Raw genomic sequence first — 54,119 nt, forward strand, 5'->3', positions numbered from 1 at the left:
TCCCGCGACTCGTCTCCGCGGTCCGCAAGCCCTAGTGTTTTGGTAACGCGCACCGTGGGCTCTGACACTATGGACTACGGCGTTGCCCACACCAAAGACGTGCCCGTGACCGACCTCTCTGAAATCGAGGAACTCCCACCAGACCTCAATATCCGCTCGCTCGACGATGCGCTTGGCTTAGAAAAGATGAACGCGAAGCTCTGGTACCTCGAACCCGGCGAGCAGATTGGCTATCACGCCCATTCAGAACAGGAGGAGTTCTACTACGTCATCGAAGGTACGTTCTCGCTGAAACTGGGGCGTTCTGGAGAAGAAGAAATCCACGAAGTCGGCCCGGGGACGTTCTTTGCGGCTGGCCCAGAAATCGGCCACGGCTATCGCAACGTCGGCGACGAACAGGGGGTTGTGCTGGCGATTGGAACGCCACCGGTACACGACCCCGGCTTAGACCCACACGCGCTCGATTAGGCGTAGGAGGCTTCGAGATACTCGTTTATTTTCGCAGACTCGGCCATCGTCACGCCGTACTCTTCATCAACCAGCACGGGGACGCCCCGCTGGCCGGAGACGCGTTTGACTTCGTTTCGCTTCGAGTGGAGGGCTTCGACCCAGACGCTCTCGAACTCGACATTGAGTTCTTCGAGTTTGTCCACGACGAGTTCACACCACGGACAGCCTTCGAGTCGGTAGAGAGTGAGGCTCATAGCACGCAGAAGCACCCACAGAAAGAAAAGTGTGTTCGGCCCGGAGGATTTTGATGGGTTCACCCATTGTAACGAATATGCCACCAGCCACAGGCGAGCGAGCACCCAACTTCACGGCCCTGTACTGTGACGGCGAAACCTTCCGCGAAGCCAGCCTCGATGCCGTCCTTGGCGAACGCGGCGGCGTCCTCGTCTTTTCCGGATTTACCGGAAGCGCCATCACTCACAATTGGTGGACGCGCTATGCGAAGGCTGGCTGGGACGAGTTCGATGGGATGACCGTCACCGGCGTCACGCGCGACGGGCCGTATGCACAAAATGCCTTCCTGCGCGCCCTCGACAGCCCGTTTTCGCTGTTCGCAGACGTAGACGCCCGCGCTATCTCCGCGTTCGACCTCCTCTGCGAACGCGAAGGGATGGCTGGCGTCTCGACGGCGCGCAGAGCCGTGTTCGTCCTCAATGCGAACCGTGTCGTCCAGTATCGCTGGCTTGCTGAGGACTGGATTTCACCGGTGCCACGCAAGGAGATTGAAGCCGCAATCGCCGGGTGTTGAGCGTTGACTGAGTCCGGCGGTTTATCTTTGTAGACCACGAATATTCTGTCATATGCGTCCGTCTATCCACGTCGTCGAGTCCGACGCGGAGTATGAAGCTGCTCTCTCCGTTCGATTCCGGGTTTTCGTAGAGGAGCAAAACGTTCCAGAAGACTTGGAAGTTGATGAGTACGAAGCCGACTGCGTCCACTTCGTCGCGTACATCGATGATGAGGCCGTTGGAGCCGCGCGGCTTCGCCCGCTCGACGACGAACGGGCGAAAGTAGAGCGCGTGGCCGTCCTCGAACCGTATCGCGGTAACGGGCTTGGCTTCGAACTCATGGCTTGTGTCGAGTCAGAGGCCCACGCACGCGGCTACAACCATCTCATCCTCAACTCACAAGTGCACGCAAAGCCGTTCTACGAGCGCCTTGGGTACCTCCAGCAAGGAGACGAGTTCGAAGAAGCAGGCATCCCCCACGTCAAAATGGACAAACTGTTTTAGAGGCCGAGTTGCTTCGCAATCGTGTTTAGCTGAATTTCGTCTGTTCCTTCCACGATACGAAGGATTCGCGCAAGGTGGAGGTGATCCATGAACGGGTTTTCCTCTGCGACGCCGTTGCCACCGTGAACCTGCACCGCGTCGTCTGCGAGTTGCCAGTAGGCGTCCGTCGCAAGCCATTTGAACGCAGACGACGCCTGTATCGCGTCTTCGTCGCGTGCCATCAGCCACGCACAACGAAGCCCCGCAGCCGCTGCAGCATCGAGCCGTGCCTTCCCGCGAGCGATTTTCGCAGAAATTTGCTGGAACTCGCCAATGGGCTGGCCGAACGCTTCGCGGTCGTTCGCGTAGGAAACACACTCGTCTACGAGGTGACTGGCGTAGCCCACGGCTTCGGCACCGAGCTCAAGGCGGCCGAGCGAGAGGAAGTCCATCGCGGTGTAGAACGCCTCATCGACCGCCCCAAGCACGCGCGAATCAGGGACGCGAACCTCGTCAAAGATGAGTTCTGCCTGCATACCTTCCATGCCGACGGCGTTGTTCATCGAGCCAAGTTCGTACTCGTCCGCTTCGACGATAAAGCACGTAATGCCGCCGTAGCGTCCCGCTGTTTCTTGAGGCGTCGTCCGCGCGAACACCTGCACGAAGTCGGCGTAGGGTGCGTTCGTAATCCACTGCTTTCGGCCGGTTATCACCCACTCTTCGCCTTGCTTTCGCGCCGTCGTCTGCATATTTGGAGAGTCTGAGCCAGCCCCGGGTTCGGTCTGTGCGAACGCCGTCGATTGCTCGCCGCGGACGACTGGTTTCAGGTAGGTCTCGGTTTGCGTTGCATCCGCCTGCAGTAAGAGTGGCTTTGGCCCCTCTGGCCCGGCGAGAATATGACGGGTGAGACCGGTTCCTTTGGCGGCAACATGTTTTTTCGCGCGATACCACGTCACCGTCGAGACGCCTTCGCCACCCACGCGTTCGGGCAAATTCATCGCGTAGAAACCTGCGTCTGCGCTCTTCTTGCGGATGGTCTCGACCGCATCGAGCACTTCGGGAACGAGCCGTCCGTCCGTTTCGTGTTGCAATCGCGGATTGGCGTACACCTCACCCAACTCGGCTTCGAGTGGTCTGACTTCGCGTTCGATGAATTGGTCGAGGCTCTGGCGGATGAGTCGGGTTTCTTCGTCCACTTCGAAAGAAACCCCGCCGTGGTTGTTTTCTGCGGGCATGACGCTACCAACACAGGTTGAGGAGTTAACGTTCAGGGGCGTCCCGGCACGACCATTAAGTAACCTCCACGTGAGGTGCGAGCATGGATCTCTCTGGTGTTCGCATCCTCGATTTAACTCGACTCCTGCCCGGTCCCTACGCCACCCAACTCCTCTCTGACCTCGGCGCAGATGTCATCAAAGTTGAGGACACCGGCGCGGGCGACTACGCGCGAGCAATGGCGCCACTCACCGACGAGGGCATCGGCGCGGTGTTCGACGGCGTGAATCGCGGCAAACGAAGCGTCGCCATCGACCTGAAAGCAGCCGCTGGACAGGAAGCGTTCTACAAACTCGTCGAAAGTGCAGACGTAGTGTTTGAAAGCTTTCGCCCGGGCGTCACAGAACGGTTGGGAATCGACTACGACACGCTCACTGAGCGCAACCCGAAACTCGTCTACTGCTCGTTGTCTGGGTTCGGACAGACCGGCCCGCTTGCAGACGCCGTTGGCCACGACTTGAATTATATCGGCCTCGCAGGGATGCTCGATATGACCCGCGAAGACGAGACGTCGAAGCCCCAAATTCCGGGCTACCCGACAGCGGACATGGCTGGCGGCCTCTTTTGTGCGTTCTCCATCGTAAGCGGCCTTCTCTCACGCGAACTCGGTAACGGTGGAAGCTACGTTGACGTGTCGATGACCGATGTCGTCCTCTCGTTTTCTCACGCCCTCGCCGCCCCCGCCTTCGACGGTGAGACGCCGCGGCCGGGCGAAACGATGCTCACCGGCGAGTACCCGTGGTACGACGTGTACGCCGCGAAAGACGGCTACGTAACGCTCGCCGCGCTCGAACCGAAGTTCTGGGAAGCCTTCTGTGAGGCAGTCGGTAGAACCGACCTCATCGCTGCCCACATGACCGAGGACCCGGCAGAGCGCGAGGCCCTCCGCGAGGAGCTCTCGAACCTCTTTGCCGGGAAAACGCGTGACGAGTGGGTCGACCTCCTCAGCGCTGTGGACGCCGCCTTCGGCGGGGTGTACACGCTCACCGAAGCCCTCAACCACCCACAAATCGCATCTCGCATCGTCAAACGACCCGAAGACGGCCGCCCGCGCATCGGCTTCCCGGCCGTCACCGACCGAACCCCTGAGACGGACGAATCGCTTCCCGCACAGGGCGAACACACCGAAGCGGTGCTGCGAGACGTGGGTCTCTCGCCGTTCAACATCGACACACTGCGCCGCGACGGCGTTATCGACTGACCGGCCACCAAGAGTTATTTGCCCGGCGCGAGGAGTGCAACCATGCGACTTGGCCTGTTACTGCCGCACATTGGTACCGTCAATCCGACAGAGCTTGCAGTTCGCGCAGAGGACTTGGGTTATGGCTCCGTCTGGCTCGGGGAACTCTGGGGATCTGACTCGACGATTCAGCTCACTGCTATCGCCGGAGAGACCGACGATATCGAGATTGGCACGGCGATTCTCAACGTTTTCTCGCGCTCGCCTGCCGTCCTCGCCATGACCGCCGCCACGTTAGACCGCGTCTCAGATGGCCGGTTCACCCTCGGCCTCGGGACGAGCACGCCAAAGGCAATCGAAGACCTCCATGGCATGCCCTTCGACCGCCCTGTGCGCCGCTCGCACGAAACCATCGAACTCGTCAAACAGTTCCTCGGCGGCGGCGACGAGCGCGTGAACTACGACGGTGAACTATTCGAGACAAAGGACTTCCCGCCGCTTGACGCCGACGTTGAGGTGTACCACGCCGCGCTCGGCCCCGCAAACCGCCGCGTGGTTGCGCGCCTCGCAGACGGGTGGATTCCACACAACATTCCGTTCCCGCACGTAGAAGCGGCGTTCGAGTACGTCGCAGAACACGCAGAGAAGGCGGGCCGCGACCCGGACGACATCACCGTCGCGCCCTACATTCCGTCTGCCGTGAGCGACGACGAGGCGGAAGCCCACGACGCGATTCGGGGACACATCGCGTACTACGTCGGCAGTGGGAAGGGCTACCAACGCGCCGTCGCCCAGTTGTTCCCCGAGGAAGCAGACGCCGTCGCAGACGCGTGGCGCAGCGGTGACCGCAAAGGTGCGGCGGCCGAAGTCACAGACGAGATGGTGGCAGCCCTCGGCGTCTCTGGGACGCCCGAACAGGCACGCGACCGACTCCGCGATGTGATAGCGAATCCGGCCATCGACCGGCCGCTCATCACCATTCCGAATCAGACAGCTGAACAGTTAGCCGAACAGACGATTGAGGCGCTATCGCCGTCGAATCTCTGAATTAGTGATAGTACTGTTTTCTGATTAATCACTCCTTAGACCCCGATTTACGGGGTGCATAGGAAAGGGGATAGCCTGATTTTGCCATGATGATGACGAAGAAAACCCGCCGCCGCTTCCTCCAAGTGACAGGCAGTGCAATCGCAGTCGGCCTCGCCGGCTGTTCTGGCAACAGTGGTGAAGGCGAGACCACTGAGAACGACACGACCACGGAAGGCGACATGACGACCACCGAGGACAACATGACGACCACCGAAAACGCCACCACCACCGAGGCTGCGATGGAAGGCCCCGGCGGAGAGGACGGAGAGCACTGGCACGGTGCGATGTACCTCGAAGTCGACGGCGAGCGCATGAACCTCTCGACCGAGACGTTCGTGGACGACGAAAACCTCGAACCGTTCCACTTCCACACCGAGAAGAACAACAACAACAAGTGGCACCTCTCAGAGGAAGCCGTCACGCTCGGTGAAGGCCTCAATCAGGTGCCGAACATCAGCTACCAGAAGATGGGCGAGAACTCGTCGCTCACCGTGGACGGCGAAACCTATGACTCGAGCGACTTTAACACGAACATCGCCATCCAGCAGCGCGACGTGACCATCGACCCAACCCAGTATCAGGTCAAAGACGGCGACATCTTCTGGGTCATGATTTCGACCGACGGCAGCGAACCAACGCCGAACCTTGAAGGTGGCGTCGAAGAAGACGACTCGACCGACAACTCAACGGAAACCACGACGACGGAGATGAACAGCTAACCTCTCCGCCCTACGCAATCCCTTCGCCCTCCGGGATTTTCACGCACCTCACCATACATCGGCCATGAGCCGCGGCTCAGAACGAAAACAGGTCGATGCCGCCGGTCACGCCAATGACCTGTCCCGTGATGTAACTCGCTTGCTCGCTCGACAAGTAGGCAATCAGGTTCGACACGTCGCGTTCGCGGCCGAGTTTCTGCATCGGCGTTGCTTTGCGAATGCGCTCGAACATCGGATTCGTCGCTGCTAATTCTTCGGATGAGAGGTCTGCGAGCGCATCCATCACGATGTTCGGCGTGATGATGTTGCAGGTGACGGCGTGAGCAGTCCCACCCGCCGCTCGAATCTCGTTTGCAACCGTCTCTGCGGCTTCAGCCGCTACATCAAGAACGACGACGGTTGCGCCTTCTGCGGCGAGCACGCGACAATCTTCGCTTCCGATACGACCTGCGCCTCCGGTGACGAGGGCGGTTTTCCCAGACAGTCCGAAATCCATATCCGGCGATTCACCGGGGTGTGTGTTAATCGTTTGGCAGGACTCAGGCACGCAGGCCGACGATGCGGAGGATTTCGCGCAGGTCGTCGATGACGTAATCAACCGCCGGGCCGTCTGTTGCACCGTAGGCAATGGTCGTGAGCCCCGCCTCGCGGCCGCCGACCATGTCGTGGCTGTAGCGGTCGCCAATCATCACGCTGCTGTCGGGTGAGACGCCCGCGCGCTCTAAGGCCGTCTGGAACATCGCTTGGTCTGGCTTTTTCTTGCCGACTTCTTCGGAGGTTGTGACGTGGTCGAAGTGGCTGAGCACATCGAGCGTATCGAGAATCTGGCGGCCTTCGCGGTCGTCTACGTCGCTGATGACGCCAAGATAGAGGCCTGCGTCATCGAGTACTTCGAGGGTTTCTTTTGCGCCGTCGTGGGGTCGAATCGTGCCGTAGGTCGCCGCTTCGAAGAGTGACTTCCACTCGGCTTCTGGAACCGTCCGGCCAAGGAGTTCGTCTACGGCGTACTGATACCCGGCTGCGGCAGGTCGATAGTTCGTCCCCTCCGTCCCACTGAAGTAGTCGCCAAGCGCGCTTCGCCACGTCGCTTTCGCGCCCTCATGGTCGGTAAGGTCGTGTGCGTCTGCGAGCAGGCGAATGAACTCGTCGTGGCCCTCTCTGACCGACGAGAGGTCGAGCAGGACGCCACCGATATCGAAAAATACTGCGTCAAAGTCACTCATTGGTCGCACATAAGAAAACCGGGTACAAGAGGGTGTGGCTCTCGGCAGGGTCAGGGTGCGAGGCGAAACCGCCTGACACCGTCCACAATGGTTGACGTGACAACCCCCTGTTGCTCTAACCACAGCACCATGCCGTAGGATTCGGGTAACAAGGAACTGCGCTCGCGGTCAGTTCGGGCTCGCTCCGTGGCGACAGCGGCTCCGGTCTCGATGCCGGAATCGAGCAGCGTTGTGACCCACTCACAAAGGTTGTCGAGGCTTGCACGCGACTGGGCTATCGACTCGTGAAACGACTCGTGTACCGGCCCGTGGCCAGGGTACACGCGGTCTATGTCGAGCGTTCCAAGGCGGTCTATCCCTTCGTAGAACGTTGGAATCGTCTCCCCAACGCCGTTGTCGAGACCGACGTGGAGGCCAACCGAACGGAACGGTTCGATGGCCATATCACCGGAAAAGAGGGTGCGCGTCTCATCGAAGTCGGCCGCATAGCACAGGTGGTCTGCCTGATGGCCACCTGCGTGCACCGCGGTGTAGTCGAACCCACCAATCGAAACCGTTTCACCCGGTTCAACCCACCGAGAAACGTCGGCAGGCGGAAGGAGCCGACGATTTCTCGTGAGCGAGCGAACCGACATCTCGACGGCGGCTGCAACGTCTTCGACGCCCGCTGCTTGTGCGTTCGTTTCGACGACAGCAGCGAGGTCGGCTTCGTCTCGGGCGAACCGCTGTTCGACGCTCGCGGGTGCGTAGAGGCGCGGTGACCCAGCATCGAGTACCGTCTCGACCTGTCCGATGTGGTCTACGTGTGGGTGGGTGATGACGAGGTGGTCGATGTCGGCGGGTGCGAAGCCAACCGCGCCGAGTCCGTCGCGCAGTATTTCGCGGGCGTCCTCACCGGGCGTTCCGGCATCGAACAACACCGTCTCCGGGCCATCGACCAGATAGGCCGCGACGTGGCCCGGCTCCCAGTCAACCGGAAATTCGATGCGGTGGACGGCGGGGACAGTCATTGACCCGGTTGTCGCCCGTCGCGCCGAAAAGGGTTCGGCTTTCGGTGGCTTCTGCCGAACCCAAGTTTATTGCACCAGAACCGCAACCAGTAAACTGGTTTACTATGGTACGCGACCACAAAACGAGGCTAGCCCGATGACGGGCCAGTTCAGCGTTTCCGGCCAGACGGCGCTCATCACGGGCGCCTCAAGCGGTATCGGGAAGGTAATCGCAGAGCAGTTCGCCGCAGACGGCGCGAACGTCGTCATCTGCTCGCGCGAACGCGACAACGTTCAACCCGTCGCAGACGGCATCACCGACGCGGGCGGCGAGGCGCTCGCCGTCGAGTGTGACGTGACCGACCGCGAAGCCGTAAACGCCGTCGTCGCGGCAACCGTCGAGACGTTCGGTGGCGTGAACACGCTCGTGAACAACGCAGGAGCCTCGTTCATGGCCAACTTCGAGGACATTTCTGAAAACGGCTGGAAGACGATTGTGGACATCAATCTTCATGGAACCTACCACTGCTCGCAAGCTGCAGGCGCGGTCATGCGCGAGCGCGGCGGTGGCTCGATTGTCAACATCGCCAGCGTCGCCGGGACGCTCGGGTCGCCTTACATGAGCCACTACGGTGCGGCGAAAGCGGCGGTCATCAACCTCACCAAGTCGCTTTCCTTCGAGTGGGCAGACGACGACGTGCGCGTAAACGGCATCGCCCCCGGCTTCGTCGCCACGCCCGGCGTCGAAAGTCAGATGGGCGTCACCGGCGAGAACATCGACCGAACCGAGGTCAAACGCCGGATTGGCGTGAGCGAAGAGATTGCGGACATCGCTCAGTTCCTCGCAAGCCCAGCCTCGTCGTACATCGTCGGCGAAACGCTTACCGCACAAGGTGTCCCGCAGATTCTAGAGAGTCCAGAGATATGAGTGACGTTGCCTACGACGTGTTCCTCCCGGTCGCCGCACAGCCGAGCGTGAAGTCGCTCGTCGCCCAAACAAAACGCGCAGAAGACCTCGGTTACGAGTGGGCGTGGCTCCCCGAGACGTGGGGCAGAGACGCCGTCACGACGCTCGCCACGATTGCTCATGAGACCGTCGAAATCGGCATCGGAACGAGCATCATGCCCGTCTACTCGCGTTCGCCCGCTCTGATTGGCCAGACTGCCGCGACGCTGCAAGAGGTCTCAGACGGCCGCTTCCGCCTCGGCCTCGGCCCGAGTGGGCCAATCGTCATCGAAGGCTGGCACGGCCAGTCGTTCGACCGCCCGCTTCGCTACACGCGCGAGACCATCGACATCGTCAAACTCGTTCTCTCGGGCGAAACGGTGGACTACGACGGTGACATCTTCAATCTCGGCGGATTCAGACTGCGCTGTGACCCGCCCGAAGTCCCGCCGGGCATCGACGCTGCAGGCATGGGACCGAAATCTGTCGAACTCGCCGGTCGCTTCGCGGACGGGTGGCACGCGCTGATGTTCACCGAACAGGGGCTCAAAGACCGCCTCGAAGACCTCAGACGCGGCGCGAAACTCGCGGGCAGGGACCCGGACGACATCCGCGTGAACGTCGGTCTCGGATGTTGTGTCCTCGACGACGCAGAACACGCCCGCGACCTCGCCCGCCAGCACCTCGCGTTCTACATCGGCGGGATGGGCACGTTCTATCGCGATTCACTCGCCCGACAGGGCTGGGAAGATGTGGCGATGACCGTCTCTGAAGAGTGGTCCAATCGCAACCGCGAGGCTGCACTCGAAGCCATTCCAGACGAATTGCTTGACCAGATGTCGGCTGCGGGGACGAAAGAGCAGGCAAAAGAGAGCATCGAACGCTTCGCGAGCATCGACGGCGTGGACGCGATTAGCGTCTCGTTCCCACGCGGGGCAGAGCAAGAAGAGATCAATGCGACGCTCGACGCGCTCGCGCCCGATTCTACTGCGTAACCAGTTCGCCAAACTGCTTTCGCACCTTATCGAGTTTCGGCGGAATCGTCACCGCACAGTAGCCCTGATTCGGGTTTTTCTCGTAGAAGTCCTGGTGGTACTCCTCTGCGTCGTAGTAGGTTCCAAGCGGTTCTACCTCGGTGACGATTGGGTCGTCGTAGGTCCCAGCGGCTTCGAGTTCGTCGATGACTGCTTGGGCGCGCTCGCGCTGTTCCTCGTCGTGATAGAAGATGGCCGAGCGATACTGCGTGCCAACGTCGTTGCCCTGCCGATTGAGCGTGGTCGGATCGTGAACGGTGAAAAACACTCGCAGGAGGTCGATGTAGGTGAGGTCATCGGTGTCGTAGGTGACCTGAATCGCCTCCGCGTGGCCGGTCGTTCCCGAGCAGATTTGCTCGTAGGTCGGATTTTCTGTCTCGCCGCCGGTGTACCCGGAGGTCACGTCGGTCACGCCGCGCAGTTCTTTGAACGCCGCTTCAACACACCAGAAACAGCCACCAGCGAACGTCGCTGTGGCCAGTGAGTCGGACATGGCTGTCCATTGGCGCTCCTGACGTAAGAACGCAAGGCCTCAAGGTGAGAGCGTTTAAGGTCGCGCCCTCGGAATCTGCGTGCAAATGAGTGACACGACCACGGGAGCCGATCTCTTCGTTGAGGCGCTCTCCCAATACGGCGTCACGCACCTGTTTGGCAACCCCGGAACAACCGAACTCCCCATCATGGAGGCGCTCGCGGGCAGCGACCTCGAGTACGTCCTCGGCATCCACGAGGACGTGGCGGTGGGGATGGCTGCGGGCTACGCGAGCACACGGCGGTATCATTCTCACCACGACGACTCCGTCAATCCGCTCGGCGTCGTGAACCTCCACGTCACGCCCGGCCTCGCCCACGGCCTTGGCAACCTCTACGACGCGAAGATGACCGGTGCGCCGCTGCTCGTCACCGCGGGCAACCACGAGCGCGACTTCCGCCACGAGGAGCCGATTCTGACTGGCGACCTCACCACGCTGGCAGACCAGTTCTGTAAGTGGTCTGCGGAAGTCCTCTCTGTCGAAGCCCTCCCGACGATGCTCCGCCGAGCGGTTCGCGTCGCGCTCACGCCGCCGACCGGTCCCGTGTTCCTCGCACTTCCGGCCGACGTGATGCAGGCAGCGACGGAGAAGGAACCCGAACGACTCGGGCCGATTCCGAACGCGGGCGGTGGCGACCCTGCCCAAATTGAGCGCGCCGCAGAGTTGCTCACCGAGGCTGACAGTCCGGTACTCGTCCTCGGCGACCACGTGGCGCGGGCAGGCGAGCAGGCCGTCGAAGCGGCCGTCAGCCTCGCCGAAGCGTCTGGTGCCCGCGTTCACGGCGAGATGCTCGGTTGTGAGGTAAGCTATCCGACCGACCACGACCAGTGGGTGTCGTTCCTCCCGCCGCGCGAAGACTTGGGGACAATGCTGATGCAGACCGATACGCTCGTCTTCGTGGGCTGTTCGACCAACACGACGCTCATGCACCACGACGAACCGCTCGTGGACGCCGAGACGACGTGTATTCATATCAGTCAGGATGCGTGGCAGGTTGGGAAAAATCAGAGCGCAGACGCGGCCGTTGTGGGCGACCCCGGCCTCGTGATGGACGCCATTGCAGACCAGCTCGCAGACACCCTCTCCGAAGACGTACGCAAGGCTCGCACAGAGCAGGTTTCGACGCTCAAGCAGTCGCTCGCGAGTACCATGGAACAGCTGGGCAATGACCCAAAGGCCGAGGGCGAAACCCGGTCGTCGAAAGCCGAGTTGGTCGATACCATCCGCGCAGTCGCGCCGGACGCCTACTTCGTTGACGAAGGCGTCACCTCGAAGTACGCCTTCCTCACGCGCGTCCCGCTCGAAGCAGAACAGTTCATCTCGAACAAAGGCGGCGGCCTCGGCTACGGCCTCCCTGCAGCCATCGGCGCGGCGCTCGCAGAGTCGATGCAGGAGAATCCGCGAGAGGTCATCGGCTTTGTCGGCGACGGGTCGTATCTTTACTACCCGCACTCGATTTACTCGGCGGCGCGCTACGACGTCGACCTCACCGTCGTCGTCTCTGACAACCGCAATTACCGCATCCTCAAAGACAACACCGTGAGAATGCTCGGCGGCGACTACGCAGACCACGAGTTCATCGGGATGGACTTTGAGCCCGCCGTCGATATTCCGAAAAACGCAGAAAGTCACGGTGCGCGCGGCCACCTCGTCTCGACGCCAGACGACATCGAATCTGTGCTGTCAGCCGCCCTCGACAGCCCGGGCACGGACGTCATCGACGTGCTCGTCCACGACTAGTTCGGATCGAGGCGAACGCGCTTTCCCTCGGCAGTTTCGGGGAACATCTTCCCCGGGTTCAGCGTGTCGGTCGGGTCGAGCGCGCGTTTTATCGCGCGCATCGCCTCGACGCTCCCCGCGCCGTGTTCGAATTCGAGATATTCGCGTTTCCCCCAGCCGATGCCGTGTTCGCCGGTCGCGGTGCCGCCCATTTCGATAGCACGCGTTACCACGTCTGCATAGATTCGTTGGCCGATTTCGACTTCGTGGTCGTCCGACTCGTCGACCATGATGGTGTAGTGGACGTTCCCGTCGCCTGCGTGGCCAAAGCACGGGACGAGCAGGTCGTGTTCTGCCCCGAGTTCCTTTGCAAACGCGATAATTTCGGGGTACTTGCTGATGGGAACCGTGATGTCGCCCGTGTTGTTCGGCGTCAAGTCGTCGTCCCACGATTCGAGGGCGAACGCCATGTCTTTCCGGGCTTCCCACAACTCCGCCATCTCGGTTTCGTCTGCGGCCATCTCGAAGTGGGTGACGTCGTGGGATTCGAAGATGGATTTGCAGAAGTCAATCTCCGTCTCGATGCCGTGGTTCGCGTGGAATTCGAGAAACACCATCGGTGCATCCGGGAGGGCAGAGCCGGTGTAGGCGTTCGCCATCATCGCGCTCTCTGCGTCCATGAGTTCGATAGTCGCTACGTCCACGCCAGAGCGAATGGTGTCTGCGATGGCCGACGTTGCGTCGTCGAGGGTCTCAAAGATGGCTCGCCCGCCACGAATCTGTTCGGGGATTCCCGCGAGCCTGAGCGTTGCCCGCGTCACGACGGCGAGCGTGCCCTCGCTTCCGACGATGAGGTCTTTCAGGTTGTACCCGCTCGAGGTTTTGACCGCCTTGCTCCCGGCGGTGATGACCGTGCCGTCTGCGAGGACGGCTTCGAGTTCGAGCACCCAGTCTGCGACCTCGCCGTATTTGACGGTCTTCATCCCGCTTGCGTCGTTGGCAATCATCCCACCGATAGTCGAAATCTCACCCGAGGAAGGAAGTGGCGGGAAAAACAGGCCGTATTTCGCGGCGGCTTCATCGACGTTCCCGCCAAAAATGCCGGGCTCGACGTCGATTTGGAAGTCGTCGGGGCGCACGTCGAGAACCGCATCCATTCGCGTCATGTCCATACTGATGCCCGCGAACGCGGGGGTCGCATTCCCCTCGAGACTCGTCCCGGCGGCGTAGGGCGTCACCGGTACGTCGTGTTCGGTTGCGGCTTCGAGCACCGCAGATACGTCCTCGGTCGATTCGGGGAACACCACAGCGTCTGGTGTTACCTTCTGGTCTTCGCGCGTCCCCCAGTCGCCCGCGTGGCTGGCTCTGATGGAATCGCCAAAGGAGCATTGCGAATCGGGAAGCACCGCCGAGAGAAATGAACAATCGTGTGGCATAGGGAAACATACCACGGTGCGCCACCTTAAGCGTACCCCGTTACTGAGGAAGCGCGCTCGTGTCGATGGCGTCCCTGCGGCCATCGAGGATATCGAATCGTTCGCCACGGCGCAGTTCGAGCCAGTACAGGAGGCGTTCCGCCCAGACGAGCTTTTTCGCCTTCATTGCCCCGACGTTCGGGTCGTCAAAATCCCAGCCGAGGAACGAAAGCTCGCGTGCGCCGAAGTGGTCTGCGAGGAACGCGGCGCGGTCGCCGTCGGTGAACCCACCGAAGTTCTCAACCGGCGGCGTTGGCGCTGCCTGCGTCGTCGGGAGGACGTTCTTCCGCTCGAACGTCGGCACCTCGCGGCGAATCGCCGGGATGTTGTCCCCATGAGCATGTACCGCGACAGGCGTTCCTTCTCGGGTGAGTGTGCGAATCGTCTCCGGGTTTTTGTCGATGTCCGTGACCATCAGGTCGACGCCGATGCCCGCCTCACAGAGCACGTCTACGGCCGTCGAGGCGGCGAGGACGGCGTCAACATCGGGGGCATCGTCGAGGTCGGCTTTGAGCGACGGGCCAGCCCCGACGATTGCGACGCGCGCGCCGGAAAGAACAGAGAGGCGTGCGTGGTCGAACGGTACTGTGCGCGCGGCGAGTTCGTCTCGGGCGGTTTCATCCGCCGCTCGTGGGAAGCCAAAGTCTCTGAGGAGTGCTGAATAAACGGGAGACCAGGAGCTATAGTCCATTGTGTCTCCACTCGATAAATCGTATTGAGCCGGAATGGCGCATACGTGTACCCCTACCCGTAGGGCCCTTCCGGCTACCAATCTCTAGTTCTAAATCCTTCGGCATAAGTTTTCTCTTACCCTTATAATTCAGATAATTCAACGAATACGGCGGTGAGCCGGTCAAATTCGGGCGGAATGGTCTGTGCTATCTGCTCGAATGCCCCGTGTGTTCCAATCACTAGCGCCGCCGCATTGTCACCCGTCATAATCGCCCCGGCGTCCCCCGCTGTGGAAGTCAATTTGGTGCGTTCTCTTTCTGACAAATTCCGGAGTTCGACAACTCTCGTAACCGATTCTGCGGAGTACTTGCGCTCACCGCCGACACGGTCTAAGTGCCGCATCGCGTCTCCTCGCGTGGTCACATCGAGTTCTTCGACACCTAACTCGTCGTCGCGCACACGCCGCCGGGAGAACTGCTTCCCAATGAGGGCGGCATCCCGCGTTTCTGCCACGTCGTGGGTTCGGATGACGTGCGCGCCGCGTTCGACGGCCATCGACGTGGCCGCGAGGCTCACGGGCAGGGCGGCTTCCGTCGAGCGTCCAGCCACCTCGCGCAGGAAGTTCTTGCGGTTGATAGAGACGAGAATTGGCTGGCCAAGGCCCCGAAACTCGCGCAGTCGGTGGAAGGTCTCGCGGTCGTCTGCGAGCGTTTTTTCTTCAGACCACCCACCAAACGCCGGGTCCACGATGGTTTTGTCCGTGAGGCCGTTCATCTGCAGGGCGTCGTAGATGTCGTCTACGGCCTCGATTGCACCCGGCCGGGTGAGGTCTGGTGGACTCGCCATCTTCGCCACGGCCACGTCGTACTCCTCGCACACCTCCGGCATTTTCGGGTCGGCAAAGCCACAGATGTCGTTGACCATGTCGAAACCGTTTTGCAGGGCTTTTTCTGCCACCTCGTGATACCGCGTCTCGATTGAGAACACCGCATCCCCCGAAACCGAAGCGATGGTGTCGATGGCCGTGTCGAGGCGGTCGAGTTCCTGTTCTGCAGATAGCACGTCAAAGCGTTTGTTCGCGGATTCGAGGCCCACGTCCACGATGTCCGCACCTTGGTCTACGAGTTCGCGGTCTACGTAGGCGGCGGCGTCTGCCGGGTCGTCGAACACGCTTGGCTTGTACGGCGACTCTTCGCTCACGTTCAGGACGCCCATGATTCGCGGCGGGTGGTCGTCTCCGATTCCGAGGCCGGCGGCGTAGACCGTTCGCATACCCGGAAAAATGGCTGCCGTGGCTAAAAGCACCCCGCCATCGGTCCCAGACACGCTCTTTTTATTCACCTATCTGCTACCCCCGCGTATGGCTAAGGTCAGCATCGGCGTCCGTGGGTGGCGCTTCGATGAAGACGAAGTGTTCGACGCAGAGGGCAACCTCAAACCGCTCGTAGAGATGCCGGAAGACACGCGCAGACAGGTACTCAGGCTCACGGAAATCGTCGGTTCGCCGTGTGACGCCTGCTGGCTGACGCACGGCGACGAGGACATTCAGCGCTGTCGCGTCACGCAGGTCGTCTACGGCGAACCGCTCGGTGAGGTGCTTCTGTGCAACAAACACGAAGCAGACTTCCTCTACTGGTGGCGTGAAGACGGCGGCGAGGACCATGCGGGCGCACTCGACATGGACGACCGCTTCCACGAGTGGTTCTTAGACGGTGGCCGCGCACCCGAGGGCTACGGCCCGGACGAACACGTCGATACCGACCCAGAAAGTCTGCCAGAGACGCCGGCGAACGACCAGAAACTGCCGTCGTTAGAAGAAGAACTCGGCGTCGAGAGCATCGATGACCTCGACATGGACGACATAGACCTCGGCGCAGACTATCCACAGAAATGAGCGACATCGTCGTCGCTGTCGTGGACGCGAAAACGCCGGGGAACATTGGCACCATCGCCCGCGGGATGAAAAACTTCGGGCTCTCTGACCTCTATCTCGTCAACCCGCCGTATCTCGGCCGTGACAGCGAGGCTTACGGCTTCGCCGGACACGCCCGCGACGACGTGCTCCCGAACGCGACAGAAGTCTCCTTTGACTACCTCGTCGAGAATTTCCACACCGTCGGCACGACGGCTGTGACGAACGAAGACGAGACCAAACACATGCGCTGGCCGTTCAAAACGCCCGTCGAACTCAAAGAGAGCCTCGCAGAAGTCGATACAGACACCGCGCTCATCTTTGGCCGCGAAGGCGTTGGCCTCACCAACGAGGAACTCGCACAGGTGGACGAAATCTGCTCGATTCCCGCGAGTTCCGAGTACCCCGTCTTGAATCTCGGACAGGCTGCGACCATCGTCCTCTACGAATTGCGGAACTTGTCGGTCGAACGCTCACAGCTCCCGAGCGCCGTCCACGAACGCGCCCGCGAAGACGAAATCGAGGGCTTTTACGGCCACTTCGACTCGTTTCTCGACTTCATCAACTATCCCGCAGAAAAACGCAAGAAGACCCAGCGGATGGTGCGGCGCATCCTCGGGCGCGCCCACCCGACCGGTCGCGAAATCTCGACACTACACGGCATCCTCCGCCACGCAGAACAGCGCGCAGAACATCCAGAGCGCGCAGACGACTGACTGGAAAGCAGTTACCCTGATAGAGAACTAGTGTTTTCACATGGCATCCTCGCCAGCACAGCCAACCGTCCGCGAATCAGACCAAGACCGTGCACTTTTGGCCGGTCTCGCTGTTGGTGTCGGGGCACTCTCGCTTTTTGTCCTCGTTGGCTTTCTGTTTGCAGAATGGAGTCTCACTGACGCACTCAGCCACGCATCGCCCAGTACCGTCGGTTTCCTCTTTATTGGGGGCGCATTCATCGTTGCCGTATTCGCCGTTCCCATTACCGCGTATCTGGGATGGAAACTCGTTGTTCCCGCCGTGTTATTCGCAGTCATCGTCGTTTTTTGGGGTGCGCTCGCGTTCTCTGTTCCCGTCGCCAACGCCTCAACTGTGACGGGACTGGTCGCGTTTGCCCTGCTGTACAGTCCGGTGTATCTGATTCTCTACTCACTCGGTGGTGGCCTCGAATACTACGTTCACACGCGAAGTGCGTGAGTCCTCTCTGCGGCAGGATTCGATGACCAAGCCAACAATCCTTTTGACGTAGACACCCGAGTGAGAGCAAGCGATGGCCACACGTCAGCGACCACCACGGACAACCGGGAGGGCGGACTGATGGACGCGCCAGCAGAGCGACTCCAAGCTGCGGACGCGGAGCTACAGGAAATCGACGAGCGTATCGCGGAGATTGGAAGGCAAAATCTCGATGCCGTGGCCGACGCCTACAAGGAGTTCTCGGCGGTGCTCGACCGCTACGAAGACCGGGCGACCGACCGCGACGACTTTCAAGGCTACATCGAGTTCCGCGAGCAGATGGCGGAGGTGCTCGGCTCGATTCCCGACGACCTGCCACACCGCGACGCCTTCACAGAGGCGGACGACGAACTTACGACCGGCGTAACCTCGGTGCTCAAACACGCGAACTTCGACCGGGCGCGCTCACAGCTCGAGCCAGCACGGGAATACGCGGAGCTTCGGAGCCGCGAACAGGACGTACAGGGAACCTACCGCGACGCGCGAAGCGCACTCCAAAAAGAGCAATCGACGCTCGAAACTGAACGCAACGAGTTAGAACGCCTCAAACGACTCGGTGAGGCGGATTTGGACGCGCCCGTCTCGCTCTTGCGTGAGCCTATCGAGGCGTACAACGACGCGGTGGCGGAGGCATTTGACTCGTTCACGCATGCAGCATCTGCACGCGCTGTGCTCGATTTGGTGGCCGAGACGACGGCGTACCCGCTGGTCGAGTATCGGCCGCCGCCGGAGAATTTACACGAGTACGTCCACGAATCCGCAGTTGGCGAAGAGTCACTGAGTCGCCTCCTCGACCTCGCTGGCTACTCGTCGTCGAAACTCGACCACTACGTCGAAAATCCACAGGCGTTTCGCTCGAACGTTGCGACGAATCAGTCGTATCTCTCGGGGCTTTCCGCGACCCCCTTGCAGGTGTCGTGGCCGCCGGTCGCTTCGGATGCGCTTGGCTGGCACATGCGCGAACGTATCGCCGTTGTCGGCCGATTCGCGACAGACGAAGTGGTAGCGCTCGCCCGCGCGGTTCGTGACCTCGGCCTGCGCGACGACTACGAGCGGCTTCGGACAAGCGCGACAGCACGCGAAAGCCTCTCTGAGACGGATCGAACTCGGCTGCGGGCGGGTGAAATCGAACGCGACCTCACCACGCACCGAGCGTCGCTCGACTCCGTCCGCGAAATCCTGGCTACGTACCCGCCACTTGGCCGCAGATAGTTAGCGTCGAACACTGTCTGCATAGCCAACTCGTCAACCCCCAATCACCCACCCAAATTACACTTCTGTACGAATTAGAGAAATCACGGCAGAAATCGGGGTGAGTGTCGTGATTTTCCCACAATTACGCGTAATCAGTCCGTATGGTGGCACTTCGCACGACGGCCGAAGCGCACTTCTACATGAACTGCTATCTGTCAACGAAGACAGTGTCAGCGCAATCTCACGGGCCTCTCAATTGGGTGTGGTTGGGCCATGACCGACGGGTGGAGACGAACTAGAATGGTTGGATTAACTGGCGTACTTGGAACGGGCACGCTCTCGGACGAGATGCGAGCGGCGCCAACGTGGCGAGACGAAGAGGTGACGTTCGCCGCCTCGGCCCCCCGTCTCGACCTCGCATTCTCCGTCCACGAACTGCTCGCGGGCGACCAGCCAGTCGCGTGTGGCGAGGAGCGTCGTCTGTGGCTCTGGGGCGACGTGTACGGTCACGGCGGCTTGGGCGATTACACGCCGCGAGCTGACGACGTGGACGCCCCAACGTACGTTGCCTCGCTGCTCGACGCACACGGCGAGTCGATTCTCCCCGAGTTGAACGGCGAGTTCCTCATCGTCATCCACGATGTCGGTGCTGACGAACTCACACTCATCACCGACCGGTTTGCGACGCGGACACTCCACTACACACGCCCGACGGACGACTCGCTTGTTTTCTCGTCGTGTATCCAAGGGCTTGCGGCCGCTCCCGAGTTCGAACCGGCATTCGATCTTCCGTACTTGTACGAGTACCTCGAACTGCGCCGCGTGTTCGGCGTCGAAACCGCGCTTAAGGGCGTTTCTGAGCTGAAACCGGGGGCGGTCACGACCATCGACCTCACCGACCTCTCGCTTACGTCTGAGTCGTACTGGCGGCCACACTACGACCCGGTCGAGAAGCCGTTTTCGTACTTCGTCGACACGCTTGCAGACACCTTAGAAGACCTCTTCACCGAGTGGACGCGCGACGACTGCACGTACGGCACGTTCATCAGCGGCGGCAGCGATTCACGCCTGATTCAGGCGACGCTTGACCAGCCCGCTGTAAGCTTCCACAACGCCGGGTGGATGAGCCGCGAAGCGCAGGTGGCAAAGCGCGTCGCCGACACGGCAGGTGACGAGTTCCGCCTGCTCGAACGCCACGACGACCACGAAGCGCGCTCGCTCGAAACCACGCCACAGCTCTCTGATTTCAGCGGCTGGTTCGACCAAGCCTACTTCACCGAGTTCGAAGACCAAATCGTCAGCGAGGCAGACGTGCTCGTGACGGGCCTGTTCGCAGACCAGTTGTTCGACGGCATCGCGCTCAAAACCAAAGAGCTGGAACTTGGGCCGCTTGGCACCGTCCCGCTTCCGGCACGGGCGTCGATTTCCACCATCGACGACTACATCGACACGAAGGTTGGCGAGGCAAACGAACCGCTCCCGTATTTCAAACCACAATACTCATTGCGCGAGGTACTTCGAGATAACATCCACTGGGATGGAAGCGACATCGTCAGCCACGGCGTGCGCTATGGCTCGCTCACCGACCTTGCGATGTACAGCGATTACTACCCGCTCGGTGGCAGCACAGAGTCAATCTTCCCGCGGAGTCTCATGCAGATGCGGCCGTACCGCACGCCGATGCTCGACAACCGCATCTTCGACCTCCACCAACAGATTCCAATGAACTACTGTGCTCGACGCAACGTCGTGAACGCGGCCATCGCCAAACTCAGCCCAGAACTGGCAGCCATCCCCCACGCGAGAACTGGCGTTCCGCTCAAATACTCCTTCCCGGTCGAATACGTCGGTGGGATGGTCACGGCGTTCTATCGCAAGCACATCCACGACCAGCCAACGCCCGCCTCGCACTTAGACCACAATCCGTGGCCAAATCGCCCTGAACTCCTCCGCGTGAAATCGTTCGCCTCGGACACCTTCCGGGAGAAAGAAGCCGTGCTTGCCAAACTGCCCTTCCTCGATGAAGCCCAAGCCACGGCCGTCTACAACGCCCACCTCGACGGTGAGAACAACATGACGTTGCTCTACTCGTTGCTCACGCTCCTCAAGATGCCGCTCACCGAGGCCGCCGGGGATGCTGAATCAACGGGTGCGCTTTCCTCGCCACCGCCGGTTGGCGGCCGCGGCTCGACAAGCGGGATACCAATGACGGAGGACGACACCTCGTGAGAGCAACCGAGCAGACCGAAGTAGCCGCGCGCGCGTCGATGAACACCGAACTGTTCGGCGTGTTCGGCACGCAAAGTGACTTCGAGCGGTTTCGCTCCGCCGAGGAGTTCGACGAAGTCGTCTGTGAGGACGAGGCGACGGTGGGCATTCGCTCACACAACCTCGACATCCGCGGGTGCAGTTCGTCGTATTCAGATAGCGACGGAACGTGCATCATCTTCGGCGAGGCGTATCCCGCAGGCGAGAGCGCGCCGAACACCGCCCAGTGGCTCTTAGGCCAGTTTTCTGCGTCGGGAATGGACGCGCTGTCGCAACTGAACGGCTCGTATCTCGCCTATATCGAGCATGCTGGCGAGTCGGTCGTCGTCACTGACCCGATTCGCTCGTGGGAGTGTTACTACGCAGACGTTGGCGGCGCGCGCGTGTTCAGCACGGATATTGCGATGTTGAAACACCTCGTCGCAGAGCCCACGGCCAATCGAACGGCGATTCTCGAATTCCTCCACCTCGGCACGGTGCTCGGAACGAAAACCCTGTTCGAGGAGATCAAGCGTGTTCCCCTCGACAGCTACCTGACGGCGACGACGACCGAGCCGTTGTCGCGTTTTGTATACGACCCCCAAGCGTTCGATTACATCACTGAACTCGCAGACCGCCTTCAGCGCGCCGTCCACCTCCGGTCGCACTTCCCGGGCAAGAAAGGGATTCTCCTCTCTGGCGGGAAAGACTCCCGCGTCTTCCTCTCACAGCTTCCCGACATCAGCCAGACCTACACGATTGGCCGCGAAGAGTCGCGGGAAGTGCGGGTGGCAAAGAAGATTGCCCACCAGTACAACGCAGAACACACCGTCCTCGAACCGAGCGACCGCTACTTATCTACGAGCGACGAGAAATTGCGCTACTCACAGAGCATCAAAGAAGCGCTCCACATCCACCACGCCGGGTACGACGACCTGTTAGACGTGGACGTGATGTACCACGGCCTGCTGTTTGATACGCTGTTCAAAGGCTACTTCCTCGAGTGGGACGGCGTTGAAGTGCTTGGCTCGAAACTCCCTTCGACCACACTCGTCCGCGACCCGGACCCCGTCGATTCCTTGCTCGCGACACTTGGCTACTTCCCGACGCCGAGCGAGCACATGGCGTCGCTGGTCGAACAGGTGTTCTCGAACCTCGACCTCGACCACGAGTCACCGAGGGAGTTTTTAGAAACTCAACTGAGCGAGGAACTATCGCGGTGTTGGGAGCGCACCGACTCGGTGCACAACGCGATGGACTTGCTCGTCATCAGCAATCAGCCGGTGATGCCGTTCCGGACGCAACTCGCTGACAATTACTTCGAGCCGTTCGTCGCCATCGACACGACGCTGCTCGATTGGCACTTGAAGACGCCTCCCAAATTCCGCAACAGCGAGACGTTCCGCAAGGCGCTCGAACGCATCGACCCGAACATCCTCCACCACCGGCCGCCGAGCCAACCACACGACTCGAACAAACTCAACCAACTCGAACGTTTCCTCCGCCGAAAGCTCCCGTTCGTCGAACAGTTCGAACCCGCGTGGCCAGACCGCAACCAGATATACGCAGACTACGGCCTCGCAGAGAAGTTGTTCCCGAACCAGCCTGCGGTGCACGCCCTCCCCGTCCGCCTCCAGTTGCGCATCCACAACACCCACTGGTGGCTCGACCGCTAACCGTCACGCGTCACGCGTCTCGCGTTCAGCCAAGGCTTAAGCGTCGTCCGACCCACCTGCCCGTATGGAAGATATTTTTGTGGCGCAACTCATGTCGACCTCCATCAAGACCGTCTCTCCGGACACGCTCGTAGAGGAGGCCGCACAGCTCATGCTCGAACACAACATCGGCTCGGTCGTCATCACGAACGACGACAACGAACTCGCGGGCATCCTCACGACTACCGACTTCGTGAAAATCGTCGCAGAGCAGAAGCCAAAAGACCAGACGCCAGTGTCTGCCTACATGACGACGGGCGTCATCACCACGACGGCCCAAACGTCCATCCGCGACGTGGCAGACGAGATGATAGAACACGGCTTCCACCACATGCCAGTCGTGGACGGCGACGACGTGTTGGGGATGATTACGACCACGGACCTCGCAAAATACCTCTCGCACATGCGTCCGCAGAACGCGTAAAAAGGGAAACCGACTGCCGTTACGACCGCTTTTGAATCTCCTCGCGGAGAATCGAACTCACAACTTCGCCTTCAGCCTTGCCACGGAGTGCGCCCATCGACTCGCCCATGAGCGCCGAGAACGCGCCCATGCCCTGTTCTTTGACCTGCGCTTCATTGCGTTCGACGACTTCCACGATGATGTCGCGGACTTCGTCCTCGCCCGCAGAGCCGAGTCCTTCCTGTTCTGCGGCGGTTTCTGCGTCGAGTTCGGGGTTCTCGGCGAGCGCGGTGAGTAACTCTGGAATCCCCTCTTTTGCGAGGTCGCCGTCAGCGAGGAGCGCGAAGACGCCTTCGAAGTGATTCTCCGTGAGTTGTTTCACAGGCACGTCGTCACGGCGGAGTTCGATGACCGTACTCTCGACGACGTTCGCGGCGGTGTTCCCGTCTACGCCCATCTCGATACCGCGCTCGAACAGCGGCATGCGCCGAGAGTAGGCCATCTGGTTTGCTAAATCCTCGGTGAAACCGAACTCCTGCTGATAGCGTTCGACCTTCTCGGTCAGCAGTTCTGGAATCTCGACCTCGGATGGGTCTAAGTCGACCGGTGGCACGTCCGTCTCGGGGTACATCCGCGCCGCGCCGGGGAGCGGCCGGAGGTACTGCGAAGTCCCGTCTTCGTTCGCGCCGCGCGTTTCTTCCGGCACTTCTTCAAGGGCAACCTGTGCGCGTGCGGCGACGGCTTCGATGGCTTGTGCTGCCACGTCTGCGGAGGCGGCGACCATCGCCACGGCGTCGTCCTCGCCCGCACCGACGGCTTCGCGGAGGGCGGCAACTTCGTCCTCGGTCACGCCGTAGGCGGGGAGTTCGTCGGTGTGGAAAATGCCGCCCGCACCGTTGCGTTTGGCGTGGTCTGCGAACTCCGTCCCGAGGCGGCGGTCTGGCTGAACCTCTGCGCCGACGAGGCCGTCGAAGCCGAAGAGGGGAACGGCCATGGCCTTCCCGCCCGCGTCGAGTGCGCCTTTGATGACGCCGCTTTCTGACTCTGCGAACACGGCGGTTACGTCCTGTACCTCGCCAATGCTTGCGCTGCGCTCTGCCAGTTCGTCTTTGAGTTCGAGCAGGCGAACCTGTCGGTGAACCTCGTTGCGGACGAGGTCTTCGATGCCGTCGAGACTCTGGACACCTTTCATCTCGACGCGCGCGCCGTCTGCGATGGAGACGTTCACGTCCTGGCGGATGGTGCCGAGGCCGCGTTTGACCTGCCCCGTCGAACGCAGGAGCATCCCGATTTGCTCTGCGGCTTCGCGGGCCTGTGCGGGCGTGCGGATGTCCGGCTTGGTGCCGATTTCGACTAGCGGGATGCCAAGGCGGTCTAAGCCGAAGGTGACCGCGCGGTCTGATTCCTCGATGCGCTGGGCGCTCTCCTCTTCGAGCATGAGGTCTTCGATGCCGACTGCGCCCGCAGCGGTTTGAATCTCGCCGTCGTTTGCGATGAGCGTCGTACGCTGGAACCCAGAGGTGTTAGAGCCGTCAACGACGATTTTCCGCATAATCTGGGCTTGGTCGAGCGCTTCCATGTCGAGCAATTGGGCCACTTCGAGCGCCACGGTGACCGCCTCGTGGTCGAGACGGTGGGGCGGTTCGTCGTCCTCTTCGACGAGACAGGTGGAATCGAACGCGAGGTAGGTGAATTCGCGTTCGACGCGGCTCTCTTCGACGGCGGCGTCGTCGAGTTCACCGAGTTCGGAGCGCGTTGGGTGGAGATAGCGAGTAAAAGAGCGCACCGACTCCTCGGGTTCCCGACGCACGGTCGGGCAGTTACAGTACAGTTTACTCGCGGTGTCGAGCTGTTGGTGAATCTCGAGTCCCGCGATAAGACCGAGTTCCTCGTAGTCGTACTCACTCATTACTCGGCGATGGGGTATCGAAGGGCAAAAAACCATCCAGTCGCCGTCGTCGGTCTGTCACGGCTATTGCGTGCTCGTGAGCCATCCATTCGGCTCTTAGCAGGCACGTTACAGCATCCACACAAACGGCGGTACATGAGCACAGCTCCCGTCTGAAATGCCGGATTTTCACGTCAGACGACGCCGAGCCGACGGAAAAACGAGACTTGCTGGTACATCCGACAGCCGATACACAGTCCAGTCGAAGCAGCGAGTCCGGCGAGCACCGCGACCATCCCGGCGAGAAGGTACGCCACGAGCGGGACGCCAGCGAGCAAGAGCGCGCTTGCTGCAAGCGTGAATCCTGCGCCCATCAGTTTTGCAAACCGGTGTGGGGCGGCTGGCTCGCGCCGTGTTGGCTTGCCGACGAGCGGAATCATCACGGTTCGCCAAAGGAAGCCATACAGGTCGAATCGCCACCCAGAGAACAGCGCCGCGGAGAGAATCGCAGCGATGGCGTAGATGAGGAGGGGTTCGCCCAAAACCACGCCAGCCGTGAGCACTGTCGCGGTGATGGCCTGCCCGAAGCGCGGTGCGCGCGGGTCTACGTACGTAAGCCCTGAATCTGCGGCCGCAGTGTGCTCGGATGTTGCTGTCGCCGTCATATTGGCATCGGTAGGGGAGTGGGACGTATCTCCCCTCTTCTATCGGCACGGTTCTCCGCCGTTGGGGACATGCCGTCGCAAAAACAGGCAATTATCGCCTCAGTCTCCCGACCACTGACCGATATCCTTCGGGGCCATGCTCGACGCGTCAACCCGAGATGTAAACTCCATCAAGCGGTTGTAGAGTTCGCCAAAGTCGTAGGCTCCATTGTGGGCATCGAGGCTGATGAACACGCCGGGGTCGGTCTTCTTCTCGCCAAGGAATGCCCGGAACTGCTCGAACTCATCGAATCCGTGTACCGAGTACTGGTAGGCCGCATGCGAGAGGGCGTTGTACGTATCGCGGGTGATGTAGCCGTAGCGTTCGTTGTCCACGAACTTGTTGACGTTGATATCCTCGATGTTCGCCGCCACGTCATCGCGGAGATAGAGCGCCTCATAGCGAGTCGGATTAAAAAGCCAGATATCGCGGAGTGCGTCGTCACCAAAATCCGCAATGCACTCGACGAGTTCGCGTTTGGCATCTGCCATGCAATGGACACCACAGCGCGATCATAAGAATGTTGTTGTCAGGTTCTAATTTGAAATAAAGAATGTCTGTTTGACGTGATTAAACGTTAGTCGTCCTTGCTCAGGATGCCGCGCACGGTCATCTTGATCGGGTCGAGCACCTTATCGACCTCATCTTCAGTGAGGTAGCCTTTTTCGAGCGTGACCTGTCGGACGGTCTTGCCCTCTTTGAGCGCCGTTTTCGCCACTTCAGAGGCTTTGTCGTAGCCGATTTGTGGGTTGAGCGCCGTGGCGAGCGCCATGCTCTGTTCGACTTGGGCTGCACAGTGTTCGCGGTCGGCTTCGAGTTTGGCGACGAAGCGCTCTGCGAACACCGAAGAAGAGTTTGCCAGAAGTTCTGCGGACTGGAGGAAGTTGTAGGCGAGCACCGGTTTGTAGAGGTTCAGGTCAATCTGTCCCTCTGCAGCACCCGCGGCGACGGCGGCGTCGTTACCGACGACCTGCTTGTGCACCTGATTGACGGCTTCTGCGACGACTGGATTGATTTTGCCGGGCATGATGGAGGACCCCGGCTGGTTCTCTGGCTGGTCGATTTCGCCAAGCCCGTTGCGTGGGCCCGAGGCGAGCAGGCGCAGGTCGTTTGCAATCTTGTTCGTGGAGCCAGCGATGGTTCGAAGCGCGCCGTGTGCCTCGCCCATCGCGTCGTGGGCGGCCTGCGCTTCGAAGTGGTTGTCGGCTTCGCGGAAGGCAAGGCCGGTCTCCTCTGCGATGTACTGGGCCGCTTTCGGTGGGAACTCTGGGTGCGTGTTGAGCCCCGTCCCGACAGCCGTGCCACCAAGGGCGAGTTCGGCGAGGTGCGGGCCGATGTTGTCGAGACGGACGAGACCTTTCTCGACCTGCGTGCGATAGCCACCGAACTCTTGGCCGAGGGTGACTGGCGTGGCGTCCTGCAGGTGGGTGCGGCCGGTTTTCACGACGTCGTCGAACGCTTCTTCCTTCGCAGCAAGCGCATCGCGGAGCTGTTCGAGTGCCGGACGCAGGTCTTTCTCGACGGCTTCGTAGGCGGCGACGTGCATCGCCGTTGGAATCACGTCGTTACTCGATTGGCCGAAGTTGACGTGGTCGTTCGGGTGAATTTCGCGGGTGCCGATTTCGCCGCCGTAAATCTCGGTGGCGCGGTTGGCGATGACCTCGTTTGCGTTCATGTTCGAGGAGGTACCGGAACCGGTCTGGAACACGTCAACCGGGAACTGGTCGTCCAACTCGCCCGCGATGACCTCGTCTGCGGCGGCGATGATGGCTTCTGCTTTGTCCGCAGGAATCATGTCGAGGTCGTCGTTGGCCTGTGCGGCGGCTTTCTTCACGACGCCGAGCGCGCGGACGAACCGTCGCCCGAAGCTTATCCCTGAAATAGGGAAGTTCTGAATCGCCCGCTGGGTCTGGGCACCCCAGTACGCATCTGCCGGTACTTGCATCTCTCCTAAGCTGTCGCGTTCGGTCCGGAACTCCTGGTCACTCATGCGTAGTAGAGACTCCTTCGCATGGGGCGTAAAAGGCATCGAAAGCGGTCAACGTTCCGGCTACTGGCGCGCGTCGTACTCTGCTGGCGTGTACGTCTTCAGTTCGAGCGCGTGGATGTCCGTCGTCATGTGGTCTGAGAGCGCGTCGTACACCATCTGGTGTTGCTGGACGAGCGTCTTCCCCTCAAACGCGGGCGAGACGACGAGCGCAGCGAGGTGCTCGCCATCGTTTCGTGGGTCACTCACGGTCGCTTCTGCGTCCGCGATTGCCTCCTCGATGAGTCGCTCGATTTTTGCGAGGTCCATACCAGAAGAAGATAGCCCGACTCTGAAAACCGTTACCTCTGAATTCACCTACGACTGTGGGGCTACTCTGACCACCACCGTGTCCGCGAGCATGTCACCGAGGCGCTGGTCGCGGTCACTGAGCCAGATGAACAGCAGGCCAACGAGGTAGATGAACGGGAAGTTATCCACCAGCCTGAGCAGGTTACGAATCACCGACGCCTCCATGTCGGTTGGCCCGCCGTCCTCTTTCACGACGACGATTTTCATGAGTCGTTTGCCGAACGTCTGTCCGTAGGTTCCCTCCATGTAAATGAAGTACGCGAGCGTCAAGAGCAGGCCAATCGACCCACCGAGGGTCGCGCCGCCATTGCCAAAGACGTTGAGCGGTGCGACGAGTGCCCCCGTGATAATCGCCATGAGAATCGCGTCGATAATCCATGCCACAATTCGTGCGCCAAGTGTGTCAGTTTCAGTGCCCAGTTGTGGCGTTGGTCGTTTCATCGCAACAATACTCTCACGGAATCAAGATAAACTTCGCGGGTGGGAGGTCTAGTAGTAACTATCCAAGACTATCACTAGCAAAAAACATATGCGAAATCAAGTAATAATTACAATATGATTGGTAGTGAACCGCCTGTTGTGACCATCGACATCGAAACCACGTCACCGACTCTCGACTCGGGAGAGCGTCCGAACTTTCAGAACCCTCGAGATTTCGAGATTTTTACAATCAACGTGGGAGCCATCGAGTCAGACGGGTCACAATCGACGGCGGTGTTCTTGCGCGAGGATTCGAGTCCAGAGAGCGAATTGGCCGTCATCGAGTCGGCAGTCGAATGGTGTCATGAGAAAGACCCGGACGTCGTGTACAGCTACAACGGCGAGTCGTTCGACTTTATCCACCTCGCCGGGCGACCCGCACTCGCCGCACAGGAAGCGCACGTCGAAGATACCGTCTCCCCGCTCGTCACGCAGTTTCTCCAAGGAACCCAGAGCATCGACCTGAAAAAACCCATCTGGACGAAGTTCGGTGCGGCGCTTTCGTTCGAGGACGCAGTCTCTCGGGCGACTGGCCAGCCCGTGGCGAGAACGGTGTGGCAGGAGTTCGACCACGGTATCCCACTTGCAAAGGAGCGCGCAGAAGCAGGCCTCAATCCGTCACCGCCGGACCTCCAACCGTCCGACATCCCAATTCTTGGTGAGTACTATCTCACCTACTGCGACGCGGGCAAAACCGCCACTACGGCGTTCACGGAACTAGAACGGATGCTCACGCGCTACGGGAACAACGACGTGGCCGCCCAGTTCGAACTCGCACACGCGGTCGCGTAATTACGTCCACCGGTCGAGCCCCGTTTGGACCACTGACGCTTCGATGCGCTCGAATCCACGGGCGACCTCGTCTGCTGGAATCTCCCACGTTTCGGTGACATACTTCTTAGCGGCGGCTAAGTCGGGTGAGATGTCCGTGTCAAATTCGTAGTCGTCGGTCACGTCGGGTTCAAGAAACAGCCCACGGATGATGTCTGCGTGTTCGATGTACTCGTCTTTGGCTTCGAGCACGGCCCAGAGGTCGCCGTGTTCTTTCACTAACTTGACGGCGGTTTTCGGGCCAATTCCCGAGATTCCCTCGTTGAAGTCGGTGCCCATGAGGATGCCTATGTCCACTAACTGCTCCCACGTGATGTCGTGTTTTTCGAGCGTAGCCTCCAACTTCATCAACTCGGGGTCGCCCTTGCTCGTGAGTTGCCGGAGCGTGTACGGCGCGCCGAGCAACAGCGTGTCGTAGTCCTCGCTTCCCACATACTCCACGTCGCCCTTTCGCGCCATGTAGGCAGCCTGCGCTTCGCCCTCTGCGGGCGCTTCGATGACTGGCACGTCAAGCAACTCGAACAGCTCCCGCGTCGTCTGATGGATGGTGTCGGTGAGCCGAATCGTGCGGGCTTCTTGGCGGGCGGCCTCGATGGCGTCGCCGCGTTCGCGCGCTTCTTCGGCGGCTTTCTCGGCCTTTTGCTTCTGCTCGCGTCGGGCTTCGATTTCGGCGTCTTTGAAATCCGTGACCGCGCCGTCGAACACCATCACGGGCGTTAGGTCGTTTTCGAAGAATTTGGGAAGGCCCTGTATCACGCCAATCAGATTTGCGACCGCTGCGCCCTCACTCGTGGTGTACACCTCGTCGCGCGTCCACTTGACCGTGGTCGTGAGGTAGCGATACAGCCAGTTGTGCGCATCCACGGCCACGACGGAACCCGATACCTTCTCGAACGGGATGTCCTCGATGACCGCGAGCTGGCGGAGGTCTGCGTTTCCCATACCGCTCTATTCGGCGCAGTGTGTTTGAATCCCCCGACTGGCGGTGGTTATTTATCGTCAGAGAGGCAATAGAAAGGCGGAGCTTTCGAATGGCTACAGGCAAAGTGACCTTCTTCCACGACCGGAAGGGGTACGGATTTATCGAGACCGACGATTACGACGACGATGTGTTCTTCCACATGGAAGACATCGGCGGCCCCGACTTAGAAGAGGGTCAGGAGCTTGAATTCGACGTGGTCGAGACGGACAACGGTCCTCGCGCACAGAACGTAAAGCGGTTGTAACGAACGACGATTTTCCTTATTTCGGCGGCTGAGCCGTGGCTTTGCGTGACAGAAACGCCTGCTCTTCATCCGACAGCCCCTCGCGGCTTCGATACTCGTCGAGTCCTGCTTGATACCGCGTCTGCGAGCGGTTCCCGGGGTGTGCACACACGAGTTCTGCAATCCCGGTTTGCTCACCCGTGTAGCCAAACCCGGCTTTCCAGACGGCTTCGTAGGCAAACGGGTTGTTGACGGCGATTTTCACGGTATCGTAGCCTCGCTCGTGGGCAGTTTCGGTCACGAACGAGACGAGCGACGCGCCGATTCCTTCACCGCGGCGGTCTCCTTTGACGGTCACATAGCGAAGCCACAGCGCCGTTTCGTCGGTGCGGTCTTCGTTGAACGCGATTGCGCCAACAATCTCTTCACCCTCGCGGGCAACGGCCTTTCCGGTGTTCGACATGACGAACTTTCCAGCATACGAAAACTGGCGATAATCGAGTCTGAGTGTCGGGCCATCGGGCGGCCAGCCGAGAACCGCGTACTCCATAGGAAAAACTCGTGGTTGATGGCGAAGTAGCCTTCGACTAGCAGTTTTCGCCCGGCTCAACTTCGTTGGTCCACGCCGCGGGGCTGAGTATGGTGTCGTTTAAGTCGCGGAGCGTGCGCGTCTCACCGAACGTCACGGTTCCGCCGTCGCGGGTGAGTGTCACGGAGGTGTGTGAGTACTGCACCAGCCCGGACGCTGAGACGACGAGGATTGCTCGATACTCTTCGAGCGTCGTCTCAGCGCCAATCGAAAGCGTCTCTTTCGGGTCGGTGGTTGCGTACACCGTTGCGTCCATTCCGTAGTAGCGGATGGTCTCGACCTGCCGGAAGTCGAGTTCGGTGATGAGGTAGCTGAGGCGGTTTGCGTCTGCAACTGACGGCACGTCAACCGGCACACGCAGGGAGTCGTCTTGGTACGGTTCACAGACCTTTCCGGTTAGGTAGCTCGTCGGTTTTTCGGGGTACACGGTCGTCGCGTTGTACGCCGTCCACGAGTCCGTCGTCACGCGGCGGTCGAAGTGGCGCGTCGTACTGCCCGCGTTCGTCACGCGGTCTGCCCAGTGCAGGTGAGACACGTCGCGGCTCTCGTCGATTTCGATGGTCTCCTCTGCGTGGAAGACACGCTCTTCGAGTTCGTTCTCAGACCAATACCGGCCGAAGCTGGTCACGCTTTCTAAGTCTGCGAGGGTCGCTTCGTGAGCCGAGACGAGGCGATTCGCACTGAGCGATGCGAGCGGGCTGTTCGTGATTTCTGCGTCGGTGTAGGTCGGCCCTTCGAATCGGCCAAGCGGCTCTGGTTCCGGCGTCTGCTGTGCTGTGCTGTCCTGCGTCGGTGCCGCGGTCGTGGTCGCTGTCGTCGTGGTCGGTTCGGTCGTCGAACTGCTCTCTGTTGGCGTGCTACTCCCACCGGAACTCTCGCCACCAGACGGCGCCGGTTGTGTATCAGACTGCGTGGTAGTTGCTGTCGTAGTGACAGGTGTCTGCGTTGTCGGCGTCTGGGTAGGCGTCTGTGTCGTTGCGGTTGGAGTCGATACCGTCGTCGTCGCCTCTGGAGGCTGCGTCGTTTCGGCCGTCGCTATCGTCGTGGTCGGCTGTTCGGTTGTGGCCGTCTTGTCCGGTGTTGCCGTCGCTGTCGTCGTTTCAGTCGCATTTTGTGCGGCCGTCTCGGTCGGCGGCGCTCCCGTGGTCTCGGGGGTGAGCTGTTGGTTCGTCTGACTTATCGCACCACAGCCTGCGAGAGAGACGAGGAGAGCAAGAAAAAGAGGGAGGGCTCGTTGCATACTCCGACATGTTTCGTGATTATCTTAAGACTTGTCATGCTTTGAGTAACAACCTGACTGGGGTGAATCTAAAACGTGTCGGGCACAACACACCCGTATGGGACACGGCCGCGACGTCACGTTGTTCGACCGGTTTGCTAGTGCGTACGAACGGGCGATGCCCGCCGCAGATCGTGCCACGCTCGAAGTGGGACTGTCTCTCGCCACTCGGCCTGTAGAGCGCATCCTCGACGTTGGTGGCGGGACCGGACGGGCCGCCCGGGCGCTCACAGCCACAGAGCGCATCGTTGTTGACGCCGCCCGTGGCATGCTCGCAGAGGCGCGCACACACGGCCTCGACGTGGCACAGGGCGATGCAACGCGCTTACCGGTCGCTACAGACAGCGTCGATGCGGTCGTCATCGTGGACGCGCTTCATCATATGCCAACTCACCGGACGGTCATCCGCGAAGCCGCGCGCGTCGTGCGCCCCGGCGGCGTGGTCGTCATTCGTGAGTTTAACCCCGAGACGCTCCGTGGAGCGGCACTCGTCGCACTCGAACGCCTCGTCGGGTTTGATTCGACGTTCGACACGCCACACGAACTCGCGGGACTGGTGAAAGCCGCCGGTCTCGAACCCCACGTCCCCGAGAGGGGCTTTGGCTACACTGTCGTCGGCGTGGCGACCGAAAACGAGACGCACATTATAGAGGAGCAATGAGCACTAGCCATGAGTGACACCGCCTCCGCCCGTGTCGCTGTAACGCCGCGTACCGCTCTGCTCGCGCTCGGTGATGTGACGCTCATCGCGCTGTTCGTTTTCCTCGGTCAACAAGAGCACGGCACGCAGGGCCTCCTTATGACCGCCGCGCCGTTCATCATCGGCTGGCTCCTCGTCGCGCCCCTCGCTGGCCTCTACGACGGCAGCCGCCGTGACCTCAAATCCACAATCGGTCGAACCGCCGGTGCGTGGGTTGGCGCGGCGCTCATCGGGCAGGCGCTTCGTGCGACAGAAGTGTTCCCCGGCGGCTTCGCCATCGCCTTCGTCATCGTCTCGATTCTCGTCGGCCTCGTTCTCCTCGTCCCGTTCCGGACGGTCGTGGCCTACACGTCCTGAGACCGTCGGATGAGGACGAAGCCGAGGGTTGAGCCAATCGCACCGAACCCTGCGAGTACGGTGAACAACACCATTGGCGAGAAGTAGGTCAGAAGCGTCCCCGCGATAACACCGCCAATCGCGCCCACGCCGAAGACGAACAGGTAGGTGTAGCCATACGAAAGCCCGCGCGCCGCGGCGGGTGTGTATTCTGCGATGCTTGCTTGATAGATTGGTTGGACGAGAAACAGCGTAAAGCCGAGGGCAACCCCGATGAGCAGGAACGGGATGACGCCCGCGCTCGCGGCGGGGACGATGAGCAACGCGATGAGTGCGAGCGCTCCGAATCCGAACATGATGCCGTATTCGACGGGGAAGCGGTCGGTGAGCTTGCCGCCCGTGTACTGGCCGATGACCCCGACCATCAAGAGCCCCGAGTAGACGTAGCGACTCAGCTCGTCACGCGCGATGTCGAAGGTGAATCCGGCGAGGGTGACAGTCGCCCCGTCGAAGCCGAGAAATTCCGTGATGAGCGCGGGGAGAAACGTAAGCGAGCCACGATAATACAGCCCGGACATCATGGCAACCGTGAGAACGAGCGCGAAGCCGCCGACGAACAGCGCACGCGACTCTGAGACGAACTCGGCGAGAGAAGAGATGGGTTCGCTGTCTGCATTTTCGCCACCGTCTGCGGAAACCGCGGCACGTTCATCGACGTTCACGCGCGCGGCATAGAGTGCGGCGATGCCAGCAGGAATCGCAAGCAGGCCAACAACGATGCGCCAGTCGTAGACGAGCAAGAGCAGCGAGGTGATGAGCGGGCCGAGAGCAATGCCGAGGTTGCCCGCCATGCCGTGGTACGCAAAGGCACTGCCACGTTCGGTGACACCACGACTGATGAGCGCGAGCCCCGAGGGGTGATACACGCTCGCGGCGATACCCCAGACCAAGAGGGCAGCGGCGACGACGAGCAGGTTCGGCGCAAGGCCGAGGAGCAAGAAGGAACCGCCCATCCCGAGCAGGCACGCGGTGATGAGGGGGCCAGAACCGAATCGATCGACGAGGACGCCGCTCGGAAGCGCGCCGAGACCAAACAGGGCGAAGCCAGCGGAGACGACGAGGCTGATGGTTGCCTCGTTCACGCCGAACTCGACCATCCAGATGAGCAACAGGATGGGGACCGAGAGTTCGTAGGTGTGGACCATCGCGTGGGCGACCATCACGAGCCCAACGATAGACCGGTCGTTATGGTTCACTGAACGGGCAATTGCTTGCCGAGGCTGAAAAGTCGTCGGTATCGGCAGATGATAGGTTGTGCCGGGCGACACCGGCATACCCATCTGTATTGTGCGAGCTGACAGTAACAGCGAGGTACGCTGTGTTGTGTGGATGTACTCGCTCATTGTGCTATGTTCCCACACAACAAGACGCTATTCTATCGACCAATTTTCGCCGTCAACTTTCAGACACATATTTATTCTGTCTTAACCAGTCGGTGTTTCAACTATCACGAATGTTCTGTATCGAGGTTCCGGGATTCGGTTTTCAAGCTCCCGGACCTTTCCATAAGTTATAGAAATCATTTTAAAATCCTACTAGAACAGTATAGAGTACCTTCTCCGAATAATACCACCCACTTATGGGAAACACTTATCCCTCTGATTCCCCTTGTTACTAACAGATTATGACGGGTTATTACGACATTATCCTTGGTCTCATCCCTGTATCTCTCGGGGGAATCACCGCATTGCTCACACTGGCCGGCATTGAACTCACCACCGCAGTTTCAATCGCCGCACTCGTGAGTGTCGCCCTCATCGGACACGGTCTGTTCGTAAACGGGCCCGTCGATACACCAACACCACAGACGACCACCGAACGACCGCCGAAAATCGGCTCTGCAGACTAACACTCGTCACCCTCTCTGCTCTCTTTCCCTTTCCGGTCTTTTCTGTCACACTTTCTGCTGTCACCACACCTAAGACACAGAGTCCCTAATCCCCGCTATGCCTCATGAGAGCGGCGCAGTCAGATTTCTCCCGAGCGATGCACTGAGCGGTCTCGCAACACCCGAAGAGTACGTCACGGCCGTCCGCGAGGGCTACCGCGAGCGCGGCAACGGTGCGCCCGCGGAGCCACGAACGAGCCTCTTTAACGACTCCCCACCAGGCAAACTCACGAGCTACCTCACCATCCTCCCCGAGATGGGCGCGATGGGCGGCTACATGTACGCCGCCGGATTCGGCAACCGCGACGCCCAGTTCGTCCTCCCGCTGTTTGACGTCGAAAGCGGTGCGATGAAAGCCCTGCTTGACGGCGCGAGCATCAACCCATTCAAAACCGGTGCAGTCGGGGCGGTTGGCGTCGATGCGCTCGCCCGCGAAGATGCAAAAACCGTTGCACTCATCGGCAGCGGCGCACAGGCTCGCGGCCAGCTCAAAGCCACCGCACTCGTCCGCGACCTCGAGTCGGTGTACGTCTACTCGCCCACGAAAGAAAACCGCGAAGCGTTCGCCGCCGAGTTCAACGAACGGCTCGACGCCACCGTCGCCGCCGTCGCCTCAAGCGCGGCCGCCGTCGAGGACGCAGACATCGTCATCACCGCCACGAAGGCCAACGAACCCGTCTTCGACGGCGACCTTCTCTCGCCGGGGACGCACATCACCGCGATGGGCCAGTACCACCCGAAAAAGCGCGAACTCGACGCGACGACCATCCAGCGCGCGAAGTACGTCCCCGACCTCCGTGCACGGGCACTCTCTGACGCTGGGTCGTTCTTGCTCGCCATGGAAGAAGGCGCGGTCACCGAAGACGACATCTACGCCGAACTCGGAGAGGTCGTTGCCGGACAGGTTCCCGGCCGCGAATCCGAGGAGGACATCACCGTCTTCGACAGCGGCGGTACAGCCATCGAAACCGTCGCGGCGGCGCAGATGCTCTACGAGAAAGCTGTTGAGCAAAACTTGGGTGACAAAATGGAGTTTTCGCCTGCGAGTCAGGCGTTGACCGGCGAATAATCAGAGATACGACGCCAGTCCGACCGCCTGCACCAGCGAAATCCCGCTGACGAGCGCTCCGAGCAAGTAGCCGCCGATTGCGCCACCGTTGAGAAGGGGAAGCCCGGCGTGCGGGCGACCTTTCATCACCATGAACATCAACACAAGGAGCCCGAGCAGCGTCCCGATGAGCGACGTGAGCGCGGGGAGATTCAGCGTCAGCACGCCGAGGTCGAACATCGGCGCGGGAGCGAACACGGCCGCACTTGCGACCATTACGGTGGGCATAACGGCGTCGCCGAGGCCGATAAAGAAGGCGTCCCGAGAGCCATCGTCTTCTGCTGGTTCTTCGCGCTCTTCTGCGTCAGCTTCCACGCCGTCCTCCTCATCCTCGGTCACTCCGTCGCCCGCACCCTCCGCGAGAAACGAATACGAGAGCGTGAGCGGGATGATGAGGATGACGGGGACTTTGATGTCCATCACGCCCTCTGCGAGCGTGAGCATGTGTTCGGTGCCGTAGACGCTGATGGCGTCGTAGATGGCGAGTGCAGAGAGCAACACGATTGCGGGCAGGAGGCCGAAGCTGATTCCAAAGAGTCCAGCCGCGCCTGCGCCCATCACGATGCCGACCGCGTCGATGACGTACCACTCGGGGTGAGCAAGCAGGAGAATCCCGAGCAGGCCTGCGGCGACGAACGGGAGGACGTTCACCACGCTGCCGCCAATCGTCATGGTCACGACGGGTGGGATGAGAATGGTGAAGACATAGAGCGAGACGAGCGAACTCGAAAACACGATGAGGCCGCGAATCACCCACGTCAAGTCGAGTTTAAAGGCGAGCAACATGACGCCGGTGGCGACGAGAATGGCGGCGAGATAGACGAGACTGTTCGTCGGGTCGTCGGGGTTCTCGACCGCCTGATAGCCAGCCGAGTCGAACGGTTGGACGAGCGCGAGCGCGCCCACCTGCACGAGCAGAAAGATGCCGACTGTCGCGGCGGTTGCGAGATACATCCGCGAACGGTGTTCCATACCGAACCGTTGTGAGCCGCCGCCTTTTCCGTTTCGCTACCGGGCGTAGAGTTTCACGCCGATGAGCGTCGCCGGGCGACGGTCAGAAGAGATGGCGACGTAGGGCTTTGAAACCGGGCCGAACACATCGACGATGCGGCCGACTTCGTCCAGATTCTCGTCTACAACGGCCGTGCCGATGTTCGGATGCTCCTCGCCGGGCAATCGCACGATTGCGAGGCCCTGTGCGACTCGAGAGACCTCACCGACGCGCTTCATTCGCGCAGGACTCCGACGTAGACGGCGACGGCTTGGACGAGGTCGCTCTTTCCGGCGTCGTCTGCGTTCTTCACGAGGACGCGACCGCGTTCTTCGAACTCCCGAGAGTAGGCTTTGTTCCGTTCGATGACTGCGTCGTAACCGACTTGTTGGACGGCCTTCGCAATCTCCTCGACCGTGGGGTCTGTGACGGCGAGGTCTTCTGGGACGCGTCGCCCTTTGCTTCGCGTGAGTTCCGCATCGAGATAGGCGGGCCAGATGACGTTCTCGACCATACACTTCAGTCAGCGGTCACGGATTAAACGCCTTCTGTTGTCGAAAAGCCTGCGAGAAGGGGGCGAAAATTAGGTTCGACGCAGAGCGACCAGCGCGGCGCAAACGAGCGCGAGGAGCGCGGCAGTGCTGCCGAAGCCCGGGCCGTCAGTGCTGGTCGTTGTTGCTTGTTCCGTCGTGTCGTCGGTCATTTCTGTCTGCTCTGCAGTCGTTTCCGTCTCGGTGATGTTCGCAGCCTCGTAGGCTTCGGGGTGGAACGCTTTGGCCATCTGCGTGAGCGGATTCACGATGCGCGGGGCGGGTTGGTTGAGTTCGTTCGCTTCGAGGACAACGATGTTACCTTCTTTCACGGCCGTCGTATTGGTGTACGGTTCTTGCTCTGGAATCCGGGGCTCTGGAACGCCCGTGTCCACGACGATGAACTCGGGGTCGTACTCCGCGACGATTTCGTCTGAAATCTGTGCGTAGCCCGAAATACCCGCCTCGGCTGCGACGTTCTGGCCGCCTGCTCGCTCGATGAGCGAGTGGATGAACGTGCCGTTCCCGGCCGTAAATCCGCCGGTCAGGTAGAGCACGCGCGGTCTGTCTTCGCCGTCCGTGGCCTGTTCGATGGTGTCGACCTGTGCTTTCATCGTGTCAACGCGCTCCTGTGCGCCGTCACAGGCACCGACGAGGGTGCCGGTCAGGAGCGTCTTTTCGTACACAGATTCGATTGAGGACGCGGACTCAAACTTGTAGACGGTGAGGCCAGCCTCACGGAGTTTGCTCACGGTGTCGTCGGGGACGATGTTCGGCGCGAGCACGAGGTCAGGGTCTAAGGCGACGACCTTCTCTACGTTCACGGTGAACTGGTCTTCGGCCACGATGTTTTCGCGAGACTCAGCGCCTTCGAGGCCGCTTGTGTAGGAGTTCACAGGCATTCCCGTGACCTTCTCTTCGGCCCCAATTTCCCACATTGTCTGAGCTGCACTCGGTTGGAGCGCAACGACCGATTCGACTTCCGCGTCTACGGTGACTTCGGTTCCCGTCGCATCTGTCGCGCTGAATGGGAAGCGACAGGAGTCCTGTGTCATCGCGTGCGCAGTACCCGGTGTCGCGGCCATCGCGGGGCCGACCCCGGCGAGAAGTACCACGAAGACGGCGAAAATTCGCATGAGATTTTTGTGCATCGTACTTCTCCCTCGCCGGTTATACAATAAGTATTTATCTAACGCAAGCACGCTTTCAAACATGCGTCAGGAGCTTCGTCTTTCCGCGTGGGTCTCAGGGCTACTGGTGGCGCTTTTCTGTGTCATTCTCGTGAGCGCCGCCATGGGTCCGGTACAGATCGACCCGCTCGTCGTGGCGAAGATTCTCCTCCAACACACGCTCGTCGTTCCAACTGGTTTCTCGATGCACATGGGGGCTGTTTCGCTCCCACTCACCAATGCGGGCCTTCCGTGGATAGAGTTCGACCTCGCAACACGGCCGCTCGTCACATTTGCGGTCCCCGAAACGAGCGAAACCATCGTGTTCAAACTCCGCCTGCCGCGCATCCTGCTCGGGGCAATCGTCGGCGTCGCCCTCGCTACCGCAGGGACGGTGATGCAGGGCTTTTTCCGCAATCCAATGGCCGACCCCTCGATTGTCGGCGTCTCCTCGGGTGCGGCGCTCGGCGCGGTTCTTACCATCGCCTTCCCGCTCACGATTCCCTTCGGTCTCCAGCTCTCGGCGTTCGTCGGCGCGCTCGTCACCGCCTTTGGCGTCTACATCCTCGCCACCGAAAACGGTCGGACGCCCGTCGCCACACTCTTACTCGCGGGCGTCGCCGTCCAGACGTTCCTCGGCGCGGTCATCTCCTATGCCCTGCTCCAGAGCGGTGACGGTCTCAGAGAAGCCGTGTTCTGGCTCATGGGCCACCTGCATTCGAGCACGTGGGAGAGCGTCACGACGACCCTGCCGTTCGTCATCGTCGGCGTCGGGATTCTGTTCGCCTACACGAGTGACCTGAACATCCTGCTCATGGGCGAGGAGGACGCCCACTCACTCGGCGTCGAAGTCGAGCGCACGAAACGCATCCTCCTCGCAGTTGCGAGCATTGTCACCGCGGCCGCCGTCGCCGTCTCTGGTGTCATCGGGTTCGTCGGCCTCATCGTCCCCCACGTCATGCGCCTGCTCGTCGGTCCCGACCACCGCATCCTGTTGCCGACGAGCGCCATCGCCGGTGCCGTGTTCCTCGTGGCGACCGACACGGTGGCGAGGGCAGGTGCCGCAGAGCTTCCGGTTGGCATCGTGACCGCCGCACTGGGTGCTCCCTTTTTCCTCTATCTCCTTCGCCGCCGGGAGGTTCATCGACTATGATTTCGCTCGACGACATCTCCGTCTCCTACGGCGATGTTTCGGTACTCGATTCGATTTCGGCCGCCGTCGAGGAAGGCGCATTTGTCGGCCTCATCGGTCCAAACGGCGCGGGGAAAACCACGCTGCTACGGGTGCTGAACGGCGCTATCGAAGCGGACGCAGGGACCGTTACCATCGACGGCCAATCGATTCACGAACTCTCCGCAAAGTCCGTCAGCCAACTGGTGGCGACGGTTCCACAGGACACCTCTGTTGCGTTTCCATTCCCCGTCCGCGAAGTGGTTGCGATGGGGCGAAACCCATACAAAACACGCTTCGACCGGCGAACCGAAGACGACGCAACGGCCGTTTCCCGCGCCCTCTCTCGAACCCAGACCACCGAGTTTGCAGACCGAACCGTGGATGAACTCTCGGGAGGTGAGCGACAGCGCGTCATCCTCGCCCGTGCACTCGCCCAAGAAACTCCAGTTCTCTTGTTAGACGAGCCAACTGCGAGCCTCGACATCAACCATCAGGTGCGAACGCTCGAACTCGTCTCGGGATTGGTCGAAGAGGGAAAAACGGCCGTCGCGGCGATTCACGACCTCAACCTCGCCGCCCACTACTGTGACGAACTGCTGTTGCTCAGCGACGGACAGGTGCTTGCCGCGGGACCCCCAGAGGACGTGCTCACCGAAGACGCCCTCGCCACCGCGTTCGACACCCGTGCTGTCGTTGCTCGCCATCCCGTAACCCACTCCGTGTATGTCACGGCACTCCCCGAAATGACCACCGAGCAGGACGCTCACGTCCACGTTATTGGTGGCGGGGGAACGAGTTCTCGCCTCCAGTATCTCCTCGCGGCGGCGGGCTACAGGGTGACCGTTGGCGTTCTCAACGAGGGTGACTCAGACCTCGAAACCGCCCGGTTGCTAGGCCTCGAAGCGGTTGTCGAAGAACCCTTTGCACCCCTCGGTGACGAAACGGTCGCTGCCGCACGAACTCACGTTCGCGAAGCCGATGTGACCGTCCTCGCAGACGTGGAAATCGGGATTGGGAACCAAGCGAATCTCGAACTCGCTGCCGAAGCCGAGCGCTTGCTGATCGTCGAAGAGCGGCCGTTTGAGGCCCGAAACTACGCAGGTAACGAGGCGGTCATGACCTACCGCGACTGTTGCGCGCAGGGACGCGTTGTCAGCCCGGGTGACGTGTTGCAGGCCGTAGACACTCTCACTGCGACGACGTTGCCCAGTTCCGACGCTTAACTCCGTCTTATCAAAATTTTTAGCTTTATGGGGTTCAGCCACACCTGTGACGGGTAATTTGACTGAGTGTAGAGAGTGGCGTGAACCTGTCTGAAAACGTTTCTTGTCAGTTGATTCGGCTGCTATGTTCGAGTGCTGGTGGCCACTTTTGAGAACCGTTTCATTATATCCAATAAAATAGTCATTTTACCCTGACCGTCCGATAGGTTAATCTATCTATTCTTCGTATATATCGACAATGGTAAACAAGGCCGTTATCATCATACTGGCGGTTGTCGTGTTTACCTCCCTCGCGGTTGGAGGGTTGCTGGGGATGCAACTTGCGAAGAATCAGGGCGACGATGTTGACATTGGGGGAGACAACACGCAGACACAAACGGGTGACACAGAACAAACACAACAGGCCACCGAAACGCCTGCAGAAACCCAAACCACGGCAGTGCCGGAGACCGATCCCGACTCGTTTAACGAGACGAAGGTCGCAGTGCTCGTCTACGAGGGAATCAACGCAGAGCGGGCAGACCAATCGAGTAGCGAGCTTCGCTTCGAAGACGAGTTAACCGAGATGGCGCTGTACCACAGCACCGACATGGCGACCGACGGCTACTACGCCCACGAGTCACCGAGCGGTGAAACGGTCGAAGACCGCTACCGCAAATACGAACTCTACGAGCGGTGTAAAATCTTAGACGACTCGAAGGGGTACTACCACCGGGGGGCAGAAAGTATCGGGAAAACCACTGCTGGTTCTTACTACACGGTAAACGGCGAACAGCGCATCAACCCGGATGAACAGGCTGTCGCCACCGCAATCGTAAACCGGTGGATGAACACCACGACGGACGCAGAGTACATCGGCCTCGATAACGCTCGCTCGGTTGGCGTTGGCGTGCGCATCACCGCAGACGGCACCGTGTACGCGACCGCCGCCTACTGCTGAGACGCACTTTTTTATTGCGCACGGTGCGCCAGATGCGCTACACCAGCACCGACGACGCCTATAGGAAGCGAGAAAGCAATCACACCAATACCGAGTTGGATGACCGGAAGCCCCCCACCGAGCGAGAGGATGAACACGCCGAGGAGTCCACAAAGGAGGTAGCCAGCGACAGTTCGCCACCCAACGGTGAGTGGGGCTGTTTCTCCACTCCACAACCCATACACGAACGCGAGTACCGGCCCTGAGAGGAGAATTACGGCGACCGCAACGAGTCTGAATATCGAACCGAGAAACTGTCCAAGTAAGAGGGTTCCGAGCAGGCCAACGGCGCCAAGGCCAGCCCCGACGAGGCCGAAGCCAGCGACAATCCAGTTCGGCTCAGGCCCAACTGATATCGGTTCGTCTGCCATTGTCCGTGGCTACTGAGGTGAGTGGTTTAGCTGTTGTGACAGGTTAGAGCACGAACGTGAGCGTCCAGAGCACGCCCATCCCGGTTACAATCGTCGCCACCATATTTTCGGTGCGCCACGCGACCGCCCCAGCTACGATGCCCGCGAGCAGCTTCTCGTTGCCGAGGGTGAGCGCGAGCGATTCATCGACGAGGACGAAACTCGGGAGGACAAGCGCGGCGAGTACTGCCGCTGGAACGAACGACAGCGCGCGCTCTGCACGCGGTGGAAGGTCATCGAGCTGTCCAAACAGTTGGATGAACGACAGGCGGATGAAGAATGTGCCAACGCCTGCGGCGATGATGATGACCCAGAGCAACAACGGATCGATTGTCGTCGGCATTTAGTTTCCCCCCTCTGCGACGATGAGTCCGGCTGCGATGCCACAGAGCGAGCCAATGAGCAAGCCGAGGTTAAATGGAAGTCCTGCACCAACAACGGCAATCACACCACCGCCGACGCCCGCTGCAATCGACGGGCGGTCTTTCATCGCGGTGATGGACAACGTGAGGAAAATGAGCGGGACGGTGAAGCCAAGATTCCACTCAGCGGGGATGCTCGTCCCGACGACGATGCCCACGATGGTGGCGATTTGCCAGACAATCCAGAGGGTGATGGCCACCCCGAAGTAGTACCAGTGTTTCTTGACCTCACTTTGTTCGAACTTGATAATCGAGACCGCAAACGCCTGGTCTGTGAGGATGTACGAGAGCAACACCTTCCATCGTTCGTTTAACTTCTGGAAGTGCGGTGCAAGCGAGGCACTGTACATCATCATCCGGAGATTGATGATGAGGACGGTGAGAACGATAACCAGCGCCGGTGCGTCTTGGCCAATGAGTTCGATGGCGGCGAGTTGCGACGCGCCCGCGAAGATGATGACGGACATGCCAACCGTGTGCACTGCCGGAATCCCGGCGCTGACGGCGGCGACGCCCGCGATAAGCCCAAACGGGATGACGCCGAGCATGAGTGGGATGCAATCGATGACCCCCGTTCGAAAACTGTCACGTGCAGCAGACATGTAAAAACGTCTTCGACAGCCGAGGTTAACGCTTGTTGTATGAGCAGTTTAGACCATCGCGTCCCAGCCCAATTTGGGATGTTTCTGCATGAACGAGACGAGCGCTGGGGCGTAGGTCACGAGCGGTGGGCACTCGATGCCGGAGCCGTGTAAATCCCGCACCGTATTCGGGCAGATGTAGCTTGCTGGGTGGTCGAAGTAATCAATCACCGCCGGGTGAATTTTGAACAAATCATACACGCCCGGCACGTAGTCAAGCGCATTTTGCACTACGACTTTCGGCATGGGAATCTGGAGCAGGCTCCGATCTGTCGCCGTCTCGAACGCTGAGAGCACCTCGGCCGCCGTTGGAGGGTCTGGGTCACAGAGCTGATACACGGTGTCTTTCGATTCTTCCAGCTGACTCAAGTGCGCAATCGCCTCCGCAACAAAGTCGCGAGGGACGAGGTTCACCTCCGCCCGACCGGTGTTGCCAACGACGGGGAGGACGACGCGCTTTCGCCTCCGGAGCATCCACTGCAGGAGGTAGTACGGCCCGTCGAACTTCTGCGTACCGCCCGTGTCGCTGTCGCCGACGACGATGGCAGGCCGGTAGATGGTCGTCGCCAGTCCCCGACGCATCGCTTGCTGGACGGCCACTTCCGCCTCGAACTTCGATTCCTCGTACTGATTGTTGAACGATTGGCCCACGTCGAGGTCGGTTTCCTCGAAAATACCTTCGTGGCGACCGCTCACGTAACACGTCGAGACATAGTGGAACCGGTCTGCGTCCGCCGCCTGTGCGAACGAAAGGACATTTTTCGTCCCGGCTACGTTCACTGCCCATGCGACCTCACGCGAGACGCCGAGGTCGTAGACGGCGGCGAGGTGGAACACTTCATCGACCGATTCATGAAGGGCCTCGACGTCGTCCAGCCCGAGATTCTCGTCGGTGATGTCGCCCGAGACGAGCGACACGCGTTCGGGACTCGTTTCTGCCCACGCCGCCACGACTGGCAGGCGACGCGCTGCCTTTTTCCAGAATTTCGGCTGGACGAGGCAGGTGACAGTGGTCTCTTCGTCAGTTTCTGCGAGCAATCGTTCGAGCACCGCAGTTCCGAGAAAACCGGGAAAGCCCGTAAAGAAAATGTGGGTCATTAGCTCACCGAAGCCCCGGAATGCGCCGCATGAGTTTCAGAATCGCGCTCATTCCTTTCGCGTAGAGGCGCGTTGGAACCCGACGCGGCGGCGCAATCGGGTGGATGCGTTGTTCTGCAACTGTCTGGGTTTGGGTGTATTTGAGGAAGCCTTCGTCGCCGTGTCGTCGTCCCAGTCCCGACTGCTTCATCCCGCCCATCGGCGCATCTACAGAGCTCCACGCGGCGGTGTACGGGTCGTTCAGGTTGACTGTGCCACACTCGATGTTACGCGCAACTTCCCGGCCGCGTGCTGTATCCTCAGTCCAGACAGCTGCGTTCAATCCGTAGTCGGAATCGTTTGCCAGCTCGATTGCCTCCTCGTCGCTGCGAAACGACCGAAGCGTGACGACCGGCCCGAACGTCTCTTCTTGGGCGACGAGCATCTCGTCGGTGACGCCTTCGAGGATGGTCGGTTCGTAGAAATACGGCCCGAGGTCGGGGCGATGACGCCCACCGGTGAGGAGCCTCGCGCCCTTCTCGACCGCATCATCGACGTGCGTTCGCACTTTCGACAACTGCTTTTTGCCCATCAGCGACCCGACCTCTGCGTCGTGGTCGTAACCCGCCGCAAGGTGGAGGCCGCGCGTTCTGTTCACGAGTTCGTCGCGGAACTGCTCGTAGACGCCAGATTGGATGTAGAGGCGCTCGAAGGAGAGACAGAGTTGTCCGGCGTTGGTGAAACAGCCGCGAATCGCCCCGTCTACTGCCCATTTCATGTCGGCGTCGTCGAAGACGACCATCGGATTCTTGCCGCCGAGTTCGAGCGACGACGGAACGAGATTGCGTCCTGCCTGCTCTGCAACCTTGCGGCCCGTCTCGGTACTCCCGGTGAACTGGACGAAATCTACTGAATCGATGAGGGGCGGCCCGAGTTCCTTTCCCGAACCGGTCACGACCTGAACCACGTTCGGCGGGACGCCCGCCTCGCGGAGCAGTTTCACGGCGAGAAGCGCAGTAAAGGGCGTTTCTTCGGCTGGTTTGAGAACCACTGCGTTCCCGGCGAGGAGCGCAGGAATCGCGTCAGAAACCGCGAGCGTCAGCGGATAGTTCCACGGCGAGATAACGCCTACGACGCCGACCGGGTGGCGATACTGGTGGGCTTTCGTGAGCACCGGAAAGCCGCCTTTTCGCTTCTCGTCTGCGAGATAGCTTTCTGCGCGGTTGGCGTAGTGGCGGGCGTTGTTCGCCACGTCGAGTACCTCCTCTACGGCGTCGCGGCGGGCTTTCCCGCTTTCGAGTTGCATCATGTCGAGCAATTCGTCTTGGCGCGAGAGCACCATGTCGTGATAGCGGGTGAGGATGGTCACCCGCTCGCTCACCTCGCGGGCGGCCCACTCTTCTTGTGCGTTCCGAGCGCGTGAGACGGCGAGTTCCACGTCCTCGGCTGTGCAGTCGGGAACCGACCCGATTTCCTCATCCGAGTAGGGCGCGTGGACGGGCCGCGTTTTTCGGTCGTCGGCCGAACGCGTAACCGTCAGCACGAGGTCTTCGAGCTGGGCGGAGTCGGTTCGCGGGGGCCAAATGGTCGAAGCAGTCACTACACTGCACTACTCCTTCCCGGTGGAAAAACGTTAGCGCGGAGACAGGCCGCGAAAAATTGTTACTGTCGAAGCCGCTGAATCCGCTTTTCGATTGGCGGGTGCGTCGCAAACAGCGACGCGAACAGGCCCTTCTGGACGCCGAAGATGCACATCGCGCTCACACTGTCGTCAATTCTCGTCTCCTCAACTTGGTTGTTGACGTGCCCGAGTTTCGCAAGCGCACTGGCAAGCGCCTCTGGATTCCCGGTGTAGTAGGCTGCGTCCTCGTCTGCGGCGTACTCTCGCACTCGCGAGATGACGAGTACGAATATCATGACGAGCATGTTGGCGATGATGCTCGCAATCCACGCGAGAACCCAGCCGAAAATGCCGTCTGCGACCTGGCGCACGAGGAAGTAGACGCCCCAACCGATGAGCATCGCGACGGACTGCCCGAGCACCATCGTCACCACGTCACGGTTCATGATGTGCGCGAGTTCGTGGGCGATGACGCCCTCCAGTTCGTCGTCGTCGAGCAGCTGCATGAGTTCGGTGCTGATGACGACAGTGCCGCTGCCTTTCCGGCCCACCGCGAAGGCGTTTGGCGACCCCATCTGGGCGTACATGAGTCGGGGCTTCGGGATGTCCATATCGTCGCTCAGGCGCTCAGTCGTGCGGTGGATGTCCGCAAAGCGGTCTTCTGGGAGGTCTTTTGCACCGACGCTGCGCACCGCGAGCCACTTGCCGAGTTTGTACTGGCCGGCGACGAGCAGCAAACTGAGCACCGCGACGAGGGCAATCGACCCCGTCATGCTCCACGCAATCGTCGCAATCACCATGTAGAAGGCGAACAGGATGGTTCCCGCAACCGCCATTCGAACTTTGAGCCCCAAATGTCTCATTCTATGAAGTGTCTCCCTTGTCCTACTTATATATTCCATGTGACTGTCGTATTTTGGCGATTGGGTTCGCCCTCGGACCGACAGATACACCGGTGGTTTCATTCTGCCACTGTTGAATAGTCTGAACGAATGGTTCTCGACTTAGTGCCTCCGGACGCCCCGGGCATCGCCACCGTCGCAATCCTCGCGGGAACCGTCGTCACCTGGTTCGGGAGCCAGTGGTTCGAAGAATCAGCCGAGCGACTTTCAGCGTACTACGGGCTTCCTGCCGTCGTGCAAGGCTCCGTCGTCGTTGCAGTGGGTTCAAGTTTTCCGGAACTCGCCAGCGTGGTCTTCACTGCGCTCTCCGGCGTGTTCGACATGGGGGTCGGGGCCATCGTCGGGTCTGCAATCTTCAACATTCTCGTCATCCCGGCCGCATCGAACATCCTCTCCGACCAGGACCTCGAAGCCGGTCGCGCGATTGTCTACAAAGAGGCGCTGTTTTACATGGTTGCCGTGGCTGTGTTCGTGTTGACACTGGCACTCGCCGTAATCTACGAACCGGTTCCAACCGCCGGTGCGTTGGTCGGAGAACTCACACGGCTCCTCGCCCTGATTCCGCTGTTGCTGTATGGATTGTATCTGTTCATTCAGTGGCAAGACGTTTCAGACTACGACTCCGGAGTCGAACGCGAGGGAATCGCTGTCCGTCACGAGTGGCGACGATTACTCCTCGGCCTCCTGGTCATCCTCATCGCCGTTGAACTGCTCGTTAGCGGAATCGAATCGGCTGGCCAGACGTTCGGCGTCCCCGACTTCCTCGCTGGCGTGACCATCCTCGCGGCGGCAACCAGCCTGCCAGACCTCCTCGTGAGTGTTCGCTCAGCGCAGGCCGGGCGGGGTGTAACCAGCCTCGGAAACGTCTTTGGGTCAAACACGTTCGACCTGCTCGTCGCCATCCCAATTGGGGTGCTCATCGTTGGCACTGTCAGTATTGATTTTGCGGTCGCAGTACCGATGATTGCAGTACTGACCGTCGTGACCGTGATACTGTTCACCTTCCTGCGAACAGACCTCTCGCTCTCTAGTCTCGAAGCGTACATCCTCCTCGTCTTTTATCTGCTGTTCGTGGGGTGGATATTTGCAGAAACCGTTGGACTCACACAGCTACTCGGTAGCGCTTGACACCGGCTAAAGAGCGCGCACGCAGAACCATCGCAAAATGGATCTGCAAACCGAAGTGCCGTCGGCCGCGGCGTGAACGCCGACACGGCGGCCCTCATGCGGGAAGCCGTGGCGCTTACCGCGAGGCGAGCGTCACTAACCGCTTCAGTTCTGCGTGAGCAGGCGGCGGAGCACGAGATGCAGGATGCCGCCGTTTTCGACGTACTTGACCGCGGCAGGCGTGCCGACCTGTGCGGTGACGGGGAACTCAAGAGTCGAACCGTCGGCGCGCTCTGCGGTGACGGTGAGTTCGTCTTTCACCTCGAGGCCGTCGTCGAGGCCGCTGATGGTGAATACTTCGTCGCCGTCTAAGCCGAGGCTGTCCCAGCCGTCGCCGTCGTGGAACTGCAGCGGCAGGACGCCCATGCCGACGAGGTTGTCGCGGTAGATACGCTCGTAGCTCTCTGCGATGGTCGCGCGGATACCGAGCAGGTCAGTCCCCTTGGCGGCCCAGTCACGCGAGGAACCCGTCCCGAACTCGACGCCGGCCATGACGATGAGTGGCGTGTCGTCCTCGCGGTAGCGCCCGCTCGCGTCGAACACGGTGGTCTCGTCGTTCGTCGGATGGTGGATGGTGTAGCCGCCCTCAACGTCGTCCAGCATCTCGTTTTCGATGCGGACGTTCGCGAACGTCCCGCGCATCATGACTTCGTGGTTCCCCCGGCGGGAGCCGTAGGTGTTGAAGTCAACCGGTTCGACGCCTTGGTCGATGAGCCACTGACCAGCCGGGAGGTTCGAACTGAACGGCCCGGCCGGGCTGATGTGGTCTGTCGTCACGGTGTCGCCGAGGAGCATGAGACAGCGCGCGTCTGCGATGTCTTGGACGCCCGGCTTTTCGAGCGGGAAGTCCTTGAAGAACGGCGGTTCGCGGATGTACGTCGAGGTGCTGTCCCAGTCGTACACGTCGCCGGTCGGGGCTTCGAGCGCTTCCCAGCGTTCGTCGCCCTTGAATACGTCTGCGTACTTCTCTTTAAACATCTCCGGGGCGACGCTCTCTTGGATGGCCGTCTGAATCTCGTCGACGCCCGGCCAGAGGTCTGCGAGGTAGACTGGGTCGCCCTCGTCGTCCGTTCCGAGTGGGTCCGTCTCTAAGTCGATGTCCATCCGCCCTGCGAGGCCGTAGGCGACCACGAGCGGCGGGCTGGCGAGATAGTTCGCACGAACCTTCGGGTGGATGCGCGCTTCGAAGTTGCGGTTGCCAGAGAGCACCGAGGTCGTCCACAGATCGTGGGCGTCGATGGCGTTCTCGATTGGCTCAGGGAGCGGCCCGGCGTTCCCGATACACGTCGTACAGCCGTAGCCGACGACGTTGTAGCCGAGTTCTTCGAGGTACGGCAACAGGCCGGAGGCTTCGAGGTACGCCGTCACAACGCGGCTGCCGGGTGCGAGGCTCGTCTTCACGAACGACGGCACTTCGAGGCCGCGGTCGATGGCGTTCTTTGCGAGCAGTCCGGCGGCAATCATCACTGACGGATTCGAGGTGTTCGTACAACTCGTGATTGCGCTCACGACGACCGAGCCGTGGCCAATCTCCGTCTCCGTACCGTCTGGCATCGTGACCGGTACTTTCTTCGAGAGTTCACCCACGTCGGGCAAGTCTGCGGGTTTCGTGCGCGGCTCGTCGTCGAAGCCGCCCTCACCGAGCCAGCGAGCGAGTTGCTCTTCGTCGATTTCGTGGAGTTCGTCCTCAAACTCGCCGTGGACGAGTGCCCGAAAGTGACGCTTCATGTCCGGCAGCGAGACGCGGTCTTGCGGGCGCTTTGGGCCGGCGAGGCTTGGCGTAATCGCAGTGAGGTCGATTTCGACGACTTCCGTGTATTCGGGTTCCTGCTCGCCGTAGAGACCCTGCGCCTGCAGATACTCTTTGACGAGTTCGATGTGCTCTGGGTCGCGGCCCGTGAGTTCGAGGTAGTCGAGCGTCGCGTCGTCAACCGGGAAGACGCTGATGGTCGAGCCTTGTTCGGGGGCCATGTTCGAGATGGTCGCACGGTCTGCGACGGTGAGGTTCCCCACGCCAGGGCCGAAGAACTCGACGAAGCGGTCAACCACGCCGACCTCGCGGAGGTCTTCGGTGACGTGAAGCACGAGGTCCGTCGCGGTTGCGCCTTCTGGGAGCGCGCCCGTCAGGCGAACCCCGACGACTTCGGGGAGTTTCATGGTGATTGGCTGGCCGAGCATCGCGGCTTCGGCCTCGATGCCGCCGACACCCCAGCCGACGACGCCGATGCCGCCAATCATTGGGGTGTGGCTGTCGGTGCCGACGAGGGTGTCGGGCAGGAGCCAGTCGTCGCCGTCTTGCTCGCGGTCGTGGACGACCTGACCGAGGTACTCTAAATTAACTTGGTGGACAATCCCGGTTCCCGGTGGGACGACGCGGAAGCCGTCGAAGGCCTGCTGTGCCCACTTGAGCGCGCGATAGCGCTCTGCGTTACGCTCGTATTCGAGTTCGACGTTCTGTTCGTAGGCTTCCTCAGAGCCGTAGAAGTCGACCTGCACACTGTGGTCGATGACGAGGTCGATGGGGACGCTCGGCTCGACGAGTTTCGGGTCTTTGCCCTTTCGCTCGACCGCAGAGCGGAGTGCGGCGAGGTCCACGACGGCAGGGACGCCGGTCAGGTCTTGCAGAACGACGCGAGACGGCGTAAACGGCACTTCAACGTCCGGGACGTCTGGGGCCCACGACGCGGCGTTTCGCACGTCTTCTTCGGTAATCATGTCGCCGTCTACGTTACGGAGGACAGATTCGAGGAGGATTCGGATGCTAACGGGCAGGCGAGACGTGTCACAGATACCCTCGTCGTCAAGAACTGTGAGGTCTGCCATTTTGTAAGTAGTGCCATCGTGCTCAAACTCGCGAATGGCACCAAATGGGTTCGGTCCGTCCATGTGGGTTGTTACAGAGCCACGTGTATTCAATAGTGTCGGTGTGCACATTTCCGGACGCTATTTTTCGCCACCCCAGTAGAGCAGTCCTGCGGCGATGAGCAGGCAGACGGCGTAGCCGCCGAACGCCGCCGCGTAGCTCGCGTAGGTTGCGACGATGCCGACGTACGCCGGACCAAGCGCATTTGCGATGAGGAACAGCGCGCGCGCCGCCCCGAGGTTTGCGCCCAGTTCGCCCGCTCGCGCGCTGTCCATGATGATGGCGTCTGCGAGGGGAAACTGTGTCTTGTAGCCAAGCGCCAACAGCGCGACGCTCCCGACGACGACCGGCAGGGAGTTAGCGAAGATGAGCAGCGTCATCGCCCCCGCCGCGAGTAGGAGGCCCGCCATCGAAATTAGCCGACGGGGGAATCGGTCGCTGAGGCCGCCCGCGATTGGTTTGATTCCGATTCCGACGAGGAATACGATAGCGAACGTCGCACTTGCGAGCGAGATGGGGTAGCCCTTTGCGTTGGTGAGATAGGTTGGGAAGAAGCTGATGAAGCCGCCGACCATGAAGTAAAACAGCGAGAAGGCGACGAGCGTCACGCGCTGGTCAGGGCGCTCGACCAATTCAGAGAGCGTTCCGGTTACGTTGAGGCGTTTCTCGCCGACGGTGTACTCCTCTTTCGTCCACGACCAGTAGAGCACGCCGAGCACGGCGAGTCCGATCGCGATTGGGACGAACGGCGCACGCCACGTCGCGTACGTGAGCACGATGATGGCGATTCCCGACGCCAGCAAGCCGCCGAGGTCGGTGCCCGCCGCGTAGACGCCGAGCGCGCGCCCACGATTTGCGACGAACAGGTCTGAGACGAGCGCGCGAGAGGGCGTTGCGAACAACCCCTTCCCGAAGCCAATGAGAATCGAGGCGGCAAAAAACGCAAAAAGTCCACCGGCGAGGCCGAAAACGGTGAAACCGACGATGAGCAGCCCCAAACCGGGCAAAATGAGCGCCGTACGACTCCACGTGTCCGAATACGCTCCGCTCGGATACTGGGCAATGCCATAGACGCCCTGAAACAGCGCGAGCGCGACGCCCGCGGTCGCCTCTGACATGCTGAGGTCGACGAGAATTGCTGGGAGAAGCGGCGAAAGAAGGGTTCTGCCAAGCTGAAGTAACGCCCACCCAAGCGAGACAGTGAGGAGCATCCGACCTGCATATCCGCGAAAGAGGTGCTCGTCGGATGTCGATGATGACGACACGATACCTTATCTCACACCCACTCACCAGTGGGTTGTGATACCGGCCAGGAACGCCTGCTCATTGCCCGAGTCGGCAAGCACCTCCACCATACGCGCCCCTTTACGTCAAACTGCCCTACACCAGGTATGTCACATCTCTTCGATCCGCTCACGATCCGAAAAACCACTGCCCGAAACCGAATCATGGTGTCGCCGATGTGCCAATATTCCGCTGACGGAGACGGTCTCGCAACCGACTGGCATATGGTGCACCTCGGAAGCCGCGCGACCGGCGGCGCAGGTATCGTCATGTCAGAAGCAACCGCCATCTCCCCTGTGGGTCGCATTTCACCGGACGACCTCGGTCTCTGGAGTGACGCACACGCAGCCGCGCTCGCGCCCGTCACCCAGTTCATCCGGTCACAGGGTGCGGTTCCCGCCATCCAACTCGCTCACGCCGGACGAAAAGGGAGCCACGCCCCGCCGTTCGAGGGTGGGAACGGCCTCCAACCCGACGACGGCGGGTGGGAGACGCTCGCGCCGAGCGGCCCGTATCCACGCGACGATGCGCCGCGTACCCGTGAGATGACGGCTGACGACATCGAGGACGTGAAAGCGCAGTTCGCAACCTCCGCAAAACTCGCCCTCGATGCCGGGTTCGACATCGCGGAAGTCCACTCAGCGCACGGCTACCTTCTCCACGAGTTCTTCTCCCCCGCGAGCAACCAGCGCGAGGACGAGTACGGCGGGAGTTTCGAGAATCGGGTTCGCCTCACCCGCGAGGTGACCCGCGCCGTCCGCGAGGTGTGGCCTGACGACAAGCCACTGTTCGTGCGCATCTCCGCGACCGACTGGCTCCCTGAGCGTGACTCGTGGACGCTCGACGACTCGGTGCGTCTCGCGCCGTTGCTCGCCGCAGACGGCGCAGACCTCATCGACGTGAGCGCGGGCGGCCTCCACCCCGACCAACAAATCCCCCAGACCGGCCCGAACTATCAGGTGCCGTTCGCAGAGCGCGTT

General features: G+C 60.7%; 59 protein-coding genes (2 of these 59 cut by a window edge). 28 read left to right on the plus strand and 31 right to left on the minus strand.

The annotated features are described in order from the left end of the window. Both V5N47_RS14615 and V5N47_RS14620 read left to right on the plus strand, forming a co-directional pair. Positions 1–35: the 3' portion of an NAD-dependent deacylase gene (locus V5N47_RS14615; protein WP_338728561.1), read on the plus strand. It extends 718 nt beyond the left edge of the window; the window shows 35 of its 753 coding nt (coding positions 719–753); its start codon lies beyond the left edge, outside the window; the stop codon is at positions 33–35. A 34-nt stretch (positions 36–69) separates the two neighbouring features. After that, positions 70–468, plus strand: coding sequence for a cupin domain-containing protein (locus V5N47_RS14620; protein WP_338728563.1), 399 nt, complete (start codon positions 70–72; stop codon positions 466–468). Here the strand turns inward: V5N47_RS14620 and V5N47_RS14625 are convergent. Then, entirely contained in the window at positions 465–704 is a 240-nt protein-coding gene (locus tag V5N47_RS14625; RefSeq protein WP_338728565.1) for a glutaredoxin domain-containing protein, read from the minus strand. The genes V5N47_RS14620 and V5N47_RS14625 overlap by 4 nt on opposite strands. Before the next feature lie 77 nt (positions 705–781). Between V5N47_RS14625 and V5N47_RS14630 the strand changes: the two genes are divergently transcribed. Both V5N47_RS14630 and V5N47_RS14635 read left to right on the plus strand, forming a co-directional pair. After that, positions 782–1,258 carry a redoxin domain-containing protein gene (locus tag V5N47_RS14630; protein WP_338728567.1) on the plus strand — a complete coding sequence of 159 codons (477 nt, stop codon included), beginning with the start codon at positions 782–784 and terminating at the stop codon, positions 1,256–1,258. A gap of 52 nt (positions 1,259–1,310) precedes the next feature. Further along, positions 1,311–1,742, plus strand: coding sequence for a GNAT family N-acetyltransferase (locus V5N47_RS14635; protein WP_338728568.1), 432 nt, complete (start codon positions 1,311–1,313; stop codon positions 1,740–1,742). Here the strand turns inward: V5N47_RS14635 and V5N47_RS14640 are convergent. Continuing rightward, the gene (locus tag V5N47_RS14640; protein WP_338728569.1) at positions 1,739–2,956 is read right to left on the minus strand and encodes an acyl-CoA dehydrogenase family protein; all 1,218 of its coding nucleotides are present in this window, start codon (positions 2,954–2,956) and stop codon (positions 1,739–1,741) included. The two genes, V5N47_RS14635 and V5N47_RS14640, sit on opposite strands and share 4 nt — an antisense overlap. 83 nt (positions 2,957–3,039) lie before the next feature. Between V5N47_RS14640 and V5N47_RS14645 the strand changes: the two genes are divergently transcribed. From V5N47_RS14645 to V5N47_RS14655, 3 genes are all read left to right on the plus strand, one after another. Continuing rightward, positions 3,040–4,197, plus strand: coding sequence for a CaiB/BaiF CoA-transferase family protein (locus V5N47_RS14645; protein WP_338728570.1), 1,158 nt, complete (start codon positions 3,040–3,042; stop codon positions 4,195–4,197). A 42-nt stretch (positions 4,198–4,239) separates the two neighbouring features. After that, positions 4,240–5,223, plus strand: a complete 984-nt coding sequence (locus V5N47_RS14650) for an LLM class flavin-dependent oxidoreductase (RefSeq protein WP_338728571.1) — start codon at positions 4,240–4,242, stop codon at positions 5,221–5,223. An 86-nt stretch (positions 5,224–5,309) separates the two neighbouring features. Then, complete coding sequence (locus tag V5N47_RS14655; RefSeq protein WP_338728572.1) at positions 5,310–5,984, plus strand: hypothetical protein; 675 nt, start codon at positions 5,310–5,312, stop codon at positions 5,982–5,984. Between the two features lie 76 nt (positions 5,985–6,060). Here V5N47_RS14655 and V5N47_RS14660 read toward each other — a convergent pair whose 3' ends face one another. The 3 genes from V5N47_RS14660 to V5N47_RS14670 are packed head-to-tail and all read right to left on the minus strand — an operon-like array spanning position 6,061 to position 8,217. Beyond that, entirely contained in the window at positions 6,061–6,480 is a 420-nt protein-coding gene (locus V5N47_RS14660; protein WP_338728575.1) for an SDR family oxidoreductase, read from the minus strand. Positions 6,481–6,523: 43 nt separating this feature from the next. Then, complete coding sequence (locus V5N47_RS14665; RefSeq protein ID WP_338728576.1) at positions 6,524–7,207, minus strand: HAD family hydrolase; 684 nt, start codon at positions 7,205–7,207, stop codon at positions 6,524–6,526. Positions 7,208–7,257: 50 nt separating this feature from the next. Continuing rightward, complete coding sequence (locus tag V5N47_RS14670) at positions 7,258–8,217, minus strand: MBL fold metallo-hydrolase (protein ID WP_338728577.1); 960 nt, start codon at positions 8,215–8,217, stop codon at positions 7,258–7,260. A 136-nt stretch (positions 8,218–8,353) separates the two neighbouring features. Between V5N47_RS14670 and V5N47_RS14675 the strand changes: the two genes are divergently transcribed. Both V5N47_RS14675 and V5N47_RS14680 read left to right on the plus strand, forming a co-directional pair. Continuing rightward, entirely contained in the window at positions 8,354–9,124 is a 771-nt protein-coding gene (locus V5N47_RS14675; protein WP_338728578.1) for an SDR family NAD(P)-dependent oxidoreductase, read from the plus strand. Next, positions 9,121–10,137, plus strand: coding sequence for a TIGR04024 family LLM class F420-dependent oxidoreductase (locus V5N47_RS14680; RefSeq protein WP_338728579.1), 1,017 nt, complete (start codon positions 9,121–9,123; stop codon positions 10,135–10,137). Before V5N47_RS14675 ends, V5N47_RS14680 begins: the two co-directional genes overlap by 4 nt. Here the strand turns inward: V5N47_RS14680 and msrA are convergent. Further along, the gene (gene msrA, locus V5N47_RS14685) at positions 10,127–10,669 is read right to left on the minus strand and encodes a peptide-methionine (S)-S-oxide reductase MsrA (protein WP_338728581.1); all 543 of its coding nucleotides are present in this window, start codon (positions 10,667–10,669) and stop codon (positions 10,127–10,129) included. The two genes, V5N47_RS14680 and msrA, sit on opposite strands and share 11 nt — an antisense overlap. An 85-nt stretch (positions 10,670–10,754) precedes the next feature. Here msrA and V5N47_RS14690 point away from each other — a divergent pair, with 85 nt between their 5' ends. Further along, complete coding sequence (locus tag V5N47_RS14690; protein WP_338728583.1) at positions 10,755–12,449, plus strand: thiamine pyrophosphate-binding protein; 1,695 nt, start codon at positions 10,755–10,757, stop codon at positions 12,447–12,449. On the opposite strand, the gene V5N47_RS14695 is transcribed toward V5N47_RS14690, so the two are convergent. The 3 genes from V5N47_RS14695 to folP form a co-directional block, all read right to left on the minus strand. After that, positions 12,446–13,864, minus strand: coding sequence for an FAD-binding oxidoreductase (locus tag V5N47_RS14695; RefSeq protein ID WP_338728585.1), 1,419 nt, complete (start codon positions 13,862–13,864; stop codon positions 12,446–12,448). The genes V5N47_RS14690 and V5N47_RS14695 overlap by 4 nt on opposite strands. 40 nt (positions 13,865–13,904) lie before the next feature. Further along, complete coding sequence (locus tag V5N47_RS14700; protein WP_338728587.1) at positions 13,905–14,594, minus strand: 6-hydroxymethylpterin diphosphokinase MptE-like protein; 690 nt, start codon at positions 14,592–14,594, stop codon at positions 13,905–13,907. Between the two features lie 122 nt (positions 14,595–14,716). Then, on the minus strand, positions 14,717–15,847 hold the full coding sequence (gene folP, locus V5N47_RS14705; RefSeq protein WP_338728589.1) for a dihydropteroate synthase: 1,131 nt from the start codon (positions 15,845–15,847) through the stop codon (positions 14,717–14,719). Between the two features lie 88 nt (positions 15,848–15,935). Here folP and V5N47_RS14710 point away from each other — a divergent pair, with 88 nt between their 5' ends. The 7 genes from V5N47_RS14710 (at position 15,936) to V5N47_RS14740 (ending at position 23,300) form a co-directional block, all read left to right on the plus strand. Continuing rightward, complete coding sequence (locus V5N47_RS14710; protein ID WP_338728592.1) at positions 15,936–16,469, plus strand: hypothetical protein; 534 nt, start codon at positions 15,936–15,938, stop codon at positions 16,467–16,469. Further along, the gene (locus V5N47_RS14715; RefSeq protein WP_338728594.1) at positions 16,466–17,203 is read left to right on the plus strand and encodes an RNA methyltransferase; all 738 of its coding nucleotides are present in this window, start codon (positions 16,466–16,468) and stop codon (positions 17,201–17,203) included. The genes V5N47_RS14710 and V5N47_RS14715 overlap by 4 nt, the downstream gene beginning before the upstream one ends. 40 nt (positions 17,204–17,243) lie before the next feature. Continuing rightward, positions 17,244–17,681 carry a hypothetical protein gene (locus tag V5N47_RS14720; RefSeq protein ID WP_338728596.1) on the plus strand — a complete coding sequence of 146 codons (438 nt, stop codon included), beginning with the start codon at positions 17,244–17,246 and terminating at the stop codon, positions 17,679–17,681. A gap of 120 nt (positions 17,682–17,801) precedes the next feature. Then, positions 17,802–18,932: a hypothetical protein gene (locus tag V5N47_RS14725; protein WP_338728597.1), complete on the plus strand. Its 1,131-nt coding sequence runs from the start codon at positions 17,802–17,804 to the stop codon at positions 18,930–18,932. Positions 18,933–19,214: 282 nt separating this feature from the next. Next, complete coding sequence (locus tag V5N47_RS14730; protein ID WP_338728599.1) at positions 19,215–21,143, plus strand: asparagine synthase-related protein; 1,929 nt, start codon at positions 19,215–19,217, stop codon at positions 21,141–21,143. Continuing rightward, positions 21,140–22,837: an asparagine synthase-related protein gene (locus V5N47_RS14735; protein WP_338728601.1), complete on the plus strand. Its 1,698-nt coding sequence runs from the start codon at positions 21,140–21,142 to the stop codon at positions 22,835–22,837. The genes V5N47_RS14730 and V5N47_RS14735 overlap by 4 nt, the downstream gene beginning before the upstream one ends. A 64-nt stretch (positions 22,838–22,901) precedes the next feature. Further along, on the plus strand, positions 22,902–23,300 hold the full coding sequence (locus tag V5N47_RS14740) for a CBS domain-containing protein (protein ID WP_338728602.1): 399 nt from the start codon (positions 22,902–22,904) through the stop codon (positions 23,298–23,300). Positions 23,301–23,319: 19 nt separating this feature from the next. On the opposite strand, the gene gatE is transcribed toward V5N47_RS14740, so the two are convergent. From gatE to V5N47_RS14770, 6 genes are all read right to left on the minus strand, one after another. After that, on the minus strand, positions 23,320–25,188 hold the full coding sequence (gene gatE, locus V5N47_RS14745) for a Glu-tRNA(Gln) amidotransferase subunit GatE (protein WP_338728604.1): 1,869 nt from the start codon (positions 25,186–25,188) through the stop codon (positions 23,320–23,322). Positions 25,189–25,361: 173 nt separating this feature from the next. Further along, positions 25,362–25,832: a DUF4395 domain-containing protein gene (locus V5N47_RS14750; RefSeq protein ID WP_338728605.1), complete on the minus strand. Its 471-nt coding sequence runs from the start codon at positions 25,830–25,832 to the stop codon at positions 25,362–25,364. Positions 25,833–25,931: 99 nt separating this feature from the next. Continuing rightward, a complete protein-coding gene (locus tag V5N47_RS14755) occupies positions 25,932–26,363 on the minus strand; it encodes a hypothetical protein (RefSeq protein WP_338728606.1) in 432 nt (143 codons plus the stop codon). An 86-nt stretch (positions 26,364–26,449) separates the two neighbouring features. Further along, on the minus strand, positions 26,450–27,862 hold the full coding sequence (locus tag V5N47_RS14760) for a class II fumarate hydratase (RefSeq protein ID WP_338728607.1): 1,413 nt from the start codon (positions 27,860–27,862) through the stop codon (positions 26,450–26,452). A gap of 60 nt (positions 27,863–27,922) precedes the next feature. Next, positions 27,923–28,168, minus strand: a complete 246-nt coding sequence (locus V5N47_RS14765; protein ID WP_338728608.1) for a BolA family protein — start codon at positions 28,166–28,168, stop codon at positions 27,923–27,925. 48 nt (positions 28,169–28,216) lie between these two features. Continuing rightward, positions 28,217–28,651: an RDD family protein gene (locus V5N47_RS14770; protein WP_338728609.1), complete on the minus strand. Its 435-nt coding sequence runs from the start codon at positions 28,649–28,651 to the stop codon at positions 28,217–28,219. 114 nt (positions 28,652–28,765) lie between these two features. On the opposite strand from V5N47_RS14770, the gene V5N47_RS14775 reads away from it, so the two are divergent. Next, positions 28,766–29,482 (plus strand): 3'-5' exonuclease, encoded by a 717-nt coding sequence (locus V5N47_RS14775; protein WP_338728610.1) that lies wholly within the window; start codon positions 28,766–28,768, stop codon positions 29,480–29,482. On the opposite strand, the gene fen is transcribed toward V5N47_RS14775, so the two are convergent. Continuing rightward, the gene (gene fen / locus V5N47_RS14780; protein WP_338728611.1) at positions 29,483–30,463 is read right to left on the minus strand and encodes a flap endonuclease-1; all 981 of its coding nucleotides are present in this window, start codon (positions 30,461–30,463) and stop codon (positions 29,483–29,485) included. Between the two features lie 89 nt (positions 30,464–30,552). On the opposite strand from fen, the gene V5N47_RS14785 reads away from it, so the two are divergent. Next, the gene (locus tag V5N47_RS14785; protein WP_332898979.1) at positions 30,553–30,747 is read left to right on the plus strand and encodes a cold shock domain-containing protein; all 195 of its coding nucleotides are present in this window, start codon (positions 30,553–30,555) and stop codon (positions 30,745–30,747) included. A gap of 16 nt (positions 30,748–30,763) precedes the next feature. On the opposite strand, the gene V5N47_RS14790 is transcribed toward V5N47_RS14785, so the two are convergent. Both V5N47_RS14790 and V5N47_RS14795 read right to left on the minus strand, forming a co-directional pair. Continuing rightward, on the minus strand, positions 30,764–31,276 hold the full coding sequence (locus V5N47_RS14790; protein ID WP_338728613.1) for a GNAT family N-acetyltransferase: 513 nt from the start codon (positions 31,274–31,276) through the stop codon (positions 30,764–30,766). 37 nt (positions 31,277–31,313) lie between these two features. Next, positions 31,314–32,555, minus strand: coding sequence for a hypothetical protein (locus V5N47_RS14795; protein WP_338728614.1), 1,242 nt, complete (start codon positions 32,553–32,555; stop codon positions 31,314–31,316). A 97-nt stretch (positions 32,556–32,652) separates the two neighbouring features. On the opposite strand from V5N47_RS14795, the gene V5N47_RS14800 reads away from it, so the two are divergent. Together V5N47_RS14800 and V5N47_RS14805 are read left to right on the plus strand one after the other, a co-directional pair. Continuing rightward, a complete protein-coding gene (locus tag V5N47_RS14800) occupies positions 32,653–33,255 on the plus strand; it encodes a class I SAM-dependent methyltransferase (RefSeq protein ID WP_338728615.1) in 603 nt (200 codons plus the stop codon). Positions 33,256–33,264: 9 nt separating this feature from the next. After that, a complete protein-coding gene (locus V5N47_RS14805; RefSeq protein WP_338728616.1) occupies positions 33,265–33,651 on the plus strand; it encodes a DUF3054 domain-containing protein in 387 nt (128 codons plus the stop codon). Here V5N47_RS14805 and V5N47_RS14810 read toward each other — a convergent pair. Beyond that, on the minus strand, positions 33,639–34,886 hold the full coding sequence (locus tag V5N47_RS14810; RefSeq protein WP_338728617.1) for an MFS transporter: 1,248 nt from the start codon (positions 34,884–34,886) through the stop codon (positions 33,639–33,641). The two genes, V5N47_RS14805 and V5N47_RS14810, sit on opposite strands and share 13 nt — an antisense overlap. Before the next feature lie 428 nt (positions 34,887–35,314). Between V5N47_RS14810 and V5N47_RS14815 the strand changes: the two genes are divergently transcribed. Both V5N47_RS14815 and V5N47_RS14820 read left to right on the plus strand, forming a co-directional pair. After that, positions 35,315–35,539 (plus strand): hypothetical protein, encoded by a 225-nt coding sequence (locus V5N47_RS14815; protein ID WP_338728619.1) that lies wholly within the window; start codon positions 35,315–35,317, stop codon positions 35,537–35,539. Positions 35,540–35,636: 97 nt separating this feature from the next. Continuing rightward, positions 35,637–36,647, plus strand: coding sequence for an ornithine cyclodeaminase family protein (locus tag V5N47_RS14820; protein ID WP_338728620.1), 1,011 nt, complete (start codon positions 35,637–35,639; stop codon positions 36,645–36,647). Here V5N47_RS14820 and V5N47_RS14825 read toward each other — a convergent pair whose 3' ends face one another. From V5N47_RS14825 to V5N47_RS14840, 4 genes are all read right to left on the minus strand, one after another. Beyond that, the gene (locus tag V5N47_RS14825; RefSeq protein ID WP_338728621.1) at positions 36,648–37,658 is read right to left on the minus strand and encodes a presenilin family intramembrane aspartyl protease PSH; all 1,011 of its coding nucleotides are present in this window, start codon (positions 37,656–37,658) and stop codon (positions 36,648–36,650) included. Positions 37,659–37,694: 36 nt separating this feature from the next. After that, positions 37,695–37,916, minus strand: coding sequence for a Gar1/Naf1 family protein (locus V5N47_RS14830; protein ID WP_338728622.1), 222 nt, complete (start codon positions 37,914–37,916; stop codon positions 37,695–37,697). After that, positions 37,913–38,191, minus strand: a complete 279-nt coding sequence (gene srp19 / locus V5N47_RS14835; protein ID WP_338728623.1) for a signal recognition particle subunit SRP19 — start codon at positions 38,189–38,191, stop codon at positions 37,913–37,915. The genes V5N47_RS14830 and srp19 overlap by 4 nt, the downstream gene beginning before the upstream one ends. 69 nt (positions 38,192–38,260) lie before the next feature. After that, positions 38,261–39,358 carry a PGF-CTERM-anchored ABC transporter substrate-binding protein gene (locus V5N47_RS14840; RefSeq protein WP_338728624.1) on the minus strand — a complete coding sequence of 366 codons (1,098 nt, stop codon included), beginning with the start codon at positions 39,356–39,358 and terminating at the stop codon, positions 38,261–38,263. Positions 39,359–39,419: 61 nt separating this feature from the next. On the opposite strand from V5N47_RS14840, the gene btuC reads away from it, so the two are divergent. The 3 genes from btuC to V5N47_RS14855 all read left to right on the plus strand — a co-directional run bounded on the left by btuC (position 39,420) and on the right by V5N47_RS14855 (position 42,713). Then, a complete protein-coding gene (gene btuC, locus V5N47_RS14845; protein ID WP_338728625.1) occupies positions 39,420–40,529 on the plus strand; it encodes a vitamin B12 ABC transporter permease BtuC in 1,110 nt (369 codons plus the stop codon). Then, positions 40,526–41,773: a heme ABC transporter ATP-binding protein gene (locus V5N47_RS14850; protein ID WP_338728627.1), complete on the plus strand. Its 1,248-nt coding sequence runs from the start codon at positions 40,526–40,528 to the stop codon at positions 41,771–41,773. The genes btuC and V5N47_RS14850 overlap by 4 nt, the downstream gene beginning before the upstream one ends. Before the next feature lie 238 nt (positions 41,774–42,011). Continuing rightward, complete coding sequence (locus tag V5N47_RS14855; RefSeq protein WP_338728628.1) at positions 42,012–42,713, plus strand: CAP domain-containing protein; 702 nt, start codon at positions 42,012–42,014, stop codon at positions 42,711–42,713. Positions 42,714–42,724: 11 nt separating this feature from the next. Here the strand turns inward: V5N47_RS14855 and V5N47_RS14860 are convergent, their stop codons facing one another. From V5N47_RS14860 to V5N47_RS14885, 6 genes are all read right to left on the minus strand, one after another. After that, on the minus strand, positions 42,725–43,123 hold the full coding sequence (locus V5N47_RS14860) for a hypothetical protein (RefSeq protein WP_338728630.1): 399 nt from the start codon (positions 43,121–43,123) through the stop codon (positions 42,725–42,727). 43 nt (positions 43,124–43,166) lie between these two features. Beyond that, entirely contained in the window at positions 43,167–43,505 is a 339-nt protein-coding gene (locus V5N47_RS14865; RefSeq protein WP_338728631.1) for an AzlD domain-containing protein, read from the minus strand. Then, a complete protein-coding gene (locus V5N47_RS14870; protein ID WP_338728632.1) occupies positions 43,506–44,186 on the minus strand; it encodes an AzlC family ABC transporter permease in 681 nt (226 codons plus the stop codon). It abuts the gene before it with no gap. Between the two features lie 48 nt (positions 44,187–44,234). Further along, positions 44,235–45,323 (minus strand): SDR family oxidoreductase, encoded by a 1,089-nt coding sequence (locus V5N47_RS14875; RefSeq protein WP_338728634.1) that lies wholly within the window; start codon positions 45,321–45,323, stop codon positions 44,235–44,237. Positions 45,324–45,327: 4 nt separating this feature from the next. Continuing rightward, a complete protein-coding gene (locus V5N47_RS14880; protein WP_338728636.1) occupies positions 45,328–46,902 on the minus strand; it encodes a succinic semialdehyde dehydrogenase in 1,575 nt (524 codons plus the stop codon). A gap of 62 nt (positions 46,903–46,964) precedes the next feature. After that, complete coding sequence (locus tag V5N47_RS14885) at positions 46,965–47,786, minus strand: M48 family metalloprotease (RefSeq protein WP_338728638.1); 822 nt, start codon at positions 47,784–47,786, stop codon at positions 46,965–46,967. A 129-nt stretch (positions 47,787–47,915) separates the two neighbouring features. Between V5N47_RS14885 and V5N47_RS14890 the strand changes: the two genes are divergently transcribed. Further along, positions 47,916–48,953: a sodium:calcium antiporter gene (locus tag V5N47_RS14890; RefSeq protein ID WP_338728640.1), complete on the plus strand. Its 1,038-nt coding sequence runs from the start codon at positions 47,916–47,918 to the stop codon at positions 48,951–48,953. 144 nt (positions 48,954–49,097) lie between these two features. Here the strand turns inward: V5N47_RS14890 and acnA are convergent, their stop codons facing one another. Both acnA and V5N47_RS14900 read right to left on the minus strand, forming a co-directional pair. Beyond that, positions 49,098–51,878 (minus strand): aconitate hydratase AcnA, encoded by a 2,781-nt coding sequence (acnA, locus tag V5N47_RS14895; RefSeq protein ID WP_338728641.1) that lies wholly within the window; start codon positions 51,876–51,878, stop codon positions 49,098–49,100. Positions 51,879–51,935: 57 nt separating this feature from the next. Continuing rightward, a complete protein-coding gene (locus tag V5N47_RS14900) occupies positions 51,936–53,066 on the minus strand; it encodes an MFS transporter (RefSeq protein ID WP_338728642.1) in 1,131 nt (376 codons plus the stop codon). A 180-nt stretch (positions 53,067–53,246) separates the two neighbouring features. Between V5N47_RS14900 and V5N47_RS14905 the strand changes: the two genes are divergently transcribed. Further along, positions 53,247–54,119, plus strand: the 5' portion of a protein-coding gene (locus tag V5N47_RS14905; protein WP_338728644.1) for an NADH:flavin oxidoreductase/NADH oxidase. 201 nt of this gene lie beyond the right edge of the window; only the first 873 of its 1,074 coding nucleotides appear in the window; its start codon is at positions 53,247–53,249; the stop codon falls past the right edge of the window.

The organism is Haladaptatus sp. DJG-WS-42, from assembly GCF_037198285.1.
Classification (GTDB): Archaea; Halobacteriota; Halobacteria; order Halobacteriales; family Halococcaceae; genus QDMS2.

Bases quoted from the DNA above. Each gene is read 5' to 3' on its own strand.
- V5N47_RS14725 (WP_338728597.1), top strand. From the start codon at position 17,802: ATGGACGCGCCAGCAGAGCGACTCCAAGCTGCGGACGCGGAGCTACAG.
- V5N47_RS14720 (WP_338728596.1), top strand. From the start codon at position 17,244: ATGGCATCCTCGCCAGCACAGCCAACCGTCCGCGAATCAGACCAAGAC.
- V5N47_RS14890 (WP_338728640.1), top strand. From the start codon at position 47,916: ATGGTTCTCGACTTAGTGCCTCCGGACGCCCCGGGCATCGCCACCGTC.
- V5N47_RS14850 (WP_338728627.1), top strand. From the start codon at position 40,526: ATGATTTCGCTCGACGACATCTCCGTCTCCTACGGCGATGTTTCGGTA.
- V5N47_RS14690 (WP_338728583.1), top strand. From the start codon at position 10,755: ATGAGTGACACGACCACGGGAGCCGATCTCTTCGTTGAGGCGCTCTCC.
- V5N47_RS14840 (WP_338728624.1), bottom strand. From the start codon at position 39,358: ATGCACAAAAATCTCATGCGAATTTTCGCCGTCTTCGTGGTACTTCTC.
- V5N47_RS14830 (WP_338728622.1), bottom strand. From the start codon at position 37,916: ATGAAGCGCGTCGGTGAGGTCTCTCGAGTCGCACAGGGCCTCGCAATC.
- fen (WP_338728611.1), bottom strand. From the start codon at position 30,463: ATGGGAAACGCAGACCTCCGCCAGCTCGCGGTCATCGAGGACATCCCG.
- V5N47_RS14765 (WP_338728608.1), bottom strand. From the start codon at position 28,168: ATGGACCTCGCAAAAATCGAGCGACTCATCGAGGAGGCAATCGCGGAC.
- V5N47_RS14640 (WP_338728569.1), bottom strand. From the start codon at position 2,956: ATGCCCGCAGAAAACAACCACGGCGGGGTTTCTTTCGAAGTGGACGAA.
- V5N47_RS14670 (WP_338728577.1), bottom strand. From the start codon at position 8,217: ATGACTGTCCCCGCCGTCCACCGCATCGAATTTCCGGTTGACTGGGAG.
- V5N47_RS14625 (WP_338728565.1), bottom strand. From the start codon at position 704: ATGAGCCTCACTCTCTACCGACTCGAAGGCTGTCCGTGGTGTGAACTC.
- V5N47_RS14870 (WP_338728632.1), bottom strand. From the start codon at position 44,186: ATGTCTGCTGCACGTGACAGTTTTCGAACGGGGGTCATCGATTGCATC.
- V5N47_RS14710 (WP_338728592.1), top strand. From the start codon at position 15,936: ATGGCTAAGGTCAGCATCGGCGTCCGTGGGTGGCGCTTCGATGAAGAC.
- V5N47_RS14700 (WP_338728587.1), bottom strand. From the start codon at position 14,594: ATGGACTATAGCTCCTGGTCTCCCGTTTATTCAGCACTCCTCAGAGAC.
- V5N47_RS14635 (WP_338728568.1), top strand. From the start codon at position 1,311: ATGCGTCCGTCTATCCACGTCGTCGAGTCCGACGCGGAGTATGAAGCT.
- V5N47_RS14650 (WP_338728571.1), top strand. From the start codon at position 4,240: ATGCGACTTGGCCTGTTACTGCCGCACATTGGTACCGTCAATCCGACA.
- V5N47_RS14665 (WP_338728576.1), bottom strand. From the start codon at position 7,207: ATGAGTGACTTTGACGCAGTATTTTTCGATATCGGTGGCGTCCTGCTC.
- V5N47_RS14825 (WP_338728621.1), bottom strand. From the start codon at position 37,658: ATGGAACACCGTTCGCGGATGTATCTCGCAACCGCCGCGACAGTCGGC.
- msrA (WP_338728581.1), bottom strand. From the start codon at position 10,669: ATGTCCGACTCACTGGCCACAGCGACGTTCGCTGGTGGCTGTTTCTGG.
- V5N47_RS14770 (WP_338728609.1), bottom strand. From the start codon at position 28,651: ATGAAACGACCAACGCCACAACTGGGCACTGAAACTGACACACTTGGC.
- acnA (WP_338728641.1), bottom strand. From the start codon at position 51,878: ATGGACGGACCGAACCCATTTGGTGCCATTCGCGAGTTTGAGCACGAT.
- V5N47_RS14860 (WP_338728630.1), bottom strand. From the start codon at position 43,123: ATGGCAGACGAACCGATATCAGTTGGGCCTGAGCCGAACTGGATTGTC.
- V5N47_RS14885 (WP_338728638.1), bottom strand. From the start codon at position 47,786: ATGAGACATTTGGGGCTCAAAGTTCGAATGGCGGTTGCGGGAACCATC.
- V5N47_RS14630 (WP_338728567.1), top strand. From the start codon at position 782: ATGCCACCAGCCACAGGCGAGCGAGCACCCAACTTCACGGCCCTGTAC.
- V5N47_RS14795 (WP_338728614.1), bottom strand. From the start codon at position 32,555: ATGCAACGAGCCCTCCCTCTTTTTCTTGCTCTCCTCGTCTCTCTCGCA.
- V5N47_RS14620 (WP_338728563.1), top strand. From the start codon at position 70: ATGGACTACGGCGTTGCCCACACCAAAGACGTGCCCGTGACCGACCTC.
- V5N47_RS14775 (WP_338728610.1), top strand. From the start codon at position 28,766: ATGATTGGTAGTGAACCGCCTGTTGTGACCATCGACATCGAAACCACG.
- V5N47_RS14875 (WP_338728634.1), bottom strand. From the start codon at position 45,323: ATGACCCACATTTTCTTTACGGGCTTTCCCGGTTTTCTCGGAACTGCG.
- folP (WP_338728589.1), bottom strand. From the start codon at position 15,847: ATGCGAACGGTCTACGCCGCCGGCCTCGGAATCGGAGACGACCACCCG.
- V5N47_RS14820 (WP_338728620.1), top strand. From the start codon at position 35,637: ATGCCTCATGAGAGCGGCGCAGTCAGATTTCTCCCGAGCGATGCACTG.
- V5N47_RS14695 (WP_338728585.1), bottom strand. From the start codon at position 13,864: ATGCCACACGATTGTTCATTTCTCTCGGCGGTGCTTCCCGATTCGCAA.
- V5N47_RS14730 (WP_338728599.1), top strand. From the start codon at position 19,215: ATGGTTGGATTAACTGGCGTACTTGGAACGGGCACGCTCTCGGACGAG.
- V5N47_RS14800 (WP_338728615.1), top strand. From the start codon at position 32,653: ATGGGACACGGCCGCGACGTCACGTTGTTCGACCGGTTTGCTAGTGCG.
- V5N47_RS14645 (WP_338728570.1), top strand. From the start codon at position 3,040: ATGGATCTCTCTGGTGTTCGCATCCTCGATTTAACTCGACTCCTGCCC.
- V5N47_RS14865 (WP_338728631.1), bottom strand. From the start codon at position 43,505: ATGCCGACGACAATCGATCCGTTGTTGCTCTGGGTCATCATCATCGCC.
- V5N47_RS14675 (WP_338728578.1), top strand. From the start codon at position 8,354: ATGACGGGCCAGTTCAGCGTTTCCGGCCAGACGGCGCTCATCACGGGC.
- V5N47_RS14750 (WP_338728605.1), bottom strand. From the start codon at position 25,832: ATGACGGCGACAGCAACATCCGAGCACACTGCGGCCGCAGATTCAGGG.
- V5N47_RS14715 (WP_338728594.1), top strand. From the start codon at position 16,466: ATGAGCGACATCGTCGTCGCTGTCGTGGACGCGAAAACGCCGGGGAAC.
- V5N47_RS14900 (WP_338728642.1), bottom strand. From the start codon at position 53,066: ATGCTCCTCACTGTCTCGCTTGGGTGGGCGTTACTTCAGCTTGGCAGA.
- V5N47_RS14740 (WP_338728602.1), top strand. From the start codon at position 22,902: ATGGAAGATATTTTTGTGGCGCAACTCATGTCGACCTCCATCAAGACC.
- V5N47_RS14790 (WP_338728613.1), bottom strand. From the start codon at position 31,276: ATGGAGTACGCGGTTCTCGGCTGGCCGCCCGATGGCCCGACACTCAGA.
- btuC (WP_338728625.1), top strand. From the start codon at position 39,420: ATGCGTCAGGAGCTTCGTCTTTCCGCGTGGGTCTCAGGGCTACTGGTG.
- V5N47_RS14760 (WP_338728607.1), bottom strand. From the start codon at position 27,862: ATGAGTGACCAGGAGTTCCGGACCGAACGCGACAGCTTAGGAGAGATG.
- V5N47_RS14785 (WP_332898979.1), top strand. From the start codon at position 30,553: ATGGCTACAGGCAAAGTGACCTTCTTCCACGACCGGAAGGGGTACGGA.
- V5N47_RS14680 (WP_338728579.1), top strand. From the start codon at position 9,121: ATGAGTGACGTTGCCTACGACGTGTTCCTCCCGGTCGCCGCACAGCCG.
- V5N47_RS14855 (WP_338728628.1), top strand. From the start codon at position 42,012: ATGGTAAACAAGGCCGTTATCATCATACTGGCGGTTGTCGTGTTTACC.
- V5N47_RS14660 (WP_338728575.1), bottom strand. From the start codon at position 6,480: ATGGATTTCGGACTGTCTGGGAAAACCGCCCTCGTCACCGGAGGCGCA.
- V5N47_RS14655 (WP_338728572.1), top strand. From the start codon at position 5,310: ATGATGATGACGAAGAAAACCCGCCGCCGCTTCCTCCAAGTGACAGGC.
- V5N47_RS14755 (WP_338728606.1), bottom strand. From the start codon at position 26,363: ATGGCAGATGCCAAACGCGAACTCGTCGAGTGCATTGCGGATTTTGGT.
- V5N47_RS14815 (WP_338728619.1), top strand. From the start codon at position 35,315: ATGACGGGTTATTACGACATTATCCTTGGTCTCATCCCTGTATCTCTC.
- srp19 (WP_338728623.1), bottom strand. From the start codon at position 38,191: ATGGTCGAGAACGTCATCTGGCCCGCCTATCTCGATGCGGAACTCACG.
- gatE (WP_338728604.1), bottom strand. From the start codon at position 25,188: ATGAGTGAGTACGACTACGAGGAACTCGGTCTTATCGCGGGACTCGAG.
- V5N47_RS14805 (WP_338728616.1), top strand. From the start codon at position 33,265: ATGAGTGACACCGCCTCCGCCCGTGTCGCTGTAACGCCGCGTACCGCT.